The following is a 55,377-nucleotide window of genomic DNA, read 5'->3' as shown; positions in this document are numbered from 1 at the left end:
TCAAGCACAAGGCTATCAATCTTGCCTTTCCACTTGTAGCCATCAATTTCACCGGTTACGATAACTTCCTTATCGCCAGGAGCGTAGAAGTAGTTGAACATATCATCAGCTTGTAACGTCTGAATCATGCTATTAGCACTCTTAAATTCGGCTCTCAAATGTCCGTTAGGGTTCGTTTTAGTTGATCGGGTCATTAACTCTTTCTTATTCGCTTCAATAAAGTCCTGGTGGCTTTTAGCGCTCTCAAAGTAAGAATGAACATAGTTGCCAACAAGAAGCGGTACAGGACTAGATACAGGTTGCCAGTCCTCTTTAAGCTTTGCTAAAGCTCGGGCTTCGCATTGTTCAAAGTCTTTGAACAATGAAACGCTCATGTACTGCCAATCGGTTTCATGTGAGTAGTAGTTATCAGGCGTCAGCTTCATTGGCTGGCTTGATAGTTCCTTTGTCAAAGAGCTCTGTTTGACCGTCTGCGACTTCTTCACTTGCTTTTTCCTTGTTTTCGTTGCCGTTGCCACTTTCCTTTACCCCCTCAGCCTTTTCTTTTTGCGACTTATTAAAGCCATCTAGTAATTCTTTAGTAGTTTGCTGATGTTCGTTGCTTTCTGGCGTCACATCACGGCGCTCATCATCGTATTCGTTACTTGTTGTGTCGTTGATAGCACCTGTTAATAGGTCACTATCATCAGATGTGTTAATGAACATCTTGGCTGCACGATTAAGTACCGTCCGCTTTGCCATTTCTTGGCTAAAGTTCTGTTGTACCTTGTTATTTTTTTGACGTGTTTGTGCCCACGATTGGTCAATCTCTTTCTTGGTCATAACAGTGTAGTCAGTACCCTTATCTGTCTTAATCATGGCAAACGCCCCAATAATAGACTTGTCTTGATTTTCAAAGCTTGGAGTAAACTGTTTGACGATTAATTCCATGTCTTCGTTAGACCCAATTTCAAATACGTCATCTTGATGCACAACTTCTGCCCGCACCTTTTGAACACCATCTAAACGCTTTACTGCTGCCACCGTACCAAAGTAGCTTCGCTGCATTTGGAGCTCGTTGCCGTACACGATGAAGTAGCATTGATCTTTTGCTGGTGACAATCCCTGTAAGGTCATATCCAACAATGATTTAACAATAGAATCTCTAGTACATACGTCCAGCGCTGGACGCTTGTTGCGGTCTTGGACTTTCTGCAATTCAAGGAACGCTGCATTAAGCGCATTTGAAGCGTTGTAGTTTTTTGGAAGTGATAAGTCCTGCGTGTTCTGCATTTCCTTAACACGATCAAGCACTAAGTCGGTTAGTTTAGGTTGTTGTTCTGCTACTTGATTAGTCATTATTAAGACCCTCCATTACTAAAAATTTGCTTACCAGCGTTGCAATCTCCTTGTGTTTTGAAAGAAAATCAGCTACTAACGCCGCTTGTTCAAGAACAGTTCCATCACCTGCTATTAGCTCTTCATCAGAGGTTTTGTCACCTGCTAAAACTAGAATTGCATCCCATGCATGGTGAGTGACATTTTGAATTGCTTCGTGTAATTGTTTCTGCTTATTCATTACGCCCACCCCATTTGTTCATTAAAAAGTTCTGATAAAATGTCTTGTGACTTGTAGTAGCGAGTAAGTGCTTCAATATCGCTCACAGGGGTTGCTTGCTTAACAAATACCGCCTTAGTTAAACGCTTCTGTAAGAGGACAAAGCCCTCTGCCTTTTTCATTTTTTGATTAAACATGATATAATTACCTCAAATCTATTTTGATATGTTATTTATTGCCATCGGTGTTACCAGCGCCGTTGGCTTTTTTTGTGTCTTGATTGTCAGGATCGCCTAATGCTCCTAAAATCTGCCAGAACAAGACAAATCCAAACACTAGGCAAAGCCCTGAGCCATAGAATGCAGATAAGAGCATTCCTGCCGTCAATCCAGAACAGATTAGTGCTGGTTCGTTCATTCGTTCTCCTCCTTCAATTCTTTTATGAATTCAAATATTTTCCTTGCAGTTGGTACTTGGTCAGCAGTTATTTGCCTAACATCTTTCAGTCCAAGTACATACTTGATTGGCATATAAATTGAATTTTGGATAGTCGTATATCCAACTCCGTCTATATTTGTATTAGCAGTTCGACTTTTAATAAAATCTCTAATCTCATCACTTAATTTTCGCCAATCTGGACTAATCTTCGGTTCATTCCGCTTGCTTAAAATGTCAGCGGTCATCATTGCTATTTCACGTTTCTCTTCTTCTGTCATTGCCATTAGTTCTTAACTCCATTCTTTTTCACGAAAATTTGCAGCGCTTGAAGCATTACAGCGTTTTTGGTAAAGCCCTTTTCATCAGCAATAGCTTTAAGCTGGTTATCCAGTTTCTCAGGCATTCTAATCCCTGTCCTCTTTTTAGGTGTTGTCATAGTGTTGTTACCTCCTACGACTATTATATTAAAGTGTTGTGATAGTGTTGTCAATATTATTTTTAACGTTATTTTGCTGTTACAATGACAACAAGGTGGTGATACTATGGCATCAAAGTTACCTGTACTAGGTGTCAGAATTGAGGACGAATTAAAAGAAAAGCTGAAATACATTGCTGATTACAATGGACGTTCTATGAACAAAGAAATCGAACAATTAATAATTAGGCACGTAAGACAGTTTGAAAAAGATAATGGCCCTATTGATACGAATTCACATAATAATTAAATGCTTGGATTGCAAATGCGTTGAAGCTAAACCCTTCACGTTCTGCAATCCTTTTTGATTCCTCATACAGTTCATCGGGAAGCCTTAGTGTTATTTGTTTCATTCAATTACCGCCTTTCGCTCAGCTAAGCCGTAGCGAATTAAATTTTCAAGATAGCGTACTTGTTGCCAAACATAGCCATCAGTTGGCATACCACCACTAATGAACCAATCGCCTAGGCGAACACGAATTTCTTGAATTGCGCTAGCTGGGAAATCATATTCTGTTAGTAACTGGTTAATTCGTTCCATTCCATCTTTCATAAATGCCTACCTCCCTAATGCTTCTTACGATACTTTGGCTTCAATACATTCAACTTCTCATGCTCAATCACATTGACAATGGCTCCAATTAAAAAGCAAGCAATAATCACGAGCCACGGAATTGCTAGTCCTAACATCAAATCACCTCCTATTCCCCTAACGCTTTTAAATATGGGCTTCGATGTTCCTCATAAGATCGTTCAGACCTGAAAGACTCGAATTTTTGATATTCCTTCAAGTCAACACGACCGCCAGCAAGAAACACCTTTCTCCAAGCAGGATAATTTTCTTGTGCCCATCTCCTACGTCTGTTAAAAGTCGACTTAGACATTGGAACTTCTATTTCCTTATCACCTACCTTCTTAATCGACTTCCAAACATTGCAAAACTCCAGTCTGTTCATCTGGTATAGATAAGGGCTCATCTGATCAACTCCTTTCTTTCGGCCTTGTTTCCATAATCTGGAAGTCCTTTCCCTGATAACGAGTAAAGAGTTTCTTATGTTTTGAAAATCCACTGACTGTTTTAATATAGTCAGCGTTTTCTTTTGGCATAGAGAAAGCGGGTTGGCTTCCTTCTGATTGAGCAACAATAACTCTTTTACCAAAAATCGTTTTTACAAAAAACGGTGTTACAATTTGCTCCATTCGTTGCCACCTTTCTTTTGCTATAATCAAGTCATCTCCTGATGAAAGGAGGTGACTACTATCGCTGCTTATTACGGTTATGAGGAAGCTCTTGCAGCTAGAAAGCGTATTGCTAACAGCATTCCGCCAGAAGCTTACGATGCAATGCGACAGGCCGCTGAGCTTAATCAACGAATTTCAGAAATACTTGCTCCTGCTCAAGAGCAACTTTCACAACTTCAAGAACTGATCACTCTCGCTTCGAAGACTGACATTAAAATTGCATCAGCTCTCAATAGAATTAACAATGAAATAACCGATCACCCAGTTGAATCATTTGTTAAATTTGCGGATGCCGTCGATAATTTTCCTGAATCTAATTTCGATTATCCTGATCATGAAAGTCGGAAACTTTCCGATGGCAACGAGCAAAGAGATTATAGTGCTAAAAATTCCAGCACATCTGATAATGTTAAAATCTTTATCAAGAAGCAGATGGATCAATTCAAGAATGAAAACTCCATACTGAAACCAGAAAAACCAGATATCGAAAAATGCTTCATATTTTTCAAACTTCTTTTTCATTCAATTTGTGTCCTTTTTGTTGTGCTCGGAACTTACGACCAAACCCTCGCAATAGCTTACATAGAAGTAGTAATTGCTGTAATTGATGACATTCTTGCCTTCAAGAATAAGTGATCGTATATAAAGCTTCTTTGATTAATGAACTAATTTCATCTGAGGTTAGTTCATTTTTGTTTTCTTTATCCCCTCACCTCCTTTAAACATAATCGTCTCCTTTTAGGTAAGTCGCTTTGATATAATCTAGTTACTTTCGAATGAAGGGAGGTAAATTTAATGCAACGTGACTTTGAAAAAGAAGATTTTATCTTGCTCGATACAAAATTAGAAGAAGCACTCAAACAAGGTAAAACTACATTCAAAATTCATATGATGGCTTTCGATGAAGTGCCAAATTATGAACAACACATTAATAAATACGAACGACTATCTAAATATCGGATCCGCCATGTTTATGATGGTGGCTACTATGTTTTTCATATTGAGAAATAATTCCTCTCGCTTTGTTCGTAGACATCTTAAATACATCAACATCTATAATCATTTGTATCTCCAAATGAGGAGGATATTCCCAACTATGCTTGATTTGGGTTGCTAATACTCCCTGATATGGAATGTTGTTAATAAGCGCTATGCACAAACGTGAGCGAGTCATGAAACTGATATTTAAATCAGGATTGTCAAATTGAAGTAACTTCAAATTCTTTTGAGGATACTTCTTTTTTAGTTCAGCCAATTTTTCGTCCATCCCCTCACCTCCTTAGTTATATTGCTTTGCTATACTTAAGCTATCCAAGGAAGGAGTAACTTATGCAAACAGTACGCAAAGAACGCATAATTCTTAAAAAACTAATCAAACTCAGTCGTAGTGGCAAACAGGTAGTCAGCTTTGATGAACTCGGTATTAAAGATAAGTTTTACCCTAATGAACTTGCTAGCAAAGGCTTGGTGACAATTGTCGGTACCGACCAAGATGATGAAGGATATTTTAGAAAATGTAACCATCTAAGAATTACCGATGAAGGCAAACATTACTTTGAAAAGCGTTTTGAAATTAGCAAAGAATTAATGCTTAAATCTTTTTGGCTTCCAATCGCCGTTGCCTTTGTAACTAGTCTCTTAACTAACGGAATACTAGTTGGAATAAAAGCGTTGTTAAAATAGCAGTTACTACACTCACACAAATTGAAGTTGTCCATCCAAAAGCTGATTCGTTCATTCGTTTCAGCTTTTTCTTTTCTTCTTCATCCATCCCCTCGCCTCCTTTTGTTAGCCAATACGACTAACTTTTATTTAAAAAAATAGATAATGGAAGGTCTAATACTTGACTTGCCTTTACAGCAACATCAGTTGAAAGTTTACGGCTTCCGTTAAGAACCTGTCCGAAATAACTAGGACTAATACCTATTTCATTAGCAACAAACTTATTTTTAATTCCTCGTTTTTCAATCTCTTGTCTTAATAGTTTGTAAGCATCTTTTTTCAGAATTGTTGTCACCCAGTAACACCTCCTTAGCCGTTTTGTTTAACTTACGTTTATTATAATACCTCGCCGTATTGTTTAAGTCAATACCTTATATAAACTTTTCGACTAAAAAAGCAATCTTTTTGTTTAACAGTTGTATTATATAAATAAAGGAGTTGTTGAAAATGTCAAAGTTTGGTGATCGTCTTACTAATTTACGCGAGAATAAAGGCTGGAGTAAGACGTACGTTGCTAAAACTATAGGCTTATCAAGCATGCAAACTTATGCTAATTATGAATACGGGAGACGTGAACCGGACTTTGAAACGGTTGACAAACTGGCTAATTTATTCAACGTTTCGACTGATTATTTATTAGGACGTGAATCTAAAGCAGATAAAGTACATAACATGAGTGTTGAAGAAGCGTTAGGAACAATTATGTCCTTTGAAGGAAAGCCGGTTACTCCTCACGATCAAAAGGCAATGAAGGATTTACTAGAAAGTTATCTGCGAAACAGACAGTAGGTGTCTTCCTGATGAATAACGAATTAAAGGAACTTATATCAGAGCTTAATGCCATTGTTCTTTATGGGATATTCGATGCCCCAGGCCATGTCGCCTTTCCACCAATACTAGAAGGAACCGCTGTTATATACATAGATAATAAATTAACCGAATGCCAGCAGAAGACCGTTCTGATCCATGAACTGGGACATATCGCTAAGCAGCGAGAAGAAAAGGAACTTTATGACGCGACAATGTCAATGAAGATGAAAATGGAGTATGGCGCAAATAAGTTTATGATTAAGTATTTGTTCTCTAATTATATAGATGTTACTGGTGATGACCCTCACTCAGTAAATTATCTTGAATTTATGAGGCAAAATGATATCCCATCACGTGATGAAAACATTGTTAGAGAAGTTATTTTGAACTACTCATAATTACATCGTTACAAAATAAAAAGCCCTCTCAGAAGAAAGGACGTGAGAAATAAATGAGTGAATATATGCCGCATTATACTGAAGAACAAAAGCGACAAAAAATTTCAAAGTTTAATAACGTTTATTACAACGGCGACCCAGCGGATTGGAAAGTATCTCGGTTACCTAATTGGATGTCATTCTACGGCTATTCACTAGATAAAGAATTAAAGAACGATCTACCCCATTATTACAGACGATTTCGTCAAGGAACCGTTGTCATGATTGATTACGGTGTAACGATTGGGAATGAGCTAGGTGGCAAACACTTTGGTGTGGTCTTGAATAACGATGACACTAAATATAAAAGGAAAGTTACTGTTGTTCCACTTTCATCTCATTGGCATAAAGGTTACATAGATCTAGGTTACGATCTAATGTCCGGTATAAATGATTTAGTTAAGAAGAGAAGTGAAGAAGAACAAACAAAGATTCAAAAACTAAGTAACCGATTGGAAGAATTTAGGAACAGCCATAAAAACAGTTCTTTCCCTTTCACGGAAGGTGAAGAAGCGTTCCTTGAGAAAAATGTTAAAGATTTTCCGAAAGATCAAAACACATTTAGCATTAACTTTCTTGATAATGAAGCAAATAAAGAACTTATATCACTAATTACAAATATCAAAAAAGCTGATTCGTGGGAACAGCATAGAAATATTTTTGACTTTGTGTCATTTATAGAGACAGCTATAACCTTTAAAAATAATGTTGATGAAGAACTTAAAAAACTAGATGAAAGTACTAGGCAATTACATCAACTAGCGAAGAAACTTAACAAATACAACAAACAATCATTTGCCGTAATTTCTGATATTAAATCCGTTAGCAAGTTGCGAGTTGCAAAATTAAATCATTTTACGATTTCAGGAAACACGCAAATTTCAGCAGAAAATTTAGGCAAGATTAGACAAGGATTGATCAAAACTATTGAATAATAAAACATTATATGACATAATATAGCCATCGACAGAAATGCCGACCATTTAAATGGTCTATATTTATTGCTCTATTAAGAGCGAGGGCTATATTATTTCGTTTTGAAGTAATATAGCCCTCTTTTTTTATTTATAGATGTCATAACTTTTAAAAGCATTGGGGAGTATTTTATGCAAGTTGAAATCAAGATTCCAGAGCACGCAATCATCACTGCTGATAACGAAAAAGTAACCATTGAACACAAGGGCTTAAGGAGCTTTGCTAATCATGGTGGAACAGGGTCAAGTGCTATTCCTTATTCATCAATAGCAAGTATTGATTATAAAGAACCAGGATTTACTAGAGGCCATATTATCATTGTTCCTACAAGTGGCAGTGAGCATGGTGGCGGTTTAGGTGGCTTAGATCCTCTTTATGCTGGTTCTGCATGGGGTAAAAAGAATGCTATTATTTTTGGCAGAAAACATCAAAAAGAAATGAATGAACTCGTTGAATTTATAAACAGTAAAATTTCTCAAGCACACTTAAGCACTACAACTATAAGTTCAGCAGATGAATTAGCCAAATTTAAAAAACTTCTTGACGAAAATGTAATTACACAAGAAGAATTTGACGCTAAGAAGAAGCAACTATTAGACCTATAAACCTATGACCAAACACTGATGTCATTAAAAGCTGAATCGATTAGGAGGAGTATTAAGTTGGCAAAGAAAATTAGGGATGCAGAAGGAAATGTTTATAAAGAATTAGTCACTACAGACAAGAACAGAAAAAGAACCCTTGAGATTATTATTGGCGTAATCGCAATGATCCTTTCCGTCATATTTATTGGCGGTAGCTTTGGAGCAGCAGCCGTAGCAGATGCTTTTGGTGGCGACGGATATTACACCGCTAAAATGATGTTAGGACTTATTCTTGCAATTATTTCTTTTGTTTTAGTATTTTTTATAAACAAAAATCGAAAAGTTATAGGTTGGTCAATTGCTATTATGGGAGCAATTATTCTTTTTATGTGTGGAGACTATGGTATTGTTCCGGGTATTTTCTATGTAATTGATGGAATTTTAGTACTGGTTAGAAAATAATTTTAGGGAGATTTGTTACATGGCTAAAAAAATTACAGATAAAGATGGTAAAACTTATGTGCAAGTAAAACCATGGTACAAACGTTGGTGGATTTGGGTAATCGTTGTGCTTATTGTATTATTTTTAATCGGTTCACTAAGTGGGAGTGATGATAGTAAAAGTGGCTCAGGTTCAGGAAGTAATACTCAAACAACGTCCCCTTCAAAAATCACAGTTGATTATGATGATTATAATGTCAAATCTTCTAAAACATACAAATTGGATTATAGCAATGATGATTGGGATAAGGCTGACGTAAAAGTTAATAAAGTTACCGTATACAAACTTGCTAAGCCATATGAATTTGATTCGGCTAGCGATGGTAAATATGATATTAATGGTTTCATCAAATTAGATATGACCATTAAAGCAAATGGCGATATTTCAATCTATCCGCAACAAGGTACTGCTGTTATAGGAAGTGAACAAGAAGATGCCATTGGTGAATCATGGGATGGCGATATAAACGACGGCGTAGAAAAGTCTGGCGAAGTATATATTCCTATCAAGGACCTTAATAATCCTTCAAGTATTTCAGACATTAGATTTAAATTTAGTGCTAACGATCAAGATATGGATAGTGACCATGATTACGATTTAACTCTAAATCTAAATAATGATTAATTTAACATAGCTCGTCCAACTAAATTGATGACACTAAAAGCTATTTAATATTCAAGTTTTAAACCGGTCGAAATCGACCGGTTTAAAAAGAGTCTCAAAAGAACGTATGTACGGAAGGAGTGCAATATTATGTGGATACAAGAGCGTGGCAAAAATTCACGACTTGCTGACAGGTACAAAGACCCTTTGACTGGAAAATATAAAATAGTAAGTATTGTAATTAAGGACAAACGGAAAAAGACAATAAAAGAAGCTCAAATAGCCTTAACTAATAAAATTAACAAGCTTATTAGCGAAGTTAAAAGCGGGAAAATAGTTCATGGCATTACTTTTAAGCAACTCCTTGATGAATACTCAGAATATGAGAAAGCACAAATTAAAAGGTCAACATATTATAACCATCAAACAATGATTAATACTTTAACAGATATTTTTGACCCTGACTCTTTAGTTGAAAACTTTACGTCCCTCGTACTAACAGAAAAGCTTGAAGAACTTATGTATGGCGATAGAAACTTATCAAGTGGTTATGTATCTAAATATAAGTATTACTTGCACAAACTATTTGAATATGCTGTAAAGCACTCGTACATTAAAGAGAATCCTATTGATAAAGTTGAACTCAATTACAAATCTCCTGTTAGTGGTCAGCAAATAAAAGACAAATTTTTAGAAGAAAGTGAACTAAAAGCGGTACTCAAATATCTATATAATAATACTAAAATCTATGGTGAACTTTGCGAATGGCTATATTTGACAGGATTACGAATTGGTGAAGCAACCTCTCTTAGTTTTGATGATGTTTACCAGAAAAACGGCGACTGGTTTATTGACATAACTGGAACACTTGAATATAAGCATATTAAAGCTAAAGACCAAAAGAAAAGTGACTCACCAAAAACGCTTTCTTCTAGTAGGACTGTATTTCTTCCCAAAAAAGCTATAAAAATTTATCTCAAACTAAAAAGAAAAGCAAACGGTAAAGGATTTATCTTTGCGACAGAGAATGGAACCCCTATCCAAACAACGTCGGTAAATACAGTTTTACGCTCAGCCAAGAAAAAACTAAAGTTGGATAAATCTCTAAGCACTCATACTTTTAGGCATACTCATATTTCTAAATTAGCCGAATTGGGTGTTCCACTATATGTAATTCAGCAACGAGTTGGGCATGCAAACAGTAAGATTACTGCTCAAATTTATTTACACGTTCGACAAGGAGCAATAAAAAAGGAAGCGTCAAAACTTGATAAGCTTTAATTTTGCTAACAAATTGCTAACATCTGCTTATCTGACTAGTTTAAACGCTTCTTTTTTATACTCTAATATGAGTTTAAAAATAAAAAGAACCCTTGATACACAAGGGTTCCACACTACTAGTTATCGCGACGACGTTCAGCGATACGAGTAGCCTTACCAGTACGTTCACGTAAGTAGTAAAGCTTAGCACGACGTACACGACCATGACGAAGAACGTCAATCTTTTCAACACGTGGTGAATGAACTGGGAAAGTACGTTCAACACCAACACCGTTACTGATCTTACGTACAGTGTAAGTAGCACTGATACCAGCACCATGGCGCTTGATAACAACACCTTCAAACATCTGAATACGTTCACGTGAACCTTCAACGATTCGTGCGTGAACACGAACAGTATCACCAGCACGGAATTCTGGAATATCATCCCGTAATTGACTAGCAGTAATCTTTTCGATTAACTTGTTTTGACGCATAATATAATTCTTTCCTTTCGCCGACATTCATGTCCTCGTATGGGCAGCGGAATACCGTTATTCACAGCTAAATAGCCAATAACTACTATACATGGTTTTTCCTTATCTTTCAAGGGTAAATTAATGGCTTCCTTTATTAATAATCGAATGCTGAATACCATAGACAAAATAAATAAGCAAGCCAATAACAAACCAGCCGATCATTAAAATTTTCGCATCAGAATTCAAGCCCCAGAAAATGACGGCAGAAAAAAGTGCTGAAATTGCCGGTAAAATCGGATATAACGGCATCTTAAATTGTGCTTGCGGTAAATCAACACCTTCTCGCGGACGCAGGGCATAGATCCCTAATGAAACAAAGATAAAAGCAACCAAGGTCCCTGCTGAAACAAGCGTTGCTAAAAAAGTAAATGGAAAAACAGATCCTAGAATCATTGCTAACACTGTAATCATCCATAATGCATGATTAGGAACATGTTTCTGATCAATTTGACCAAGAGTCTTGGGTAATAATCCGTCTCGACCAAAAGCATAAATAAGCCGTGAAGAAGCCAACAAAATTGCAATCAAAGCGGAAAAAATCCCAACAATCGCCACTATTGATAGCAAATTTGCGGTGATATAGTGCCCTGACTGACGAAGAGCCCAGGCAGCTGGTTCTGCATTATTCGCATATCGATTGTACTTGAACATTCCTACTAAGACTAAAGATACTGCAATAAAAAAGCCTGTTCCTAAAAGTAATGTTCCAATTAGACCGCGAGGCATTGTCTTTTCTGGGTTAACTGTTTCTGCCGTATTAGCTGCAATTGCATCAAATCCAACATAAGCAATGAAAATTTGTGCTGTTCCGGCTAAAATTCCCTGCCATCCCCCAAAAGTGGTTCCTGGTTGATGTGCTGGTAAAAACGGTACATAATTTTGCGGGTGAATTGCAGTAGCACCAACAACAATAAACATTAAAATCACTAGCAGCTTAACACCTACAATTATATTTTCAATTCGGCTTACTTGATGAATACCGCGGGAAATCAATGCACCCACGATTAAAATCGCTATCGCGGCTAAAATATCAATGTAAGACCCTGCACGAGGATTAAATCCTCCTGTTAGGGCAATCGGTAATTTAATCCCAAAACTTCCAAGGAAACCTTGCATGTATGCTGACCACCCCGATGCAACAAAAGCAACTGAAATAAAATATTCTGCTAACAAGGCCCAGCCAGCGATCCAGCCAAAGAACTCGCCAAAAAGAACATTGATCCATGAAAACGCTGATCCGGCAAATGGTAAGACTGATGATGTTTCTGCGTAGGCCAGTGCTGATAATCCAGCGCCAATTGCTGCCACAATGAACGCTAAGGGAACAGCTGGTCCTGTGTGATCAGCTGCTACAATTCCTGGTAAAGTAAAGATAGCTGTTCCTACAACCATCCCGGTTCCAAGGCCAATCAAGTCCTTTGTATGTAAACTTGGTGTAAGCTGGGCATCCTTTTCCTGATAAACTTTTGGGTCCTGCTTTAAAAATAATCTTTTAAGAATTTCTTTCATTCACACCACCCTAGTCTGGAACAGTCGGATCTTCATCCAGTTTAATATCTTCAAGCATTATTTGTTGCTCTCGGCTAAGTTTTGCACTTTCCAATAAATCTGGCCGACGATGGAGAGTTCGCCGTAATGACTCTCTCATCCGCCATTCCTTAATCTTCTGGTGATTTCCACTCGTCAATACTTCTGGTACCTTCATACCGCGAAAGTCGGCTGGACGAGTATACTGCGGATATTCTAACAATCCATTACTGAACGAATCGCCCATTGGTGACGACATATTGCCAAGGACTCCCGGAACAAAACGCACGGTAGCATCAATCATGACCATTGCAGCTAACTCGCCCCCTGTTAAGACATAATCACCGAGAGACGCTTCATCAGTAACTAGCTGCCGAATTCGTTCATCATAGCCTTCGTAGTGACCGCAAATAAAAGTTAAATGATCTTCTTGGGCTAATTCCTTAGCATATGCTTGATCAAATTTGCGTCCTGCTGGATCCATCAAAATTACTCTTCCTTTAGAGTACTGGCCTTTTGTTTGCTCCTCAACAGCAGCCATCGCATCAAAAATCGGCTGTGCTTGTAACAACATCCCAGCGCCACCGCCAAATGGTGCATCATCAACATGATTATGTTTATCTGTTGTATACTTCCGGAAATCAGTCACATTAATATCTAAGAAACCATTATCCTGAGCCTTACCAACAATTGATTCACCAAGAGTCGCTTGAAACATATCAGGAAATAAACTCAAAATATCAATTCGCATTACTCAAGACCCTCCATTAATTCGACTTTTACAAGCTGATTATCAAGGTCAACCTTCTTTATTACATCATCAATTACCGGTAATAATAAATCACGTTTACCTGGACGCTCTACAACCCAAACATCGTTAGCACCCGGTGATAATATTTCTTTGATTTTTCCGAGCTTTTGGCCATCCGTTGTCTCAACCGCTAACCCAATAATTTGATGATAGTAATATTGACCATCATCAAGTGGCTGTTGGTCATCAGCACTTACCATTAGCTCATGATCACGAAATTTTTCTACGTCATTAATATTATCGTAACCCATAAACTTTACTAAAATAAAGCCCTTGTGCTGGCGTGCCTTTTCAATTTTTAATGCAAGTGGCTCCGTTTCCTCTTGTAGATACAAAGTACTTCCTGGAGCAAATCGTTCACTAATAAAATCAGTAGTCGCAAGTACCCGTACTTCTCCTCGGACGCCATGTGTATTTACAATTTTTCCAACGTTATAATATTCCATTTTTTCCTCCAAAAAAGACAAAAACCCCCACAGATTAGTGTGGGAGTTTTAAATTTAGTGACGATGGTCATTAATCAATAACCGGACTCTCTTAGAGTTAGCCCGTCGTGATTGGGAACCCTCGACTACCGTCCGCAATGCCGCAGCAACATGTCCTTGTCGGCCGATTAAACGTCCAACATCGCTAGGATCAGTATCAATTATGTAACGATGGTAGCGACCATCACTATGCTGGGTAATTGATAATGCTTGCGGGTGCTTTAATAACGGGGTCACTAAACTACGAATTAACGACTCTATATTTGTCTCAGCCATGATTAACTATCACTACTTCTTTGCGTACTTAGCTTCGTGGTACTTCTTCATAACGCCAGCTGCTTGAAGCATGTTACGAACAGTATCTGAAGGTTGAGCACCTTTTTGTAACCATTCCATAACAGCGTCTTCATCAAACTTGACTTCTTTAGGAGTAGTCAATGGGTTGTAAGTACCAACAGCAGTAATAAAACGACCATCACGTGGGGCACGTGAGTCAGCTACAACGATCCGATAAAATGGACGCTTCTTGGAACCCATACGCTTTAAACGAATTTTAACAGACATTCTTTGCACCTCCCTGATTTCTTTTAACAGATAATAATATACCAGTGTTCAAATAGAATGTAAAGTATTTTTTCTTGACAGGCTTAATTTTTCTCAAAATTATTTCTTTTTTCGTAGTTTACGGAGTTTCTTAATCCGCTTCTGCTTATCTTTTTTCATTTTCCGGGCCATCCGGCTCATTGCCATTTGTCCCATTTTACCGCCTGGCATCTGTCCGCCAAACATATTTTGCATTCCACTTAGATTACCGTTAGTAACTTGTTTCATCATTTTCCGCATTTGATTAAATTGTTTAATCATTCGGTTGACTTCAACAATTGGTCGACCTGCACCAGCGGCTAATCGACGCCGGCGACTTGGGTTCATCAGATCAGGATTTTCCCGTTCTTCTGGAGTCATGGAAAGAACGATCGCCCGAATGTGGGCAAATTGCTTTGGATCAAGGTTAAGATTCTTTAAGGCAGGATTATTTGCCATTCCTGGCATCATTTTTAGAATATTCTCAAGTGGGCCCATCTTGGTTACTTGGTCCATTTGCGCTAGGAAATCATTATAATCAAACGTATTCTCGCGCATCTTATCCATGGTTTCTTGCGCTTGTTCTTCATCGAAATTCTTTTGCGCCTTTTCAATAAGGGTCATCATATCGCCCATGCCTAGGATACGCGATGCCATTCGGTCAGGATGGAACACATCAAGGTCTTCCATCTTTTCACCCTCACCGACAAATTTGATTGGCTTGCCTGTGACAGCACGGATTGACATGGCAGCCCCACCACGAGTATCACCATCTAATTTGGTTAGAACTACCCCCGTAATGTCTAACTTATCGTCGAAACCTTGCGCCGTATTAACTGCGTTTTGCCCAGTCATGGAATCAATAACAAGCAAAATTTCGTTTGGGTTAACTAATTCCTTAATATTTGCTAGTTCGTCCATCAACTGCTCATCAATTTGCAATCGCCCAGCTGTATCAATAATGACATAATCATTATGATTTTTCTTAGCGACGTCCATCCCTTCACGAACAATCTCAACCGGATCAACGTCTGTTCCCTTCTCAAAAACAGGAACATCAATTTGGTCAGCCACTTGCTGTAACTGGGTAATTGCGGCTGGACGGTATACATCGGCCGCAATAAACATTGGCCGAGCATGACTTTCATTCTTTAAGCGTAGTGCTAATTTACCCGCAGTAGTAGTTTTTCCGGCCCCTTGAAGACCAACCATCATAATCACCGTTGGAATGTGCGGAGCCTTATTGAGGGGAACTGCTTCTTCCCCCATTAATTTAGTTAATTCTTCATTAACAATTTTAACAATCTGTTGCGCCGGATTTAATCCTTTTAAGACTTCTGCACCAGCTGCTTTTTCGCGCACCGTCTTAACAAAGTCTTTAACAACTTTAAAGTTTACGTCAGCCTCTAAAAGGGCAAGACGAATTTCACGCATTGTTTCCCGAAGATCGGCTTCAGTAACTTTCGGTTTCCGTCGTAATTTTTCCATCGCCTTTTGCAGACGATCAGTTAAACCTTCAAATGCCATTTATTCTTCCTCCAAGCTTTCCAGATGATTTACCAAGTGATTCAATGTCTGGTCATCCGGATAGTATTTATGAACGTATCGTTGAATCCGATCCGCCTGCCGATTACGAACCTGAAATTCAGCATACAAATGCAATTTAGCTTCATAATCCTCTAAGATACTTTCAGTTCGCTTGATATTATCATAGACTGCTTGACGACTAACGTTAAAATTTTCTGCGATTTCGCCAAGTGAATAGTCATCACGATAATAAAGTTCAAGATAATCATTTTGTTTTTTTGTCAGTAGGGGTTGATAAAATTCAAATAACGAATTAATTCGGTAGTTCTTTTCAATTTCCATCTAACCACCTACTTAATCTACTTCTACAAGTCCTTTAAATAAACCATAGACAAAGTCACTTGCGTCAAATTTCTGCAGGTCATCAACCTTTTCTCCAAGGCCAACATACTTAACTGGCAAATGTAATTCATTGCGAATAGCAAGAACAATTCCACCACGAGCAGTTCCATCAAGTTTAGTCAGGACAATTCCCGTAACATCGGTACTCTCTTTGAATAGCTTTGCCTGGTTAAGCGCATTTTGACCCGTTGTTGCATCAAGCACTAATAAAACTTCGTGCGGTGCCGATGGGATTTCCCTAGTAAGAATCCGTTTCATCTTAGCTAACTCGTTCATCAAATTAACTTTATTTTGTAGTCGTCCTGCCGTATCAACAAATAAGACATCATAATCTTCTTCCTTTGCCTTCTTTACAGCATCAAAAACTACAGCTGCCGGGTCACCATTTTCTGGTCCCGTTACGATATCAACATCATCACGCTTAGCCCACACATCCAATTGTTCAGTAGCTCCCGCGCGGAATGTATCAGCAGCCGCTAGCAAAACTTTCTTTCCTTGCTTTTTAAATAATGCAGCCATTTTACCGATTGTCGTGGTCTTTCCGGCGCCATTAACCCCCACAAACATAATAACTGTAGGACCTTCTTTGGCCATTGCTAAATCAGGATTTTCATCTTGTCCGGCCTCATCATAGAGATCAACCATTTTCTCGATAATAACATTTGAAACATCCTGTTTACTTTTAGCATTCTGCAATTTAACTTCTTCACGTAACTCATCACTAAGTTTCATCGCCATGTCATAACCAACATCTGACTCAATCAGCATATCTTCAAGGTCATCAAAAAAGGCCTCATCTACATGACGGAAATTAGCCAAGAATTTGTTTAATCGGGCCCCAAAGCCTGTTCGCGACTTTTCTAAACCACGGTCGTATTTTTCAGTCGTTTCATCTTCATTTGAAGTAGCTGAATCAGCACTGGTTTCTGCTGATGATTTACTATCGGCAGCAGGAGTGGTTTGATCAGTTAAATTTTCTGCTACTAAGGAAGTCTCTTTAGTTTGATCCTCACTAGCCGGAGTTGCCTCTTGCTCAGTAGAACTACTAGACTCTTCTTCAGTAGAATCTTGAGAACTTTCTGCTGAAGCTATTCCTATTTGGTCACTAGTTTCCGCTTCTGATTGTTTATTAGACTCTGAATCCGCTGAAGCCTGATCTGTCTGATCTTCGCCAACTCCTTTTTCAACACCGTCATGAAGCACCTCTTTATTCCCATTCACATCGATTTTTTCTTCATGACTTACAGCCGGTGGTATATTTACCGGTACTTCCGCCTTATCCGTTGCCGACAGAGCATCATCGCTTACCGCCGATGTATCCGCAACCGTACTTGCTAATTCAGTTTCACTTGTTGACGTTGCAGATTGCGAATCAGCACTAGATGTACTTGAAACATCATCTTCTTTTTTCTTGTGACGACGAAAAATATCAAATAATCCCATATTAATACCTCCTAATAAAACTAATCATTATCTTCTTTAAGAGTATCCACGACATCTACTGAAACCATCTTTGATACGCCAGATTCTTGCATTGTTACACCATACAACACATCAGCCCCCATCATCGTCCCTTTACGGTGAGTAATCACAATAAACTGGGGTCCCGTTGTACCAAACTGGCTAAGGTAGTTAGCAAATCGTTGTACATTTACCTCATCTAATGCAGCTTCTGGTTCGTCAAGAATAGCAAATGGTACTGGACGCACTTTAAGGATAGCAAATAAAAGCGTAATTGCAGTTAAAGCACGCTCCCCACCTGACAATAGGGATAAATGCTGATTCTTTTTTCCTGGTGGCTGGGCCATAATATCGACACCAGTGGTTAATAGGTCATGAGGGTCGGTTAGAACAAGCTTAGCATGTCCACCGGCAAAGATTTGCTGGAACGTTTCATCAAATCTTTGGGAAACCTGGTTAAAAGTATTAATAAACCGGTCTTTTACCTGTGCATCCATTTCTCCCATTGTTTGGTTAAGCTGTTGACGTGAAGCTAACAAGTCATCTTGTTGTCCCTTTAGGAAATCATACCGTTCCCGGACTCGTTGATACTCTTCAATCGCCCCGGTATTCACTTGACCAAGATCATCTAACCCTCGCTTTAATAACTTAAGTCGCGTATGCAAAGTCTGATCATCAAGAGAACTCATTTGTTTACGAGCTTCTGCCAAAGTCATTGAATACTGGTCAGTTAACCGGTTTAAACATTGGTCAATCATTGCCTCGCATTTTACTCGCTCTTCATTCAAACTATTACGATCATCACGCGCAACTTGTTGCAGTTCTTGCAAACGATCATGATGTGCTTCTGCTTTAGATAATTGCTGTTCAAGCTGGTCAAGACTTATTCCATTATCAGCTAATTGTTGTTTAGCCGTTGCTCGTTCTTGATTTGCAATATTAAGCGCTGCTTGGGTAGATTCTTCACTCGTTGATTGATTTTCAGACTCATGCGTCAATCGTTCAAGATCACGCTCGACTACTCGTAGTGATGATTGTATATCACGCACTTGCTGCTGATAGTCATTTGCTTGACGGAGATATTGTTGACGGCGCTCTTCTGCCACCGCAAGCCACTGTTGCATTTGCGCTAATTGTTCCGCCTGTGCAGATGCATTATTTTGTAACTCATCAATTTGTGTAAGAATAGTATTAATTTGGGCTTTAACATTCTCTAAATCTTGCTGAGCTTGCTTTTCCTGCGCCTTATTATGTTGTACCTGAGTTTCATAATCATGGTGCTGCGTTCCCTGTTGTTCAGCTTGCAACTCTAATGCTTTAACCCGGTTTTCTAATGTTTCTCGCTTACTTGCAATAAGGCGGCAATTGCTTTGCGCTTCATGAAGGGTTGTCTGCTGTTTACGCAATTGATCTTGGTAATCAGTAATAACCTGATCATTTGCCTGCTGAGCTTGCTGTAGTTTAGCTACTGTTTGTTCCAGCGAACTTGCAAGTTGCTGCTGACTGGTTAACTCATTCTCAAGTTGTTTTGCCATTTGTTTTTGGCTCAATAACCCGGTTTGACGATTTCTCGTTGCTCCTCCAGTCATCGCCCCGCTCGCATTAATTAGTTGCCCATCAAGTGTAACTACCCGAATTAAGTGGCGCCCTGCTTTTGCAATTTCAGTTGCATGATCAAGATTATCAGCAATTACTGTTGTACCTAGTAAATGGTCGGCAATTATTTGAAATTGTGGATCATAATTAATTAGGTCTGTTGCTCGTCCCAAGTATCCTGGCATCCCTTTTAGCTGTTGCCAAATGTTTAATGTTCGACGATGCTGCAAAGTATCAAGAGGTAAAATAGTTACACGCCCTGCGCGGGTTTTTATTAGGAAATTAATTATCTTTTTAGCAGTGATTTGCCGATCAACCACTAATTGTTGCAATTGCCCGCCTAATACCGTTTCAACAGCAACCGTATAGTTAGCAGGCACTTCAAATAATTCACTTACTGCCCCTGCTAGTCCTGAAAATTGTTTTCGCTGCCGAAGAACACTTTGCACCCCACGGTAGTAACCGCTATATTCATCGGCCATCGACTTATAAGTATTAATCCGCGATTTAAGGGACCGCACATCTCCTAATGCTTGATACCACTTTCGCTGGCTATTTTGGTACTGCTGTCCTAATTCATCATGACGGTGTTGCTCCTGTTTTAACTTTTCTTCAACCGCAGCCGCCTTTTGGTTCATTGCTGTTGTTTCTGCTTTACCTGCATTATATTGCTTAATAATCGTCGTTAATTCAGCCCTAGCATTTGCTAACTCGGCAGTACTTTGCCGTTGTGAAACAACCGCTTGCTCATGGTTACGCGATAAAAAGGATTGTTGGTTATGAATTGTCGTGATCTGTTGCATTAAGTCAACTTGATGATTCCGTAATTCATCTACCTTTTGATTTAATTTAGTAATTCGTTCACTACTACTCATCTTTTTAGCGGCATCAAGCTCTTCTTGGCGGCTTTTAATTGCTGCTTCTTGTTTATCAATTTGTTCCTGTACCACCCGCTGCTGATCTTTTAACGTTTGTAGCTGGGTATCTAATTCTTTTTGTTGTGTCTTAAGACGACGTTGCTCGCTTTCCCGTTGTTCGCGACGAACACTTGACACTGATTGCTGATTTTTAAGTTTAGCAATCATCTCTGTCTTATTAAGGATAATTGCCTGTAATCGATCCTTGGTCGCTGTTAGCTCGTGACGCTTTTGCTTTAGGCTATCTAGTTGCTGACTATCTCGATCTGCTTGACGCTTGTAATCATTAACTATTGTATTAGCCTGTTTTAGTTTTGTTTCCAAGCTAATCAGTTTTTGATGATAATTATCATACTGTCGAACAGTCTGTGTCCGATCAAGGATGTCAAATTGCTTTTTCTGTTCTAAATAATCCTGGGCAATTGCGCTTTGTTCTTCTAAGGGTTCAATTTGCTTTTCCAGCTCGCTAATAATATCATTCACCCTATTAAGATTTTCCATCGTCGTTGCCAAACGTTTTTCAGCAATTTCTTTATTTTTCTTATATTTAGCAACCCCAGCAACGGTTTCAATAATTCCACGCCGATCTACAGCTTTTCCGTTAAAAATTTCTTCAATTCGTCCCTGCGAAATAATTGAGAATGATTCACGACCTAATCCAGAATCGATAAATAAATCCGTAATATCTTTCAGGCGGACATGCTGATCGTTTAGTAAATATTCACTATCACCATTACGGTAAATTTTTCGCGTAATCGTTAATTCAGTAAAATCACTTGCAAGATAATGGTCACTATTATCTAACGTTATCGAAACAAGCGCACGATTAAGCGGCTTTCTATCTGATGAACCGTTAAAAATAACATCTGCCATCCGATCTCCACGCAGGTGACGCGCTGATTGCTCGCCCATCACCCACTGAATTGCCTCAATAATATTACTCTTACCACTACCATTAGGGCCGACAATCCCAGTCATCCCGGGTTCAAATTTAATTGTTGTTTTTTGGGCAAACGATTTAAACCCATCTAAAGTTAATGATAATAATTGCATCAGTTGTTCCTACTCACTATTTATTTTTATTACGCAACTTATCAAGCGCTTGTTGTGCAGCTTGCATTTCCGCGTGTTTCTTTGAAGATCCCTTACCTTCACCAATGACTTTTCCATTAGCTGTAACGTTAACATTAAATTCTGGATCGTTTTCCGTTCCACTTTCCTGCAATAGATGGTATTCAATATCAATATCCCCATCACGTTGTAAGAATTCTTGAAGACTCGTCTTAGCATCAACTGCATGATCAAACCAGCCCATGTCAAGCTTTGGGAAAATAATCCGTTGAACAAATTTTTCAACTGCAGGACGGCCTTGATCTAGGTACAATGCACCAATAAAGGATTCAAAAATATCACAAAGAAGGCCCGGTCGCTCTCGTGCTCCAGCCATTTCTTCACCATGCCCTAGTCGAATATATTGGTCAAAATGGCATTCCTTCGCAAATTTTGAAAAACTATCCTCACAAACCATTGCCGCTCGTAAGCGAGTAAGCTTTCCTTGTGGTAATTCTGGAAAACGTTTATAGATATACTCTGAAACGATCAGTTCCAACACGGCATCGCCAAGAAATTCAATCCGCTCGTAAAACTTTAGTCCTTGATTTGGATGTTCATTTACGTATGAGGCCTGCGTAAAGGCTTCAGCTAATAGAGATGGATTATCAAAATGAATATTAAATTCCTTGGCCAAGTAGTCTTGTAATTCTTCGATCATAAAAAATTCCTTTCATTGATTAACTAAATACTAACAAAATGTCTATCGCCTATTATACTAGACAACCAGCGTTTCCGCAGAGAAAATTAATGAATATTAAGGATTTACTAAAGCCCAGAACATTGATTCCTCAATATCCTGGGCTTTTTAAAACAATTAGCATCTCAACTACTAGTCCGCAGTATGTGTAGCGATATAGTCAACTACCTCACCAATTGTGCTGAGCTTCTCAGCATCTTCGTCATCAATCTCTTCACCAAAAGTATCCTCTAATTCAAGAACAAATTCAACAAAGTCAATTGAATCAGCATCTAAATCCGTCTTTAAGTTTAAATCATCAGTAATCTTGGCCCGATCAACGTCAAAATGGTCTGCAACTATTTCTGAAACCTTATTAAAGATTTCTTTTTTCTTATTATCAGCCATCATTATTAACCTCTCTTTATTAGTTTGCTATTTATTCTATTCGTTTTTTGTCACATTGTCTAGATTTTCGGAATCATCAAAAAATTCTACAGTTTTTTCAATTACACCGGTCTTAATCATCGTTCTAATCTGACTAATTGTATTTTTCACTGCCAGTGCATCTGATGAACCATGCGTTTTTACTACCGGCGCCTTCAAACCTAATAAAACAGCTCCACCATATGTCGAAGCGTTCATCTTTTGACCAATTTGGTGAAAGATCGGCTTTAGCATTAAATAACCTAGCTTAGCACGTAAACCACCATGTAATATTCCATGTTTTATCAAAGTCATCATCATTTTGGCTGTACCTTCAGTTGCTTTTAAAGCTGCATTAGCCGTCCAGCCATCACTTACAACAACATCAGCACTACCAAATAGTAAATCTCCTGATTCAATATTACCAATAAAGTTTAAGTCATCTTTGCTATTAAGAATTTGCCAAACATCCTTATGTAATTTATCGCCTTTATCTTCTTCAGCACCATTATTTAACAGCGCAATTCGCGGATTTGCAACACCTAATACATTTTCCGCATAAAATTTACCAAGATATGCATATTGCTCAAGGTTCTTTTCTTTGCTTTCCGCATTTGCACCAGTATCTAAATAGACAAAACTATGCCGAGCTGAACCTGGTTTTGCAATTGGTAAAATACTAGTTAAACCAGGGCGGTCAATTCCCTTAATCCGACCGACAATAAAGAGTCCAGCTGCTAAAATTGCCCCAGTATTACCAGCTGAAAAAAAGGCATCTGCATTTCCTTCCTTAACGGCAGTAGCTGCACGAACTATTGAGGAATCTTTTTTACGGCGAATTGCTCGAACGGGTTCTTCTCCCATGGAAATTTCCTCCGTCGTTGCAATAATGTTTAACCGCTCATTATTTTTTATTAATGGCTTAACCTTTTCTAAATCACCATAAAGATCAAATTCAAGATCCGGGTAAAGATCACGAGCTTGTTCAACTCCTTCAATAATTACTTGTGGGGCATTATCGCCACCCATTGCGTCAACCGCAATCTTCATAATGCATTCTTCCTTTCAATCAAAATGTGTTTCTAATTCATGCCGCTGCAAGTACAAAACAAGTGGCTGGTTTTCATCAATATTATCCCAATTAGGTGTCGCTAAAAGATTACCAGCATCAGCTCGTGCTATTTGCAACATTTTTAAATCGGCAATTGGATCGCCAACTTTAAACTCTGGCATTCCCGATTGTTTTTTTCCTAAAACATCTCCAGAACCACGTAATTTCAAATCTTGTTCTGCAACTTTAAAGCCATCGTTAGTTGCTACCATTGTTTTCATCCGTGCCTTTCCCTCATCAGTTTTGGGATCAGCAATTAATAAGCAATAACTTTGTCGATCTCCTCGTCCTACTCGACCACGCAATTGGTGCAACTGGGCTAATCCAAATCGATCCGCGTCAAAAATAACCATAATTGTTGCATTAGGATTATCAACCCCCACTTCAACTACCGTGGTTGCAACTAGGACTTGAATCTTACCAGCTTTAAATTGCTGCATTGTTTTGTCTTTTTCATCGTTTTCCATTCGGCCGTGCAATAACCCCACTTTATAGTCGGGTTGTAAATCAGCTGATAGTTGCTGAAAAAGATCAGTCGCATTTTGGACATCTAATGCCGTAGACTCCTCAATTAACGCACTAACGACATATGCTTGGGCACCTTTTTCTAATTGTTCCCGCAAAAAATGAATAGCTTCAGCATGCTGGTTAGATTTTAACCACTGTGTTTGAATTGGCTTTCGTCCTGCTGGCATCTGATCAATTACTGAAACATCCATCTCGCCATAATTAGTAATAGCAAGTGTGCGCGGAATGGGAGTAGCTGTCATCGCTAGAACATCTGGGTGATCTCCCTTTTCACGAAGTCGTTGGCGCTGGTTAACTCCAAACCGATGCTGTTCGTCAGTTATAACTAGACCTAGATTAGCATATTCAACATCATCTTGAATCAGGGCATGTGTTCCTATAATCAGGTTTACATCGCCACGCTTCATTGCCGCTATTAAGCTTTGATGCTGCTTTACCGTAAGGGCACCTGTTAAAAGTGCTACATGAACATGCGTCCCCGCAAAAACACGTGATAACTTTTCCGCGTGTTGAGCTGCTAAAATTTCTGTTGGAGCCATCAATGCTGCCTGGTATCCAGCGGTTACAGCAGCATATATAGCAATGGCAGCAACAACCGTCTTTCCTGACCCGACATCCCCTTGAAGTAAACGGTTCATTTGATATGGTTGCCGCATATCTCGACAAATTTCGTTAACCACTTTCTTTTGCGCATCTGTCAATTCAAATGGTAAATTAGCAATAAATTCTTTTAATTCATCATTATGATATAAAATTCGATTACCATCTTCTTGACGATGTGCACGACGAATTGCTTGTAAGCGCAACTGAAAAAGGAAAAATTCTTCATAAGCTGCGGTTCGCCGGGCAGCTTTAGCAGTCATTTGCGTTTGGGGAAAATGAATCTCCTTAATCATTTGTCGCCGATCCATAAGCCGATACCGTTGCCGAAGAGCTCTTGGGAGATAAGTTGGAATTATATTACCGTATTCCTCGTAAGCTTGACGAATAAAGCTTTGCAAAACACTCTGACGAATATGCTTATTAACTGAGTATACCGCACCGAATTCATTTTGCTGGTCAGCTTGTTCTTTGATTAATTTATTTGCCGTTATTTGCCTGCGAGTGGCATCCCACTTGCCCATCACTGTTACTTGCTGATTTAAAGTTACCTGCTTTTTTATGTAAGGCTGATTAAAAAAAGTAACAACAATTACTTCACGACCTATTTGCATTCGAAAGCTGAGACGATTACGCCGATAACCATAATGCGTTAGAAGTGGTTCAGAAACAACGATGCCCTGCAAAGTAATCTTTTGCTTATCTTTCGCACTTGTAATATCAGTAGGTGTAAAGTCATTATAGCGAGTCGGATAATACGTTAACAAATCTTCAATTGTATCTATTCCTAACGTTGCTAAATCAGCTACTCTTTTAGGTCCGACGCCTTTTAATTTGGTAACCGAATCCGTTAAGCTACGCACTTCTTTCACCTCTTTATAAATCCATCTAATGGTTAAAATAAGGCTGGGAAAAAACTAAAAAGTTTTCTCTCAGCCTTTTTCCACTATTAAAAAACAAGACTCAAGGCTAAATCTAAACCATAGCTTTTACTAAATCACTTCAATAGTGAAACAAATCCTATTCAACAGAAATTAAATATGGGTAAACAGGCTGGCCACCGTCATAGATTTGAATATCTAATTCATCATCAACTTCTTCAACCGCTGCTTTGATTTCTTCAGCAGTCGCTTGGTCACCGTCAGTTCCAAATAAAATTGTTACAATTTCACTATCCTCGTCAAGCATGGCCTTAACCATCTTAATTGCTGCTTCCTTTAAATCAGGATCAGTGTCAACAATTTTACCGTCCACTATTCCCATATAATCGTCTTTTTTTATCTCACGACCATCAATTGTTGTGTCACGAACAGCATTGGTAACCTCACCACTTGCAACACTGCCGAGATTTTCTTCCATTTTAGTCTGATTCTCGGTTAAGCTTGCCTCAGGATTATATTCCAGTAATGCACTCATAGCTTGAGCAATCGTCTTGCTATGAACAACCTTTGTTGGAATATCTGCTACATCAGCAGCCTGTTCTGCAGTCATAAAGATATTTCCATTATTAGGAAGAACTAACGCTTGTTTAGCACCACTATTATTAATTGCTTCTAAAATATCCTGAGTACTTGGGTTCATTGTTTGCCCGCCTGAAATGATGTGGGTAACGCCTAGACTCTTTAATAGTTTTGCAATTCCGTCGCCAGATGCCACTGCGATAACCGCCGTCTTAATCTCTTTATTTGTCTCTGCTACAGCCTTTGCCTTTTCAACCGGTGACTGATTATCAGCATTGTTTTCATCATTTTCCATGATTTCTTCTTGTTGCCAAACCATATTATGAATTTCAATCGTCTGTAAATCACCGAATTGCTGTCCCCATGATAATACCTTACCTGGGTGTTCTGTATGTACATGAACACGGACAACTTGGTCATCATTTAAGACAAGAAGACTATCACCAAGGTCAGCTAAATAGTTGTAGAAAGTATCATAATCAAACTTTTGCGTAACTTGCTTACCTTTGCCAATTCGCACTAACATTTGAGTACAGTAGGTATATTCGATGTCTTCAGGATTTAGCTTTCCCTGTACACTCTGATGATCCATTGCATGAACCATCTCATCAATCTCAGCATTATCAGGCTTATAGTCTTCACTCTTATCCACTCGCCCGCTTAAAGCTTCATCAAACGCACGAAGAACAAATACTAAACCTTGTCCACCAGAGTCAACAACACCAACTTCTTTTAATACTGGCAAGAGTTCCGGCGTCTTTTCTAAAGCTTTTTCACTAGCCTCATAAATTGCGTGGACAATTTCAACAAGATCATCAGTTTCTTTAACCTTATTCAAGCCTTCTTGAGCCGATTCACGAACAACTGTCAAAATTGTTCCTTCTGTTGGCTTCATTACCGCTTTATAGGCAGTTTTAGCACCATTTGCATATGCGTTAACAAAATCAGCAGCAGATAAAGCTTCCATTCCCGCCGTTGCCTTTGCAAAGCCACGAAAGATTTGCGATAAGATAACACCTGAATTACCACGTGCTCCCATCAGTAATCCCTTAGCTAATGCTGCACTAAGATCTCCCACTTTCTTGCTAGTTTCATTACGCTCATATTTGGCACCACTAGCCATTGAAGAAGTCATGTTTGTTCCGGTGTCCCCATCTGGAACAGGAAAAACATTTAATGAATTAATGAATTCAGCATTTTTACTAAGCTTATCTGCCGCTGCTTGAACCATTTTGCCAAATTCGAGGTTCGTAATTTTTGTTACAGCCAATTCGAAATTCCTCCCCAATGCTCTTTTAGTCTTCTAGTGTCCGTACACCTTGGACACATACGTTTACTGAGTTAGCCGTGATTCCGAGCATTGTTTCAAGATTATATTTTACTTTTGCCTGGACGCTCTTTGATACTTCTGAAATTTTAGTACCATAGCCAACAATAATGTTGACATCAACCGCCACTCCATTATCTTGTTGTCGAACAACTACACCACGTGCGAAATTTTCACGCCGAAGGATTTGATTTACTCCGTCTCGTAATGGATTTCGACTTGCCATTCCAACAACACCGTAGTTATCAGTAGCAGCACCACCAACAACTGATGAAATAACATCATTATCAATGTCAATTGTTCCTGACTTAGTTTTGATTTTTACTGCCATCGTCATGGCCTCCTTATAAAATACCAGTGTTAAAAATATACACCGTGTCATTACTGAACCTTGTAAAGGTAATCTTTATAAAGATTACGATTAAATCAATACCATCATACCATAGCATATTTCAGTAAAAAAGTAACCTACGAATATTTTTACAAATTGATGAAGGGGGTTAATTAATTAGCATAAAAAATAAGCCGCCCTACTGGACGGCATCATTTTTAATTAAACCCGAGTCACTTTACCTGACTTCAGCGTACGTGCTGAAACGTATACCTTCTTAGGCTTACCATTAACTAAAATGGTTACCTTTTGCAAGTTAGGCTTCCAGCTACGCCGACTTGAGTTAAGGGCGTGAGAACGCTTGTTACCAAATTGCGTCCGTTTACCGTTGATAAAATCTTTAGCCATTGGTGGTACCCTCCTCTTTGTTTCATATTTTTTCGTTTACGCAGAACTGCGATATAACTCACCTAATTAATCTACCATAGGCACCGCCACAATGCAAGATTTTTCTTTCAAGTAATTTTCCTTGACAGGTGTTCTATCCTTCTAATTGCCCAGTTTTAGCGGATCATTACATTGAATTACCGCCATAATTCCCTTTTTAAATGAAAAATGATTTTCTTCGGCAGTAAATTCATTACTAGTCCACGAAAACGGAATTTTACTATTCCAATCTATCAGTGGATACTTTTCATCCTGTAAAGTTAAACCTTCTACTGGCGTCAAATTAACAAACGCTAAGTACTTTTTCCCTTTTATATGCGAAATTGTATACCTTCCGGGAAGATAGTAAGCCATAATATTTTGACAATCAATAATCTTTATTCGTGTTAAGTATGGTCTAAATTCAGCTTGTAATGGCAGGAATATATTTGCTAATAAGTGATCTAACCGACCACCGGTTGCGCCAAAAATATCTATTTCATCTGGATTTTTATCCTGAGTGGCGAACCTTATTCCTAATTGAGTATCAGTATAATTTTTTTCGGGGGGATATACTTTTACTTGATGTAATGCATTTTCTAATCCCTGCAGTTCATTACTAGTAATTGAATCAAAATCGCCGACTGCAATCATAGGAACGATTCCCATTTTTAAGAGCGTCACTGCTCCCCGGTCTACGCCGACCCACTTTTCATTGCGGCGTTCATTAATTAACTTAGTTGGAACCATTTCAATCGGTCCACCAACAAGTACATTTACTCTCATTGCTTAACCTCTTTAAAAATATAAAAAAGAAGACAACCTAACGCCATCTCCTTTTTATAGTTAACATTACTTTGTAGCGTCTTCAAGAGCCTTGATACGTTCTGCAGGATTTTCTGCATTAAAGACATATGAACCGGCTACCGCAACTGTTGCCCCAGCCTTATAGCAATCAACAACTGTTTTATCGTTAACGCCACCGTCAACTTCAATGTCAAAGTTATAACCCTTTTCTTCTTTAATTGCATTTAATTGGGCAATCTTATCAACAGTCTCTGGTAAGAACTTTTGACCACCAAAACCAGGGTTTACAGTCATAACTAATACTTGGTCAACCATGTGTAGTACTGGCTCAATCATCGCAACTGGAGTCCCTGGATTAATAACAACTTCAGCCTTAACACCACCGTTTTTTATAATTTGAAGTGCACGATGAATATGTTGCGTAGCTTCGACTTGGACCCCAATAATATCTGCGCCAGCGTCAATAAACATTGGCAAGATATGTTCTGGTTGTTCAACCATTAAGTGAACATCCAAGACCATCTTTGTAATTGGGCGAATTGCCTTAACAAATCCAGGACCGTAAGAGATGCTTGGAACAAACGTACCGTCCATTACATCAATATGTAAATATTGCGCACCAGCCTTATCAACTTTTTCAATATCTTTTTGTAAGTTTACGTAATCTGCACTTAAAATTGATGGTGCAACTTTAATCATCCTAATTCCCTCATTTCTTATAATTTGGTTTCTGATTAGCAATCAATTCATGAAACTGAACGTAATCATCATACCGACTCCTCATGATTATACCATTGTTTAATGCTTCCTTCACAGCACATTGTGGTTCTTTTAAATGAAGGCAGCCACGAAATTTACAATTTGGCGCAAGCCGAGCCATTTCTGGAAATAAAAAGGGAAGGTCATTAACAGTCATATTAAAAGTCTCATAAGAAGAAAAACCTGGAGTATCAGCGATTAAAGCACCATTGACTTCTAATAAACTAACCTTCCGAGTGGTATGACGACCACGTTGAAGGGCTTGTGAAATCTCACCAGTGGCTAATTCAAGCTGCGGAGCCAAGTGATTAAGCAATGTAGACTTTCCAGCCCCTGTCTGTCCCATCATTGTTACAACTTTCCCTTTTAAATCCGCCGTCAATGATAATAATTGCTGTGGATCAAAAGGATTCCTGTTAGCAAAAACACGGTAACCAATCCTTTGATACCCCTCAATAATTGGTAAAAGTTGCTGGTATGCGTCTTCATCTAATAAATCCGTCTTTGAAAAATAAATCACTGGCGTAATCTTTTGGGCTTCTAAAGCAATCAATTGCCGGTCAAGCAAATTAGCTGAAAAAGCAGGCTCTTTAGCTGAAGTAACTACTACTGCCATATCAACATTGGCAACTGGTGGTCTTACCAATTGATTACGACGAGGCAGAATTTTTAGCAGGTAGCCTTCGCGTTGATTCTCTGCACTAAATTCAACATGGTCACCAACAACTGGCTTTATTTTTCGTTGGCGAAAGTTGCCACGTGCTCTTGTCCTATAGATCTTACCACTAGAAAAAATATCATAAAATCCACTTAACGATTGTTGAATAATTCCAGTTTTCAAACTGCACCTCCATTATCCTGTAATATTTGTTGCACTCATAATTGTTCGTCCATTGCGCACTACCCGATAAGCACCGGTTTGACCCTGCTTAAGGGTAAATGGCACGTTAATTGTTGTTTCTTGATTAATTGTAATGTCTTGATATTCCATTGTTAAATTATGATTAGCATCGCGAATATAAACTTGAACACGGTTTTCGCGCTGTCCACCATTTCCATCGAATGGAATATTAATTTGAATATTTGTTGTCTTCGTCTGATTACCAGAATTAGCAATTGAAACAGTAAGGGTATCGCCATGATTTAGGGTTGATCCTGCACGTGGTGTCTGACTGACAACGTGATTTGTCGCAATTGTCTTTGACTTTTTCTCTTGTGTTGTTAATTGTAGTTTATTTTTATTTGCAAATTGCTGTACGACACTGATATCTTGATTCTTAAAGTCAGGAATCTTAATCGGCTCCTTGCCAGCGCTCACTTGAAAGACAATCGTATCAGAGGCCGTTTTGATAATCGTTCCTTTTTTATGGTTCTGTTTAATAATTTGTCCCTTATCTACATCATCAGAGTAAACACTTTCTTTGTGTACCTGAAATCCCTTGCGCCGTAAGTTTGCGGCAACAGAAGAATAATTTTCACCAACATAATCAGCCATCCGCCATTGTTTTACCCCAGTGCTTACCACTAGATTTATCGGTGTACTTACCCGCGTCTTATGATTTGCATCTGGTGTTGTTTCTACAACATGATTTTTATCAACTGTCTGGCTATAAATCCGCGTAATTTTTCCAATCCGAAGATCTTGGCGGCGCAATTTTTGTTCAGCTTTTATAACTGACATTCCTTCAACATCTGGCGTAATTACCTGCCGGATAAAGAACCACCAACCACCAATAAGCAACATAATTACAATAATTATGCTACCACAAATAATGCCGTATTTCTTCCACCATGGTTTAGAATCACGTTTTGATGATTGTTTGGCCGGTTCTATATTAGCAGACTGCTTATCATCGCTTTTTAATTTTTTTATATCTAATATTTTGGTTTCTCCATTATCATCTTGTTGAAGATTTAACCGTGGTTCATTTGCGCGCTGTGGATCAAGAGTTGTTTTTAAGTCCGTTGCCATTTCAGTAGCTGAACTATACCTACTTGACGGTTCTTTTGCAGTCGCCTTAATTATTACATTTTCTAATGCTTGTGGAATCGCCTTATCTTGTTTGCGGACTGACGGGATTTCTTCACGGAAGTGTTTTAATGCGATTGATACGGCAGTTTCACCCTCAAATGGAACTTTACCCGTCAATAATTCAAATAAGATGATCCCTAATGAATAGATATCAGACTGCTTAGTTGCAATGCTTCCCCGTGCCTGTTCCGGCGATAGGTAATGAACAGAGCCCATTAATGTATTTGTTTGGGTTAATGAGTCTTGCGATACAGCCACTGCAATACCAAAATCAGTAATCTTTACGTTCTTGTTCTCATCAATTAATATATTTTGTGGTTTTAAGTCACGATGGATAATTCCGTGGGCGTGCGCAGTAGCAACAGCCGAGAGTACTTGTTCCATGATATCAATAACTTGCGGTAGAGGAATAGGGTAGTGCTCTTTGATATATGCTTTTAGATCAGTTCCCTTTACATACTGCATGACCATATATTGTAAGCCGTGATCTTCACCAACGTCATAGATTCCAACAATATGTGGATCATTAAGCTGAGTTGCAGCCATTGCTTCACGGTGAAAGCGCCGTTTAGTATTTGGATCATCACGTAAGTCAAGACGTAATAATTTTACAGAAACATCACGATCTAACACGATATCATGAGCTAAATAAACATTTGCCATTCCACCTTCGCCAAGTGAACAAATTATCCGATAACGGTGACCAATTTCATATCCAGGATTCATGTCTTATCCCTCCTGGTCACTATTAATTCCGATTAAAACAGTAATATTGTCCGGACCGCCTGCCTTATTTGCCATTGCAACTAATCGTGCACACTTTTCTTGCAATGAAACTGACTGTTCAAGTACCGCAATAATCTGATCTCTTTCAACAGTTTTAAATAAACCATCAGAACACATTAATAATTGATCGCCTTCATTTAAATCAAAACGATTTACTTCGATTTGTGCATCTGATGAGATCCCAATTGCCCGGGTAATAATATTGCTTTGTGGTAATTTCAAAGCTTCATCTTCAGAAATATCGCCAGTTTTTACTAACTCGTTTACTAGGGAATGATCAACTGTTATTTGCGTTAATAAATTTTGATGGAGGATATATCCACGACTATCACCAATGTTAGCGACAACTACTGCATCTTTAAATGCGATTGCAGCAACCATCGTGGTTCCCATCCCCTGTAACCGAATACTTCGTTTAGATTGTGCCAAAATCTGACCATTAATTAGCTGTGTTTCACGAGCAAACCACCGAATCCCTTCAAGCGGAGTCTGTGGAGGCTCTTCTTTAAAGCGGTTACCTAATACAGTCACTGTATACTCCGCTGCAACATCACCGCTACGATTACCACCAATTCCGTCAGCAATAACCATTAATTGGTCACCATGACTATTAGTAAACATATTAACCCGGTCTTGGTTTTGCTTACGCTGGTGACCAATATCTGTTTGATAAGCAACTTTCATCAATTTATTATAGTCCCTTCTTAAGGCTGCTGATAAAAAAGCCATCAGAGTCAAAGTCACTTGGCAAAATAGTTAACGTTGCCGAATGACGACCATCTTTAACTTTACGTGCCGTTGTCGTTTTAATTAATTTGAATTCTGGATGCTGGGAAAGGAAAGCCTTAACGGTTGCATCATTTTCCTGTTGTAGGATCGTACACGTGCTATAAGTGATTATACCGCCCTTTTTTACCTTTGATGCAACTGCATTTAAAATTGATAATTGAATTTGATGTAGCCGCATACTATCAGCAAGCTGTTTTGTATAGCGAATCTCTGGTTTTCGCCGTAATAAGCCTATTCCGCTACATGGTGCATCAACTAAGATTTTATCAAAACTTTCATCTTTAAATTGTTCATCAACTTTGCGGGCATCAAGCGCATAGGCATTCACCCTATCACTTACTCCCATCCGCTGTGCATTCTTCTCAATTAGCCTAACTTTATGCTGATGGATATCAAGTGCATCAACAAATCCGCCATTAGCAGGAGATAAATAAGCAGCAATTTGGACGGTTTTTCCGCCAGGAGCAGCACAAGCATCAAGAACTTTATCTGACGGCTTAATATTCATACTTTCAACAGCTAACATAGCACTTTCATCTTGAATAGTAATTTCACCATCACGAAATAGATCAGAAGTAACAACTTCGCCCTTTGTAATTACTAAGGCATTAGCTGCTACCTTGCTTTCATGATATTCGATGTTCATATTGTCTAATACTTGCTTAACCGCTGATACTGTTGTCTTAGCACGATTCACGCGAATAACTTGGTGAGCCGGCTCATTAATTGATCGTAAGATTTTGGCTGTAGTTTCTTTCCCGTATTGTGTCATTAACTCGTTAACCAGCCACTCTGGAACACTATTTTGAACGCTCAATCGTTGCGAATCATTTTCAATATTGTCTAAAGCCGGCAATCCTTCTCTTAATACTGCATGTAGTACACCCGTTACAAATTTACGAATACCAGGATTTCCACGTCGCTTTGCAATTTTAATACTTTCATCCGTAACTGCCCAATCAGGAACACGCTCCAAATAATGAAACTGATAAATAGCAGAAAGTAACAGCACCTTAACCCAAGAATCTAGCTTGCGATTATTAACAAAGCCATTTAGCCAGTACTTGAGTGTTAGTTTATGCTGTAAAACACCATAGACAATATTCGTTGCTAAACGCCGATCTTTATCCGCTAACGGGTACTTTTTTAATAATTGATCAAGCTGTAAATTTGAATAGGCGCCATTTTGTTCAACACGCTCAAGGGCAACCATAGCTAATTCACGAGCATTTTGAGGTTGGAATTTAGTCATTAGTGATAACTTGTCCTCCATCAACAATATTTTTGTGACCATTAAGATAAGCTGTAATATCCATCGCCTTTTTTCCAGCAGGTTTTAATTTATTTATCTGATAAACTGTCCCATTACCAGCCGCAATTGCCAATTGATGTTTAGTAACGCGAACCACTTTTCCAGGATCAAGCACTGTTTTTTCATCCAATGGCGTAACGTCATAAATTTTTGTTCGTAAACCATCAATTATCATATTACCTAGTGGAGCTGGTCGCAATCCGCGAACTTTGGCGTCAATTAGATCAGCAGGTAAGTGATAATCAATTTGCTCTTCCTCACTACTGATATTAGGAGAAAACACAACTTTATCAGGATCTTGTGCCACCGGATTAATATCACCACTGATAATTCGCGGAAGAGTATCCAATAACAAATCACGTCCTAAAATACTCAGCTTTTTAAACATTGTTCCGCTATCATCATCAGGCATAATAGGAATCGCCTTTTGCGCAATTATATCACCCGCATCCATCTTTTTTACCATATACATGATAGAAATACCGGTTTCTTTATCCCCATTAATAATAGAATACTGGATTGGCGCACCGCCACGATATTTGGGTAGTAAGGAGCCGTGAACATTAATTGCAGCAATTTTAGCAGCATCTAATAATTTAGTTGGCAAAAATTGACCATAGGCCGCAGTAATCATTAGATCTGGCTGTAATTCAATAATTTCATCCATTTCAGGACTCTTATTTAATTTTACGGGTTGTAGAATTTTAATATTATGCTCTTTAGCTAACTGTTTTACTGGTGACTCGTGAAGTGTTTTTTTACGACCAATTCGGTGATCAGGTTGAGTTAATACTGCCTTTACAGTATACGCTGGATTATCAATTAAACTTTGCAAAATTGGAACAGCAAATTCTGGCGTTCCCATAAATACGATTGATGTTGTCATTTTGAACATCCTTTCTTTTACATAAAGTATTGTGGATCTGGATCAATACTTACTTGAACATCCTTATAACCATGACTTTGGGTATCATGGAGGATTTTAAATAGTAAGTTATGAAGTTGGGGATCCTTTTTATATTTAATTACAATTTGATAGTAGTAACGTCTCTTCATCCTTGCAATCGCCCGTGGTGTCGGCCCAAGAAGGATCGTTGATGGCGCTATTCCTCTTCTCAGTTGCTCGTAAATCCGGACCATTGCCTTAGCTGCCTGTGCTTCTTCCGGATGACTTGCCATTAATCGAACGGTGTAATAATAAGGCGGATATCCTGCCTGGTGTCTTAAAGCCATCTCTTGGTTAAAGAATTGATCATAGTTATGATTCTTGGCATCTTGAATAGCATAATGATCAGGATTATAAGTTTGGATAACGACCTCACCTTGTTTGTTTGCTCGCCCAGCTCGCCCACTGACTTGGCTTAACAGGTCGAACGTCCGCTCACTTGCTCGAAAATCTGGAAGTCCTAATCCTGTATCTGCATTTAAGACCCCAACAAGTGTCACATTAGGAAAATCAAGGCCCTTAGCAATCATTTGAGTTCCTAATAAAATATCAGCTTGGTGTTGACCAAATTGTCGTAATAATTTGGCATGCATTCCCTTTCGTTTAGTAGTATCAACATCCATCCGAATTATCCGTGCTTGTGGTAAAAGTTGATGCAGCTCTTGCTCTACTTTTTCTGTCCCGGTTCCATAGTAACGAATCTTTCGACTATGACAATTTGGGCATTCGTAAGGGATCGGTTCCTCATGCCCACAGTAATGACATTTCATTGTGTGTGTATCCATATGAAGGGTCAACGAAATATCGCAATTAGGGCATTTTAAAACTGCCCCGCAGTCACGGCACATCATAAACGAAGAAAAGCCACGACGGTTAAGCATCAAGATACTTTGTTCTCTCTTTTGCAGGCGCTGGTCTAGCTTTCTTAGTAAAGATTGTGAAAAATTGCTTTCACCATACTTTTTTACTTCCTCTCGCATATCAACAATTTCAATTGGAGGAAGCGGTTGCTGATTTACCCGGTGACGTAAATGTAATAAATGATAAACTTTTTTAATTGCACGCGCCCGACTTTCCAAACTAGGCGTTGCTGATCCTAAAACAACTGGAGCGTGATTATATTTTCCGCGCCACTTTGCTACTTCACGAGCATGATAACGGGGTGCCTCATCTTGTTTATAACTAGATTCATGTTCCTCATCCAAAATGATAATCCCTAGATTTTTTAATGGCGCAAAAATAGCAGACCGCGCACCAACAACAACTCGCGCTTCACCGCGCTCAATCCGCCGCCATTCATCATAACGTTCCCCGTTTGAAAGGCTGCTATGAAGGACCGCAACTTTTGAACCAAATCGACGTTGGACACGACTAACTATTTGGGGCGTTAAAGATATTTCTGGCACTAGCATTAAAGCTGTCTTCCCCTGTTTAAGAGCATTAGCAATTGTCTGGAGATACACTTCCGTCTTACCGCTTCCTGTTACTCCCTGAAGTAAAAAAGTCTCTGGATCATGGTTATCAATTGCCTTATTAATCTCATCAACAGCATGTTGCTGCTCAGGATTTAAGTGTAATGGCGAATCTAAATGTTGGTTATCCAGTGAAGCCTGCATGCCTAGTGGATTACGATAAACCTCTATTGGGACTTTCTCTAACCATCCCTTTTTCTGTCCCTGATTAAAAGTTCCTGTTTTTAATCCGGTAACATGTTCGGCGTCTTTAATCTTAACAACTTGGCCAGTAATTGTTTGTAAGTATGAAATTAAGCGATTCTGTGCATGTGCATTTGGATGAAGTGAAGTCCGCTGTTCTTCAAGCTGCTCAAAATTTAGTATCGGCTTAATGCCAGTGACGGTCTTTACACGAGCTCGGTCCTCAACACGATAATCAATCGTAATCTTTCCTGCCCTTTGTAGTTGAAATAGTTTACTAATGATTGCCGGCTTATCTTGAACAGTTGCCATGTCCAATTCATCGCGCCCATGAAAAATATCAAACGCAACTTGTTCATCAACATCATCGATTATCCGAATTATCCGCGAAGTCTTAGCTTTTAATAGGTTTGGTAACATTGTATATAAACAAGAAATCCAAAAGGAATAGGTAGTATCAGCAAGCCATTTACTAAGAACCAATAATTCTTTATTAATGACCGGTCGTAAGTCCATCACCGCTTTAATTGGTTTAAGTTTTCCGTCATAATCAGTAGGCTGATCAAGGGCAACTACAAACCCTTGAACAGTTCGACTACCATTACCAAAAGGAACTACAACTCGGACACCAACCTGAATTTGTTTTTCCAGTGTCGACGGAATTTGGTAAGTATACGGTTGATTTGTCTGCATTGTTGGAACATCAACAATTACTTGTGCCAACTCGGGCATTTAATCACCTTGCTTTAATTTTAAACTAATTAATTCAATAAGTTGATTAGCAATTTGCATCTTTGATTGGCGCGGCCACTTTATTGGGTCTTGATTTTTTTGAAGAACCGTAACTTGGTTTTGATCACTACCAAACGCGCCTTGTGTGCCACCAACATTATTTGCAACAATCATATCGGCATTTTTACTGGTGAGTTTATTATTAGCATTTTGTAATAAATCATCTGTCTCTGCTGCAAAGCCGACCACCAATTGATCTGCTCGCTTCTTACTTGCAATTTCTTTTAAAACATCCGTTGTTTCAGTAAGTGATAGGCTAAAATTATAATTATTAGCACTTTTTTTAATTTTATGGTCGATAAATTCAACAGGCCGATAATCGGCTACTGCTGCCGCCATTATTAAAATATCCGCTGCAGCAAAGCGTTTTTGAAGGGCGTTGAAAAGATCTTCTGTTGTTGTAACGTGGACAATTTTGATTTGAGGCGATTGAGGAAGCTCAACAGAAACCTGTCCAACAATTAAAGTAACATCTGCACCGGCATGCGCGGCCGCATTTGCAATTGCAATCCCCATCTTACCAGATGAACGATTACCAATAAATCGAACCGGATCAATATTTTCTCGTGTTCCACCTGCAGTTATAATAACTTTTTTATTCTTTAATAAATCAGTATTAGCTAAAAAGTCAGCTATGTATCGGCAAATTGCTGCTGGTTCTGGCAACCTCCCCCGACCTGCATATCCTTCTGCTAAGCGTCCAGTTACCGGCGCCATTATATTGACGCCATCTTCTTTTAATTGTGCAATATTTCGTCGTGTTGCCGGTGCCATCCACATATGACTATTCATTGCAGGAACTACTATTTTAGGAGCAGCAGTGGCAAGAAGGGTGGTTGACACCGCATCATCAGCAATTCCTCCTGCCATCTTAGCGATTATATCAGCCGAAGCCGGTACAACTACTGCAAGCTCCGTCCAATCAGCCAATTCAATATGTGGAATGGGCGTTGAGTCTTCATCCCATAAATTCGTCAGAACCGGCTTTTTAGTTAAAGCAAATAGCGTTGCAGGATTTACAAGCTTGGTTGCTGCCTTTGTCATTCCAACACGTACTTCGTAACCACTTTTTTGAAGTTCCCGTACTACTTCAATTCCCTTATAAGCAGCGATACTACCAGTTAAATATACTGCAATCCGTGTCATTTTTTCACCTCAGGCAAATTATTTTTCTAATTGATTATAGCATTTAATTATTAGCAACTGAACTTGTCCGAACAAAAAAAGGGCTAGTGACAAACAATCGTCATAGTCCCCTTACTGCGTATTTTATGGTAAAACATCAATCTTGTAAGTCTTCGGTATGATCAGGATCAATCGTTACTTTACCAGCTAAAATCTCTTCAAGCGCCTTACCAACTGACTTACTTGACTCGTAATGTTCAAGCAATGGTGCTGCTCCTGCATCTAGCTCATTAGCGCGTTTGCTAGCAAGCATAACAAGTGAGTAACGTGAATCTATGTGTTTTAATAACTCATCAACTGATGGAAAAAGAATCATTTTTCGGAATCTCCTAACATTTCAAGATAACGTGGCATAACCCGTGTTACACGAAGCCGTTCTGTACGAATAATATCCTTAATCTTCTCGACAGCCTTCGGTACCTCGTCATTAACGACCGCATAATCATAATTTTGCATCATTTGAATCTCACCAAAGGCCTTATGAATCCGTTTGTTAATGACTTCCATACTATCCGTTCCACGGTGAATCAGACGTTGCTTTAGTTCATCCAAATCTGGCGGGGTTAAAAAGATAAATACACCATCTGGACATTTTGAACGAACTTGCATCGCCCCATTAACTTCAATCTCAAGAAAAACATCTTTTCCTGAGTCCAAGGTATCATTAACATATTTTAATGGGGTACCATAATAATTGTCAACATACTTGGCATATTCTAGCATTCCACCCGTCTGAATATGGTGTTCAAATTCTTCTTTGCTAACAAAGAAATAATCAACACCATTAACCTCACCTGGTCGTGGCTTTCGCGTCGTCATTGAGATTGAATACTGAAAATCATTATCATTTGAATCAAAGATGGCCTTTCGAACGGTCCCCTTACCAACACCAGAAGGACCCGAAAGAACAATTAACATTCCACGATTTGCCATTTTAACGCTCCTATTTGATTAATCGTATTACTACTATAATGCACTAGATTTGAACTTAAATCAAGCAAATGTACAACAAAAAATTTGAGCTTTTTGCTTGCATTTCTGAATGTATGTTCGTATACTGTAATTACAAACGAATGTTCGGAGGCGCGATTATGCAAATTGAACAAAAATCTTATTTTAAATTTACGCCACAAATCATTAGCAATAAACTTCGTAACTTATTTGAAGAGGAACCATCTAATAATCAGAAGGGCTTGCTAACTCCACAGCCCGCTAAACAGCGACAATTATTTTTAAAACGAGCAATCAAGGATAAAATTAAAGCAACATTTCAATTAATGCCAATTAACGATGATGGTTATCCAGTAAATGTCACTGGTAATATCACTGAACTAGCTAATACCAACCGTTATCTTATTACTAATCACAACGTAAATTATGTTGTCAGTTTCGATCAAATTCGTTACATTGCCAATCTATAACTTGGCACGGATTATTTGAAGCCGGGGAATAACCCGACCTCTAAAAGATAAGGTAATGTTCTACCTGTTATCCAACAAGATATTTAAAAAACTTCCAAGGTCGTCTTAAAAATCGATCTTGGAAGTTTTTTCTATTGTTTTGCCATTTCTAAAAGCTCCTGTGCATGTTCTTTTGTTAAATGGGTAATCTTTTCACCAGATAGCATTCGTGCAAGTTCTTCTACTCGTTCATCCTCTTTTAAAGGTGTAACACGAGTAGTAGTACGTTCATCATGAACAAATTTTTTAATAAGAAAATGATGCTGGGCAACTGCAGCAACTTGTGGTAAATGAGTAATGCACAGAACTTGGGAGTGGTGGGCAATAACTTTAATTTTATCAGCAATTGCCTGGGCTACCCGACCACTAACTCCCGTATCTACCTCATCAAAGATAATACTGGTAACCCCTTCCTTTTGCGCAAAAATTGTCTTCAGGGCAAGCATTACTCGTGATAATTCTCCACCAGAAGCAATTTTAGCTAACGGTCCCATCGATTCACCAGGATTAGTTCTAATATAGAATTCGACTTGGTCAATTCCCGTGGGCGTAAATTGTTCACGTCCTTGATTAATAAAGTGCACTTCAAATTCTGCTTTTTCCATATAAAGTTCTTTTAATTGCTGATGCACCTTTTTTCCTAATTCATGGGCCGCTTTTTGACGAACTTGGCTTAGTTTTCGTCCCGTCTTACGAATTTTTTCTTCTGCTGTTGAAAGACGCTGCTCTAAATCACTACTAGAATCAGCCGCTGCTTCCATTGAATCAAGTTCTTTTTTTATCTTAGTATAATATTTCAATACATCAGTTAATGTATCTCCATATTTATGTTCTAAATCACCAATAGTTGTTAACCGTTGTTCAATTTGTGCTAGTCTTTCATCATCAAACTCAAGCATATCAAGTTGCTGGCTTGCTTCATTAGCAACATCTTGTAATGCATAGTAGGCATCATTCAGCGACTTGCTAAGATTATCATAAGCATCGTCAAATTCTGCGATTGTATTAATTGCATCCATTACCGTTGCAACTTGATCAAGTACTGGCGCTTGTTCTCCCTCATTAAAAGTCGTAACAGCTAACTGAAGAGCATTATTAATTTGCTGAAAATGTTCTAAACGGTCACGTTCACTAGTTAATTCTTCCTCTTCATCGGCTTTTAAATTAGCCTCTTCGATTTCATTTACCTGGTAACGTAACATGTCTAAGCGTTGTGCCCATTGCTGTTCATTAGCTTGTTTTTTATTTACAGCTGCTTTTAATTTAGAATAGTTTTGATATTCCTCTTGATATTGTTCTAATAATGGCTGTACTTCTTTTATAGCAAACTGATCTAACATCCCCAAGTGTGTTTCGGGTTGCATTAATTGTTGGTGCTCATTTTGCCCTTGAATATCAACCAGCCCACTACCAATTTTTCGTAAAGTTGTAGTATTGATTAACTGACCATTAACTCGAATCGTGTTACGACCATTGCGGTGAATTTCTCGAGAGATAATTAAAACGCCATCTTCATGGTTAATTCCGAGCGAATCTAGTAATTCGTCAAATTCAGGATCATTAGGAATTGCAAACTGTCCTTGGAGGCTTAACTTTTCTTCACCACGACGAATAAATTCTTGTGAGCCCCGTCCGCCAGCCAATAATCCAACTGCATCAATAATAATAGATTTACCAGCCCCGGTCTCCCCGGTCAATACAGTCATCTGATTAGCGAACGTTAATGTCAGGTGCTTAATAATTGCTAAATTATCAATCGTCAATTCTTGTAACAAAAATAACCACCTCGCTTAGTCTAGCATTGCATTAAGTTTTTCTTCCAATTTTACTGCTGCATCAGCAGACACACATACCACCAGAACATTACCATCATCACCAATGGTTGTAAAAACTGTTGGAAAATCCATTTTGCGAATTAAGGTCGCAACTACAGGTCCATTTCCTGGATGAACAGTTAGTGCTAAGAAACAATTATTACGTTTCAGTTGTTCTAAACTATCATGTAGTGTTACTGCTAATTGATTCTCATGTCCCTGACGATGGTAAGAAGGAATCCCATAGCGATATCCGCCATCATCTGCAGGTACCTTTATCAACTGCATATCCTTAATATCACGCGAAATCGTCGCTTGTGTTACCGTAAGCCCCATTTTTCGCAATCTTTCTACTAAGTCTTCTTGGCGTTCAATACTCTCATTTGTTATTATTTCCCGTATTTTCTGTTGTCGTTCTGCCTTTTTCATTTACTTAATAATCCTCATCTATCCTTTATGATTCAAATCGTTATCAGCAGTCGCAATAACTTTGTCAATATCTACCTCAGGAGCTAAAATCCCTTTCTTGTCACTTAAACGAAGGTGAACAAGGAATTCCATATTCCCTTGGCCACCTTTGATTGGAGAATAATCTAACCCTAAAACGTCAAAGTAGTCTTCGCGGGCAAAGCTTAAAACTTCCTCCAAAACCATTCGATGAACTTTATGGTCATGAATAATCCCATTTTTGCCGACATGCTCTTTTCCGGCTTCAAATTGCGGTTTTATTAGCGCCACAACTTCACCACTCATTTTTAAAATATGAGCAAGCGGTGGCAAGATAAGGCGCAATGAGATAAAGGAAACATCAATTGACGCAAATTCCGGTTGACCACTCGTAAAATCTGCTAACTTGCTATAACGAAAATTAGTCTGCTCCATCACTACAACTCGTGGGTCTTCACGTAACTGCCATACTAACTGATTGGTTCCAACATCAAGAGCATAACTAAGCCTAGCGCCATTTTGTAACATCACATCCGTAAAGCCACCGGTAGACGAACCAATATCTAATACAACTTTATCTTTGACTGAAATATCAAAAACCTTTAACGCCTTAGCTAATTTTAAACCGCCCCGGCTAACATATGGCATCTTTTTTCCTTTCATATGAAGGGTCGTTGTAACTGGGATTTTTTGTCCAGGCTTATCCAGCCGTTCATTATTTTTCCCCAGAATTTCACCTGCCATTACCGCCCGTTTTGCTTGCTCTCGTGAATCAAAAAGTCCTTGTTGAACTAATAATACGTCTACCCGTTCTTTTTTCATTTTTCCTTTTCCTTATTTAAAGTATGCTAAAAATTGATTATATCCTGCAAATGACTTGCCTGTAGCCTGTTCAAGCTGCTGTTGATCTTTAATAGCTGTGTCAACTGCACATTGCAACTGTTTTTTTGCTCCCTCAATTCCTAATAATCCGGGGTAAGTATTTTTTTGCTCACCAGCATCTTTATGTACTTTTTTACCCATTTTTTCAGTAGTACTGAGGACATCCATTAAGTCATCATAAATTTGAAACGCAAGGCCAAAATTAGCTCCAAATGATGCTAAATGCTGACAAATCTCATCCGGCTGATTTGTTATTATTCCCCCCGCAAGAACAGCATATTTCAAAAGTGCGCCCGTTTTTTGGCGGTGTAAATAACGTAATTGCTTTAAATCTAAGTGTTGATGTTCCCCTTCAATATCACGAGCTTGTCCAGCAACCATCCCTGCTGGTCCTGCTGCCTTAGACAGTGCTAGAACTAATTTACTTTTGACAGTAGCAGGTAAATGGTTATCAGTTAACCATTGAAACGCAAGGGTTAACAGTCCATCACCAGCAAGAGTTGCCATTCCTGCGCCAAACTTGCAATGATTGGTTGGTTTCCCACGACGCAAATCATCATTATCCATTGCTGGCAAATCATCATGAATCAAAGAATATGTATGCAATAATTCTAAGCTAGTCGCTGCCCGCAAAACATCATCATTAATTTTTCCGTCAAGCATCTCAACAGTTGCAAGAGTAAGTGCAGGACGAAGCCGTTTTCCCCCAGCCATTAAGGAGTATTGCATCGAATTATAAAGTATTGGTTGGTCGACATCCATTGCTAATGTCTGTGCAAGGTAGTCATCTATCTGTTTTTTTAACGCTGAAAGTGATGTAACCATTACGTTAATACTCCTAAAATCTATTCATTTTCACTGCCAAAGCCACGGTTACCGCCACCATTATTGCTTGGATCGTCACTTTGCTTTTCATACACTTTTTCATTTCCATTATCATCAATCAAATGTCCTAGTGTCTTTTCAGCACTTGTTAGCTTCGTTTGCAATTCTTTTGACAATTTTATTCCTTCTTGAAATTGCTGCAAAGCCTCTTCTAATGGAACGTTTCCCTGCTCTAAATGACTTACAATTTGCTGTAACTGTGCTAATTGTTCTTCAAAGGTTGGTTTTTCTGCTGCCATCTTAATGCTCCTTTACTTTTTTAATCTCTGCCTGAACTTCACCATCATCAAAATGTAATTGAACTTGTTGCCCAACCGCTAACTGTTTAGCATGATTTACAACTTTTCCTTTACTTGTTACGTAGGTATAGCCCCGACTCATGATCTTTAACGGACTTAATGAATCCAATTGTTTGATTAAACTTGTAACTTGTTGCTGTTTATCATTTTGGTTAGCTAATGCTGACGTTACTAATTGTTTTTTTAATTGGTTAACAATTTGTTCCTGTTGCTGAATCTGATGCAATGGTGACCTTGCCATTAGCTGGGATTGCAGTCGTTCAAGCTTAATCTGGGTATTTTGAATTGTATTGTGTGCTACCTGACCAAGCTGTTGTGTTAATTGATCAACTTTTTGGGCGTAATTTTCATACAAACGCGTAGGTTGCTGAAAGATATAGCTTTGTAATTGTTTTTCTAGTTGCTGCCGGTCAAAATTAATTTGCGTCCGCATTGTATTCAATAAGCGATTCTGATCATCCTTAATTGTCATTAAAACATCATTTAATTGAACAGGAGTAGCTAACTCTGCTGCTGCGGTTGGCGTTGCAGCACGACGATCAGCTACCAAATCAGCAATAGTTGTATCCGTCTCATGACCAACTGATGAGATCACAGGGATTTTACTAGCCACAATTGCCCGTGCAACAACTTCTTCATTAAAGGGCCACAAATCCTCTATTGAACCACCACCCCGTCCAATAATTAAGGTATCAAAATCTCCACGGTCATTTGCACGAGTGATCTGTCGAGCAATATCCGCTGCTGCCTTGTCTCCCTGTACAACCGTTGGATATAAGACGACCTGGGCAATTGGATAACGACGGCGAACAGTAGTATTAATATCACGAATAACTGCCCCATCGATACTGGTAACAACCGCAATTCGCTTGGGGAACATTGGGATTGTTTTTTTAGGTAAATCAAATAAACCTTCCGTACTCAATTTCTTCTTTAATTGCTCGAACGCCAAATAAAGAGAGCCCAACCCATCTGGTTCCATTTGATCAATATAAATCTGGTAGCGACCACTTTTTTCATAGAGACTAACATGGCCAACTACACACACTTTCATCCCTTGCTCCGGCGTAAATTTAATTTTACGATATTGCCGTTCAAACATTACCGCATCAATCAACGCATTATCATCTTTTAAACTAAAGTATTGATGACGCTGACGTAAACGAAAATTGGAAATCTCACCAGTTAAATAAACCGTATGTAAATATGGGTCTCGATCAAATTTTGTTTTTAGGTATTTAGTTAACTCGCTAACTGTTAAATATTGGCTTCTATCCATGATGCCTCCACTGTGCTAAATCAACTGTTTGCTCCATCAGGGTTGCAATTGTCATCGGACCTACACCACCAGGCACGGGGGTAATTAACCCTGCCTTTTCCTTTGCACTATCAAAATCAACATCACCAGTTAGCTTTCCCGTACTCAAACGGTTAATCCCAACATCAATCACAGTTGCCCCCGCTTTTATATCTTTAGCACTAATAAGGTGCGGAACACCTGCAGCAACGATCAAAATATCAGCCGTTTGAGTTAATCTTGATAAATTCGTTGTACTTCTTCCGGCCATTGTAACTGTTGCATCAGCATTGTTAAGCAAGGCTAATAAGGGCTTACCTACTAAAATACTCCGTCCAATAATTACCACGTTTTGCCCTTTTAATTTAACATTGTATTCTTCTAACATTCGCATAATCCCGCGAGGAGTACATGCAATCGGGTAGTTAGTATTTTGGTTTGCAAATAATTTACCGAGATTTAAAGGATTTAACCCATCAACATCTTTTTCAGGACTGATGGCATTAGTAATTATCCGCGAATCAATTTGTGGTGGCATTGGTTGTTGAACCAAAATTGCATCGATAGAGTCATCCTTATTCAATTTATCAATCTCCGCTAATAATTCATCTTGACTAACATTAAAAGGATACTTTTTAAGAACTGAGTTAATTCCCAGCTTCATTGCCTTTTTATGTTTATTACGTGTATAGATCAAACTTGCCGAATCATCACCAGCAATTACAACCGCAATTCCTGGATGAATACCTTGCTGATTTAATTTTGCGACCCGTTTTGAAGTCTGCGTATTAATTGTTTTGGCAAGAGATCGACCATCAATAATTGTCGCCACAGTGATTTCCTCCTTTAAATTTCAATCTATATTCTACCATAACTGCCTATATACAAAAAAGGTGGGCTCTTGGTCTTACACCATTGCCCGCCATTTCATCTTATTTTTCTAGATTTACTTGTTCTTCAAATTTACCAAGTGCCCCATTGATAAATTTACGCGATTTATCACTACTGAATGTCTTCGTCAACTCTAACGCTTCATTTATCGCAACAACCGTTGGAACATTTTCTACATATTGAATTTCAAATAAAGCCAATCGTAAAATCACAAGGTCAGCTTTAGCCAACCGTCTGATGGTCCAGCCATTTGCTAACAATTTATTAATTTGTTCATCTAACTGTTCCTGATGGTCACGAACACCATTTACTAGTGTTAATAAGTAAGTTGGAATCTGCTTTTCATCGTGATGAGGAATTGCTTCATAAATTGTCTGAATGTCTGCCTCAGGGTCTGACTGAAGTGCAAACAAGACTTGAAAAGCTTCCTCACGAATCATGTGTCGGTTCAACCCCATACTATTCACCAGCCTCATCATCTAAATGTTCACCAAACAAGTCATTAGGGTCTACTTGTTGGTCTTCTTTTGATGTTACAATTCCTTTGATATGAACATTAACATCTTTAACTTTTAAATCTGTCATTAGTGTTATCTGTTGCTTAACTTTTTCCTGAATTTTCGCTGCTACCTTGGGAACAGATACACCATATGCTACATAAACGTCAACATCAAGTGACAAATCCTTATCATTGCTGGAAAGCTTTACTCCACGTCGGCGATCAGAGCGTCCTAAAAGTTCACTTACACTATTAGCAAACGAACCATACATCTTTGAGACACCATCGATTTCACTTGCGGCAATTCCCGCAATAATTTCTAAAACTCGTGGCGAAATTTGAATTGTCCCGAGTGATTGATCTTCACTACTTAAAACAATCTTTGATTCTTCAGCCATCGTCAGCCCTCCAATTTATTTTATCTGTTTAGTAATCATTTCTATTTTGCACTAAGTCGGCGTGAATTGCAATACAACAACTCGCTTAATTATTAATTGCAATCGTCGAAAGCAACTGTGGGTGATAATTATACCAATCATGAACAACCAAATCGATAATAGGAGTACTAAAACTTCCTAAATCGATATTATTAACGTTTTCTTGTAGGCTAAGAAATTGATGAGGATGTTGAATTGGAGATATAAAACGTGCTACCGTAACATGCCCTGAATTTGTTGGGTAGCGTTCTTGAAATGGCAATCCACTTAGCGGTACTTCATGTCGAATCAAGTTTCTTAATTTTACTAAATTATCAGAATAATACCCCTTTGCCAAAATTGCGTCAGGACTTACAATCAGTCCCTGCAATTTCCAATGAATTGTCCCTACTTCCGAAATAATCTGTGTTAGTATTTCCATGTATTTTTTCTTTTCTAAGGGTGATAAACAAAACTTAGAATTAGCAGCAATGATATCAATAATCGTTATGTGCATCTGTGCTGCCGAGTAGTAGTATTGCTTTGGCTCTAGTCGTTTAAATGCCTGCAAACAGATATCAATATTCCGGCAAATATGTGCTGGTAACGAGGTAAGTAACGTTAACCCTAAACGCTGGTCGGTCTTTTTTTCAGTTAAATATTCGTCTATACGTACGTTATCATTCTGAATTGCAGTACATCCTCGGCGGTTGATATCAGAATATAAATTTGATAAGTCCATTTATTCACCAACAATAACTAAATCTGTGGGCGCAGTAGTCAAAACCTCTACTCCCCCATGAGTAACAAGAATATCATCTTCAATGCGGACGCCACCAATTTCTGGAATATAGATACCCGGTTCGACGGTTATTACTTCATTATTATGTAATTTTATCTTTTTAGTTGTCGGTCCGTAACTAGCTGGTAACTCATGAACAGATAATCCAATTCCATGTCCCATCCCATGGTTGAACTCATCACCATACCCTGCTTCTTCAATTAATTGCCGGCCAGCAGCATCTAATAGATCACCACGTTGACCAACACGTGCTGATTGAATAACTGCTTGACGGGCTTCATTGACAATTTGGTAAACATCGCGTAACTCTGGGTCAATTGATCCTACCGCAAATGTTCGTGTCATATCAGCCGTATAACCGTCAACATAGTAACCAAAATCAAGCGTCACAATGTCACCATCTTCAATCACCTTATTTGAGGCAGTTGCATGCGGCTTGGCGGCATTTTTTCCACTAGCAACAATTGTCGGAAATGATGCCTTAGTCGCACCGTTTTCCTTCATCCATAAGTCAAGAACATTCGCTATATGCCGCTCTGTAACCCCTGGATGGACTCTTTCTAAAATATAATTATAACCAGCAGTATGCAGAGAAGCAGCTTTAGAAAGAGTAGCTAGCTCATGATTATCTTTAACCATTCGCATTTGCTCAACTTGATTATGGAAAGGAACAATATCTGCCGTCATTACCTCATCTAACACATCAAACAAGTAATAAGAAATGGTATCTTCATAACCGAGTACCTCAACCTTTAGCCCCTGACATATCTTATTTAAGGCCCCGTAGTAATCACGTGTAATCGTCCCGACAACCTCATCATTTTTATATTCTTCAAGGGCCAACTGATAACGGTCATCAGTAATTAATATTGCATTCTCACTAGTGATCAATAATGCACCGTCACCTTGCATTAAATCAAAACCCGTTAAGTAGAAAATATTTTTTTCATCGGTAATTAACATTGCATCAATAAAAAGCTGTGGTAGCTTTTTTTGTAATCGTTCAATTCTTGTCATAGTAATGTTCACCATTCCCTTACTAAAGAAAAAGCCGAGAATTGTCTCGACTCAACTTTGATTATGACACCCATAAAAAATCTTTATCCGATATTCTTACATCAATACATTCTAAGCAATTAATCAGAATGCTTTACAGTACAGCTAAATAGTCGTCCATTTCAAATTAATAATGCCCCTTCTCATATTAAGAAGGGGCATTAACTAGTTACAAACGTCGATATACTAACATTTATAACCTTTTTAATTTATTCGGCAACTGGGTAAACAGATACCTTACGCTTGCTACGACCCATGCGTTCAAACTTAACAACACCGGCTACCTTAGCATACAAAGTATCGTCTCCACCACGGCCTACATTTTCACCAGGGTTGATGTGAGTACCACGTTGACGGTAGATGATGGAACCAGCAGTTACAATTGAACCATCAGCAGCCTTTGTACCAAGACGACGACCAGCTGAGTTCCGACCGTTAGCAGTGGAACCACCCCCCTTGTGGTGGGAGAAGAATTGCAAATCCATAATCATAATCGTTCACCTCCAGCGATGAAATTTAATTAAACATTTTTACTTTAATGTTTTGGGGATAGCTTTCTTGGATATCAATCAATCCATTTAGAAGAGTTCGAAGTAAAATCTGACTCTCACGTTCCAAACTTAAATCTGTAACTTTTAGAAAGCCTCCATTAGCATTATCCTGTTCAACATGAGGTGCCGCATGAACTACTTGCTCAAGGCCGTTCACTGTCGAAATAGATAATGCAGATACTGCAGCACACACAATATCCTGCCCATAAGGACCAGAATCAGCATGCCCAGTTAATTTGAAAGAAGTGATCCGCTGATTCGAATCTAAAGAAAAACTTGCTCGAATCATGATCCCACCTCCACATTAAGCATTGATCTTGTTAATAGTAACCTTAGTGTAAGGTTGACGGTGACCTTGCTTAGTGTGAGTGTGCTTCTTAGGCTTGTACTTGAAAGTAACAACTTTCTTTTCCTTACCTTGCTTATCAACAGTACCTTCAACTGAAGCACCATCAACTACAGGAGTACCAATCTTAGTGTTGTCTCCACCAACAAAGATAACTTGATCAAAAGTTACCTTGTCGCCTTCCTTAGCATCAAGCTTTTCAACGTAGATAGAAGCACCTTCTTCTACCTTGTATTGCTTACCACCAGTAACAATAATTGCGTACATACTTTGTGCACCTCCTTAATATCTCAGACTCGCCGAACCAAGCAGCAGGATGCTTTTAACTTGGTAACGCGCGGTTGTAGTTGTTGGTTCACAAATACAACGTTTGTATAATATCAAATAATTTACTATTCGTCAACCATCTTAGTAATAAACGGCAAAATAAAAGACTGAAGAAAAGTCTTCAGCCATTTATCCCTCATAGCAGCAATTAGATTTCTTCTAAGGTTACTTCTTTTTCACCATAAAAGAATTCAACCAAGGTGATATTATTGCTACTATATTGACCTAACATTTTTGCCACGCTTTGAGTCATGTATCGTGGAGTGTAAATCATGCCATCTTCTAGCCATCGACTTACCAAGCCTAAAAATGCTGAGCCAATGAAGGAGATCTGCAAATTTAGTGGAACTTCCAATTGCTGGTTCTTGTTGACTTGCTCGTTAAAGTATGTCATTTCATTTGCCAACCGATTGTAAAGTTGTTCATAAAAGAAATTATTCTTCTCGTTATTCAATAGAACATCAAAAATATCGGCTTCATTTTCGATATACTGAAACGCCTTTCGAAGTGAGAACACCTGCACCGTTCGCTCTTTTGACAAATCGCTATCAATCATTACTTGGTCAAAGAAATCATCAATAATTTCTTCAATAGCAGATCTAATAAAATCATGCTTATCCTTATAATGGAGATAGAAAGTTCCGCGGGTGATGTTGGCAGTTTCGGTAATCTTCTGGACGCTAATATCTTCAAGCTTTTCACGCCTCATTAGATATACAAGAGCCTTGCGCAGACTATTACGTGTCTTGACTACGCGCGGGTCTGTCTTATTAGCAGCCATTTAATCATCATCCTTCCATATACAGCTTAAATCCTTCCCACTTTCGTACTTCTACTATTTTAAAGTATAGTTGCTTTGGAAGCGCTTTGTCAACGTAAGTGATGACTTTAAGTTAATAATTTTTTTATAATGATTTATTTTGTATTGACAAAACTTAGACGAAAATTATATACTTAAGTCTGTTTGGGGCGGTAGCTCAACTGGATAGAGCATCGGTCTTCTAAACCGAGGGTTGCGAGTTCGAGTCTCGCTCGCCCCACTTCATAAATGTTATAAAGGCCGGGAAAAACAAGTTGTTTTTCTCGGCCTTAACCTATTACTAATAGTATGCGAACTTATAGAGTCTAATCGCAGGAACTAACCAGGCTCTCGAGGAGGTTAATTTCCAACTTTTTTGTCACTTTTTAAACATTTTATTAAATAATCTTAATTATGTTACAAAACAATTGCCAAATAGACCCTTTTAATAATATTGTATATATAGAGATTGCTTTTTAATTTTGAGGTGATTGTAATGTTACCATTTTTTATTATTGTTTTAATTTTGGTTGCGTCAGTAATTGGTGAAGTCATGTTTGGCAATCCAAATAACCAATCGACTGGTAAACATGGTGCTTCAGCCAACCGCTTACGAGATCGAAAAGCTTAATCTTTATAATATTCCGTTCAACAAAAGGCGACAGGGAAGTAAAATCCTTGTCGCCTTTTTTCTATAAAGTCAAATTATATAATAGGAATCAATTTTTATTTGTCATAAGATTTAATCATTTGCTGGTAAGCAGCAGCTATTTGGGCTGGTTGTAATTGCCAGTCTACCATTCCCATTTTTAAAAATAAATGCCAAGCATGTCGATAGCTTTCTTGCTGATGGTTAAAGTAAGCATCACTTAAAAAGTGTTTAAGTGCTAAGTACGATTTGTTTAAGTCCGCTAACTTGGTTGACTTTTTAGCACTTGTAATTCGTTGCCAGCTTACATCATCAATAACAACCAAGTGCGTCCACTGCATCTTAGCACTAAATAATAGCAACAACGCAAATGACCGAACATAAGCTGCCAACAACTTTTCTTCATCTAGTTTTTTAGGTGCAACAACTCGATACCAGCCTGCTGATTTGGCTACTTCAGATAACGCTAAATCAAGATCAACAAAGATTGTTTGTTTGCGCGTTGCAGGACCAATCGTTAATTCCTTTTCTTCATCAATCTTCAATTCTAAGTCAATGATTTGATGGAGCATTTTCGTAATATCAAGCATCAATTATCCTCCTATAATAAGAGAACCTAAAACAAATCTTATTATTTTTCATTCTTTTCTTCATCGATAGTGTCTGTTTCAGTAGAGTCATCATTAATGGATGCAACCACCGGAACATCGTCAAGCTGCTGAGAATCATCATCAGCAATCTCCATATGATTAGTTCTAACAGCAAGCGCATCACGATCGTCTAAATACCATTTACGTACTAACTCGTAGTGTAAAAGCACATCAAAGAAAGAAACCTGAGCATCAGGATCTTTAACTAAAAATGCCCATTCTTGACTATAATCATCAGGATCAAAGGCTATATCAAGCTTTATGCCACGATCAAGTAAAAGCTCTGCACCATTATTACGTGGTAAATTCATCAACATATAATCCTGGTCTGCGGTTGCAACAAATAATCGATCAATTACAGTCAATGATAATTCTGGCTTAGCTAACATGAAGCGACGGTCATTTTCGGTTGCAAGAATTCCTAGATCAATTGTAAAATCTAAATCTTTTTGAAGGTACTTTGCAAAAGCAACCATTGGCTTTACAGCATCTCTCAATTCTAGGTCAGTATGTTGTTTTAATGCATAGATAATAAAGTAGTTAACCAGTGCCCGGTTATTAAACTGCATTAATTTTTCCTCTAAGCTAAGATAGAATAGCGGTTCGTGTTGACTCTGTTCTGTAAAAGCAGCCTCTCCACGACTATCAATTTCAAATTTAAAGGTAGCTTCATCACCAATTGATGCAACAGTTGCTTTAAATTCATGGCTTAACTCTTCTTCGGCAACATTAATTGCTGTATCGCCATGCATCTTCAACAATCGATCCATAAAAATCAAGTAATAGTCTGCAGCTTTATAGTGTGGCGGAAAGTCAACAAAAGCATTTGCCAAATCCATTTTCGCTAACTTAGTCGTTGCTGACAATAAATTCTTCGTATCCTTAGTTTGTGCTAATTGATCTAACAATTCAACATAACGGCGACCCAAGTTAAGAACATCTTTAAAGGAATCAGACAACGCTTGAACACGTTCGCTAGGTGATGTCACAATTCGATTATTGCTCATCGTTGTCCACCTGCTTTCCTTCTTTGCCATTTAAACTTGCTAAATAGTTAGCGTATAAATTGCGATTGGCCAACTCAAAGTCTTCAAAGCTGCCAAATGTATCGACAATACTCTTTTGTTCATAACTCAAAATAGTATTTTCTTTAGATAAGGATAATACTACCCGTTCATTATCCTTGATTGTCTGGACTGCATTACGCGCCTCTTCTTCTTGATCCTCAAGTTTTTGTAACTGGTCAACTAATTCTTGACGACTTTCCTTATTGCGACTTGATTCCCAAATTCCAGACCGTGAACTAACATCCTTTAATTGTTCCTGAAGTTCTGCCTTTTTTTCTTCACGGTCATGTTGATGATCAATCAAATCTTGTAATCGATCATTTTCACTCGAAATTTTATTAATTCGTTCACTATTGTAACGTTTATTATCCCGAGATAGCTCAAAAGCTGTCTGTAATTTATCATATTCAGTCTGATCAAATGAAAAACGAACGTTTAATACATCTAATTCACCAAATTGACGCCGATCCCACCAGTTACCAAAATAAATTCGGTAATGACCGGTTTGATATTCTTCATAATAAAAGAATGGATAAGTTTTTCCTAAGTATTTAATCAGGTTTTCACTTAAATAGTTGCTTAGCTGGTCAGCTAAATCATCTACAAGATTCATTACCCCTTCATCATTTGGTTGTTGTTCACGGTGTTCGATTTCTTTAGCGTATCGTTGATTATCTAGCAACTGGTAGATTTCACGATCACGGTGGTTCGAAATTGCATCGTTAAAGCGTCGTAAATACTTTATCT

The 55,377-nt window shown here is 38.4% G+C and carries 71 protein-coding genes, 1 tRNA gene and 1 other annotated feature (2 of these 73 running past the window's edge); of the genes, 14 read left to right on the top strand and 58 right to left on the bottom strand.

The window, feature by feature from the left end:
- The 7 genes in view from H5S39_RS10125 to H5S39_RS10095 are tightly spaced (at most 31 nt apart) and all read right to left on the bottom strand, a layout consistent with a single transcriptional unit that may run on beyond the window.
- A protein-coding gene (locus H5S39_RS10125; protein WP_182595491.1) for a PD-(D/E)XK nuclease-like domain-containing protein crosses the window boundary here: on the bottom strand, nucleotides 1-425 show its 5' portion. 400 nt of this gene lie to the left of the window's left edge; 425 of the gene's 825 nt are visible here — the first part of the coding sequence; it begins with the start codon at nucleotides 423-425; the stop codon falls past the left edge of the window.
- On the bottom strand, nucleotides 409-1,338 hold the full coding sequence (locus H5S39_RS10120; protein WP_182595492.1) for a recombinase RecT: 930 nt from the start codon (nucleotides 1,336-1,338) through the stop codon (nucleotides 409-411). The genes H5S39_RS10125 and H5S39_RS10120 overlap by 17 nt, the downstream gene beginning before the upstream one ends.
- A complete protein-coding gene (locus H5S39_RS10115; RefSeq protein WP_182595493.1) occupies nucleotides 1,331-1,558 on the bottom strand; it encodes a hypothetical protein in 228 nt (75 codons plus the stop codon). Before H5S39_RS10115 ends, H5S39_RS10120 begins: the two co-directional genes overlap by 8 nt.
- Nucleotides 1,558-1,734: a hypothetical protein gene (locus H5S39_RS10110; RefSeq protein ID WP_182595494.1), complete on the bottom strand. Its 177-nt coding sequence runs from the start codon at nucleotides 1,732-1,734 to the stop codon at nucleotides 1,558-1,560. The genes H5S39_RS10115 and H5S39_RS10110 overlap by 1 nt, the downstream gene beginning before the upstream one ends.
- A 31-nt stretch (nucleotides 1,735-1,765) precedes the next feature.
- On the bottom strand, nucleotides 1,766-1,954 hold the full coding sequence (locus H5S39_RS10105) for a hypothetical protein (RefSeq protein ID WP_182595495.1): 189 nt from the start codon (nucleotides 1,952-1,954) through the stop codon (nucleotides 1,766-1,768).
- Nucleotides 1,951-2,259, bottom strand: a complete 309-nt coding sequence (locus H5S39_RS10100; protein WP_182595496.1) for a hypothetical protein — start codon at nucleotides 2,257-2,259, stop codon at nucleotides 1,951-1,953. Before H5S39_RS10100 ends, H5S39_RS10105 begins: the two co-directional genes overlap by 4 nt.
- On the bottom strand, nucleotides 2,259-2,411 hold the full coding sequence (locus tag H5S39_RS10095) for a ribbon-helix-helix domain-containing protein (RefSeq protein ID WP_182595497.1): 153 nt from the start codon (nucleotides 2,409-2,411) through the stop codon (nucleotides 2,259-2,261). The genes H5S39_RS10100 and H5S39_RS10095 overlap by 1 nt, the downstream gene beginning before the upstream one ends.
- A gap of 106 nt (nucleotides 2,412-2,517) precedes the next feature.
- Between H5S39_RS10095 and H5S39_RS10090 the strand changes: the two genes are divergently transcribed.
- The gene (locus tag H5S39_RS10090; protein ID WP_182595498.1) at nucleotides 2,518-2,700 is read left to right on the top strand and encodes an Arc family DNA-binding protein; all 183 of its coding nucleotides are present in this window, start codon (nucleotides 2,518-2,520) and stop codon (nucleotides 2,698-2,700) included.
- A gap of 99 nt (nucleotides 2,701-2,799) precedes the next feature.
- On the opposite strand, the gene H5S39_RS10085 is transcribed toward H5S39_RS10090, so the two are convergent.
- From H5S39_RS10085 to H5S39_RS10080, 3 genes are all read right to left on the bottom strand, one after another.
- Nucleotides 2,800-3,003 (bottom strand): DUF6877 family protein, encoded by a 204-nt coding sequence (locus H5S39_RS10085; protein WP_182595499.1) that lies wholly within the window; start codon nucleotides 3,001-3,003, stop codon nucleotides 2,800-2,802.
- A 14-nt stretch (nucleotides 3,004-3,017) separates the two neighbouring features.
- A complete protein-coding gene (locus H5S39_RS11670) occupies nucleotides 3,018-3,140 on the bottom strand; it encodes a hypothetical protein (RefSeq protein ID WP_259407318.1) in 123 nt (40 codons plus the stop codon).
- A gap of 291 nt (nucleotides 3,141-3,431) precedes the next feature.
- Nucleotides 3,432-3,650 (bottom strand): hypothetical protein, encoded by a 219-nt coding sequence (locus H5S39_RS10080; RefSeq protein ID WP_182595500.1) that lies wholly within the window; start codon nucleotides 3,648-3,650, stop codon nucleotides 3,432-3,434.
- Nucleotides 3,651-3,701: 51 nt separating this feature from the next.
- Here H5S39_RS10080 and H5S39_RS10075 point away from each other — a divergent pair, with 51 nt between their 5' ends.
- From H5S39_RS10075 to H5S39_RS10065, 3 genes are all read left to right on the top strand, one after another.
- The gene (locus tag H5S39_RS10075) at nucleotides 3,702-4,328 is read left to right on the top strand and encodes a hypothetical protein (protein WP_182595501.1); all 627 of its coding nucleotides are present in this window, start codon (nucleotides 3,702-3,704) and stop codon (nucleotides 4,326-4,328) included.
- Nucleotides 4,329-4,487: 159 nt separating this feature from the next.
- On the top strand, nucleotides 4,488-4,703 hold the full coding sequence (locus tag H5S39_RS10070; RefSeq protein WP_182595502.1) for a hypothetical protein: 216 nt from the start codon (nucleotides 4,488-4,490) through the stop codon (nucleotides 4,701-4,703).
- A 318-nt stretch (nucleotides 4,704-5,021) separates the two neighbouring features.
- Nucleotides 5,022-5,375 carry a hypothetical protein gene (locus H5S39_RS10065; protein WP_182595503.1) on the top strand — a complete coding sequence of 118 codons (354 nt, stop codon included), beginning with the start codon at nucleotides 5,022-5,024 and terminating at the stop codon, nucleotides 5,373-5,375.
- Here H5S39_RS10065 and H5S39_RS11665 read toward each other — a convergent pair.
- Nucleotides 5,335-5,463: a hypothetical protein gene (locus H5S39_RS11665; RefSeq protein WP_259407331.1), complete on the bottom strand. Its 129-nt coding sequence runs from the start codon at nucleotides 5,461-5,463 to the stop codon at nucleotides 5,335-5,337. The two genes, H5S39_RS10065 and H5S39_RS11665, sit on opposite strands and share 41 nt — an antisense overlap.
- 30 nt (nucleotides 5,464-5,493) lie before the next feature.
- The gene (locus H5S39_RS10060; protein WP_182595504.1) at nucleotides 5,494-5,709 is read right to left on the bottom strand and encodes a helix-turn-helix transcriptional regulator; all 216 of its coding nucleotides are present in this window, start codon (nucleotides 5,707-5,709) and stop codon (nucleotides 5,494-5,496) included.
- 152 nt (nucleotides 5,710-5,861) lie between these two features.
- Between H5S39_RS10060 and H5S39_RS10055 the strand changes: the two genes are divergently transcribed.
- From H5S39_RS10055 to H5S39_RS10025, 7 genes are all read left to right on the top strand, one after another.
- Entirely contained in the window at nucleotides 5,862-6,203 is a 342-nt protein-coding gene (locus tag H5S39_RS10055; protein WP_182595505.1) for a helix-turn-helix domain-containing protein, read from the top strand.
- An 11-nt stretch (nucleotides 6,204-6,214) separates the two neighbouring features.
- Entirely contained in the window at nucleotides 6,215-6,622 is a 408-nt protein-coding gene (locus H5S39_RS10050; RefSeq protein WP_182595506.1) for an ImmA/IrrE family metallo-endopeptidase, read from the top strand.
- 53 nt (nucleotides 6,623-6,675) lie between these two features.
- Entirely contained in the window at nucleotides 6,676-7,596 is a 921-nt protein-coding gene (locus H5S39_RS10045; protein WP_182595507.1) for a putative type II toxin-antitoxin system PemK/MazF family toxin, read from the top strand.
- Between the two features lie 171 nt (nucleotides 7,597-7,767).
- On the top strand, nucleotides 7,768-8,241 hold the full coding sequence (locus H5S39_RS10040; protein WP_182595508.1) for an SHOCT domain-containing protein: 474 nt from the start codon (nucleotides 7,768-7,770) through the stop codon (nucleotides 8,239-8,241).
- Nucleotides 8,242-8,298: 57 nt separating this feature from the next.
- Complete coding sequence (locus tag H5S39_RS10035) at nucleotides 8,299-8,682, top strand: hypothetical protein (protein WP_182595510.1); 384 nt, start codon at nucleotides 8,299-8,301, stop codon at nucleotides 8,680-8,682.
- Between the two features lie 19 nt (nucleotides 8,683-8,701).
- A complete protein-coding gene (locus H5S39_RS10030) occupies nucleotides 8,702-9,346 on the top strand; it encodes a hypothetical protein (protein WP_182595512.1) in 645 nt (214 codons plus the stop codon).
- Nucleotides 9,347-9,475: 129 nt separating this feature from the next.
- A complete protein-coding gene (locus tag H5S39_RS10025; RefSeq protein WP_182595513.1) occupies nucleotides 9,476-10,606 on the top strand; it encodes a tyrosine-type recombinase/integrase in 1,131 nt (376 codons plus the stop codon).
- Between the two features lie 116 nt (nucleotides 10,607-10,722).
- On the opposite strand, the gene rplS is transcribed toward H5S39_RS10025, so the two are convergent.
- From rplS to gmk, 28 genes are all read right to left on the bottom strand, one after another.
- The gene (gene rplS, locus H5S39_RS10020) at nucleotides 10,723-11,082 is read right to left on the bottom strand and encodes a 50S ribosomal protein L19 (protein ID WP_182599960.1); all 360 of its coding nucleotides are present in this window, start codon (nucleotides 11,080-11,082) and stop codon (nucleotides 10,723-10,725) included.
- 120 nt (nucleotides 11,083-11,202) lie between these two features.
- Nucleotides 11,203-12,633 (bottom strand): APC family permease, encoded by a 1,431-nt coding sequence (locus tag H5S39_RS10015; RefSeq protein ID WP_182595313.1) that lies wholly within the window; start codon nucleotides 12,631-12,633, stop codon nucleotides 11,203-11,205.
- A gap of 10 nt (nucleotides 12,634-12,643) precedes the next feature.
- Nucleotides 12,644-13,402 carry a tRNA (guanosine(37)-N1)-methyltransferase TrmD gene (trmD, locus tag H5S39_RS10010; protein WP_182595312.1) on the bottom strand — a complete coding sequence of 253 codons (759 nt, stop codon included), beginning with the start codon at nucleotides 13,400-13,402 and terminating at the stop codon, nucleotides 12,644-12,646.
- Nucleotides 13,402-13,908, bottom strand: coding sequence for a ribosome maturation factor RimM (gene rimM / locus H5S39_RS10005; protein ID WP_182595311.1), 507 nt, complete (start codon nucleotides 13,906-13,908; stop codon nucleotides 13,402-13,404). Before rimM ends, trmD begins: the two co-directional genes overlap by 1 nt.
- 54 nt (nucleotides 13,909-13,962) lie before the next feature.
- Entirely contained in the window at nucleotides 13,963-14,223 is a 261-nt protein-coding gene (locus tag H5S39_RS10000; protein ID WP_182595310.1) for a KH domain-containing protein, read from the bottom strand.
- 12 nt (nucleotides 14,224-14,235) lie between these two features.
- The gene (gene rpsP, locus H5S39_RS09995; protein ID WP_153930095.1) at nucleotides 14,236-14,511 is read right to left on the bottom strand and encodes a 30S ribosomal protein S16; all 276 of its coding nucleotides are present in this window, start codon (nucleotides 14,509-14,511) and stop codon (nucleotides 14,236-14,238) included.
- Between the two features lie 99 nt (nucleotides 14,512-14,610).
- Nucleotides 14,611-16,056, bottom strand: coding sequence for a signal recognition particle protein (gene ffh, locus H5S39_RS09990; protein WP_182595309.1), 1,446 nt, complete (start codon nucleotides 16,054-16,056; stop codon nucleotides 14,611-14,613).
- Complete coding sequence (locus H5S39_RS09985; protein ID WP_182595308.1) at nucleotides 16,057-16,398, bottom strand: putative DNA-binding protein; 342 nt, start codon at nucleotides 16,396-16,398, stop codon at nucleotides 16,057-16,059.
- 12 nt (nucleotides 16,399-16,410) lie between these two features.
- Entirely contained in the window at nucleotides 16,411-17,901 is a 1,491-nt protein-coding gene (ftsY, locus tag H5S39_RS09980) for a signal recognition particle-docking protein FtsY (protein WP_182595307.1), read from the bottom strand.
- 20 nt (nucleotides 17,902-17,921) lie between these two features.
- Complete coding sequence (gene smc / locus H5S39_RS09975) at nucleotides 17,922-21,485, bottom strand: chromosome segregation protein SMC (RefSeq protein ID WP_182595306.1); 3,564 nt, start codon at nucleotides 21,483-21,485, stop codon at nucleotides 17,922-17,924.
- A gap of 16 nt (nucleotides 21,486-21,501) precedes the next feature.
- Nucleotides 21,502-22,203: a ribonuclease III gene (gene rnc, locus H5S39_RS09970; protein ID WP_182595305.1), complete on the bottom strand. Its 702-nt coding sequence runs from the start codon at nucleotides 22,201-22,203 to the stop codon at nucleotides 21,502-21,504.
- A gap of 171 nt (nucleotides 22,204-22,374) precedes the next feature.
- Nucleotides 22,375-22,629 (bottom strand): acyl carrier protein, encoded by a 255-nt coding sequence (acpP, locus tag H5S39_RS09965; protein WP_182595317.1) that lies wholly within the window; start codon nucleotides 22,627-22,629, stop codon nucleotides 22,375-22,377.
- Nucleotides 22,630-22,665: 36 nt separating this feature from the next.
- Nucleotides 22,666-23,697 (bottom strand): phosphate acyltransferase PlsX, encoded by a 1,032-nt coding sequence (plsX, locus tag H5S39_RS09960; RefSeq protein ID WP_182595304.1) that lies wholly within the window; start codon nucleotides 23,695-23,697, stop codon nucleotides 22,666-22,668.
- Nucleotides 23,698-23,712: 15 nt separating this feature from the next.
- A complete protein-coding gene (gene recG, locus H5S39_RS09955; protein WP_182595303.1) occupies nucleotides 23,713-25,749 on the bottom strand; it encodes an ATP-dependent DNA helicase RecG in 2,037 nt (678 codons plus the stop codon).
- 157 nt (nucleotides 25,750-25,906) lie between these two features.
- A complete protein-coding gene (fakA, locus tag H5S39_RS09950) occupies nucleotides 25,907-27,616 on the bottom strand; it encodes a fatty acid kinase ATP-binding subunit FakA (RefSeq protein ID WP_182595302.1) in 1,710 nt (569 codons plus the stop codon).
- Between the two features lie 25 nt (nucleotides 27,617-27,641).
- Nucleotides 27,642-28,004, bottom strand: a complete 363-nt coding sequence (locus H5S39_RS09945; RefSeq protein WP_003663831.1) for an Asp23/Gls24 family envelope stress response protein — start codon at nucleotides 28,002-28,004, stop codon at nucleotides 27,642-27,644.
- A 222-nt stretch (nucleotides 28,005-28,226) separates the two neighbouring features.
- Nucleotides 28,227-28,412 (bottom strand): 50S ribosomal protein L28, encoded by a 186-nt coding sequence (gene rpmB / locus H5S39_RS09940; protein ID WP_003663833.1) that lies wholly within the window; start codon nucleotides 28,410-28,412, stop codon nucleotides 28,227-28,229.
- 141 nt (nucleotides 28,413-28,553) lie between these two features.
- The gene (locus H5S39_RS09935) at nucleotides 28,554-29,216 is read right to left on the bottom strand and encodes a thiamine diphosphokinase (RefSeq protein ID WP_182595301.1); all 663 of its coding nucleotides are present in this window, start codon (nucleotides 29,214-29,216) and stop codon (nucleotides 28,554-28,556) included.
- Between the two features lie 66 nt (nucleotides 29,217-29,282).
- Nucleotides 29,283-29,936, bottom strand: coding sequence for a ribulose-phosphate 3-epimerase (rpe, locus tag H5S39_RS09930; protein WP_182595300.1), 654 nt, complete (start codon nucleotides 29,934-29,936; stop codon nucleotides 29,283-29,285).
- 10 nt (nucleotides 29,937-29,946) lie between these two features.
- Nucleotides 29,947-30,837: a ribosome small subunit-dependent GTPase A gene (gene rsgA, locus H5S39_RS09925; protein WP_182595299.1), complete on the bottom strand. Its 891-nt coding sequence runs from the start codon at nucleotides 30,835-30,837 to the stop codon at nucleotides 29,947-29,949.
- A 12-nt stretch (nucleotides 30,838-30,849) separates the two neighbouring features.
- The gene (gene pknB / locus H5S39_RS09920) at nucleotides 30,850-32,754 is read right to left on the bottom strand and encodes a Stk1 family PASTA domain-containing Ser/Thr kinase (protein ID WP_182595298.1); all 1,905 of its coding nucleotides are present in this window, start codon (nucleotides 32,752-32,754) and stop codon (nucleotides 30,850-30,852) included.
- Nucleotides 32,755-32,757: 3 nt separating this feature from the next.
- Complete coding sequence (locus tag H5S39_RS09915; RefSeq protein ID WP_182595316.1) at nucleotides 32,758-33,498, bottom strand: Stp1/IreP family PP2C-type Ser/Thr phosphatase; 741 nt, start codon at nucleotides 33,496-33,498, stop codon at nucleotides 32,758-32,760.
- Nucleotides 33,499-33,505: 7 nt separating this feature from the next.
- Entirely contained in the window at nucleotides 33,506-34,855 is a 1,350-nt protein-coding gene (gene rsmB, locus H5S39_RS09910) for a 16S rRNA (cytosine(967)-C(5))-methyltransferase RsmB (RefSeq protein WP_182595297.1), read from the bottom strand.
- On the bottom strand, nucleotides 34,848-35,801 hold the full coding sequence (gene fmt, locus H5S39_RS09905; RefSeq protein ID WP_182595296.1) for a methionyl-tRNA formyltransferase: 954 nt from the start codon (nucleotides 35,799-35,801) through the stop codon (nucleotides 34,848-34,850). The genes rsmB and fmt overlap by 8 nt, the downstream gene beginning before the upstream one ends.
- Nucleotides 35,802-35,818: 17 nt before the next feature.
- The gene (gene priA / locus H5S39_RS09900) at nucleotides 35,819-38,248 is read right to left on the bottom strand and encodes a primosomal protein N' (RefSeq protein ID WP_182595295.1); all 2,430 of its coding nucleotides are present in this window, start codon (nucleotides 38,246-38,248) and stop codon (nucleotides 35,819-35,821) included.
- A complete protein-coding gene (gene coaBC, locus H5S39_RS09895) occupies nucleotides 38,249-39,454 on the bottom strand; it encodes a bifunctional phosphopantothenoylcysteine decarboxylase/phosphopantothenate--cysteine ligase CoaBC (protein ID WP_182595294.1) in 1,206 nt (401 codons plus the stop codon). It abuts the gene before it with no gap.
- A 136-nt stretch (nucleotides 39,455-39,590) separates the two neighbouring features.
- Entirely contained in the window at nucleotides 39,591-39,809 is a 219-nt protein-coding gene (gene rpoZ / locus H5S39_RS09890) for a DNA-directed RNA polymerase subunit omega (protein ID WP_153930079.1), read from the bottom strand.
- The gene (gene gmk, locus H5S39_RS09885; RefSeq protein WP_182595293.1) at nucleotides 39,806-40,426 is read right to left on the bottom strand and encodes a guanylate kinase; all 621 of its coding nucleotides are present in this window, start codon (nucleotides 40,424-40,426) and stop codon (nucleotides 39,806-39,808) included. Before gmk ends, rpoZ begins: the two co-directional genes overlap by 4 nt.
- A 140-nt stretch (nucleotides 40,427-40,566) precedes the next feature.
- Here gmk and H5S39_RS09880 point away from each other — a divergent pair, with 140 nt between their 5' ends.
- Nucleotides 40,567-40,914 (top strand): hypothetical protein, encoded by a 348-nt coding sequence (locus H5S39_RS09880; protein ID WP_182595292.1) that lies wholly within the window; start codon nucleotides 40,567-40,569, stop codon nucleotides 40,912-40,914.
- Between the two features lie 131 nt (nucleotides 40,915-41,045).
- Here H5S39_RS09880 and recN read toward each other — a convergent pair whose 3' ends face one another.
- From recN to H5S39_RS09805, 15 genes are all read right to left on the bottom strand, one after another.
- The gene (gene recN / locus H5S39_RS09875) at nucleotides 41,046-42,728 is read right to left on the bottom strand and encodes a DNA repair protein RecN (protein ID WP_182595291.1); all 1,683 of its coding nucleotides are present in this window, start codon (nucleotides 42,726-42,728) and stop codon (nucleotides 41,046-41,048) included.
- Nucleotides 42,729-42,743: 15 nt separating this feature from the next.
- Nucleotides 42,744-43,196: an arginine repressor gene (locus H5S39_RS09870; protein ID WP_182595290.1), complete on the bottom strand. Its 453-nt coding sequence runs from the start codon at nucleotides 43,194-43,196 to the stop codon at nucleotides 42,744-42,746.
- 18 nt (nucleotides 43,197-43,214) lie between these two features.
- On the bottom strand, nucleotides 43,215-44,036 hold the full coding sequence (locus H5S39_RS09865) for a TlyA family RNA methyltransferase (RefSeq protein ID WP_182595289.1): 822 nt from the start codon (nucleotides 44,034-44,036) through the stop codon (nucleotides 43,215-43,217).
- A gap of 12 nt (nucleotides 44,037-44,048) precedes the next feature.
- Complete coding sequence (locus H5S39_RS09860; protein ID WP_182595288.1) at nucleotides 44,049-44,921, bottom strand: polyprenyl synthetase family protein; 873 nt, start codon at nucleotides 44,919-44,921, stop codon at nucleotides 44,049-44,051.
- A gap of 20 nt (nucleotides 44,922-44,941) precedes the next feature.
- Entirely contained in the window at nucleotides 44,942-45,220 is a 279-nt protein-coding gene (locus H5S39_RS09855; protein ID WP_182595287.1) for an exodeoxyribonuclease VII small subunit, read from the bottom strand.
- Between the two features lies 1 nt (nucleotide 45,221).
- Nucleotides 45,222-46,559 (bottom strand): exodeoxyribonuclease VII large subunit, encoded by a 1,338-nt coding sequence (gene xseA / locus H5S39_RS09850; RefSeq protein WP_182595286.1) that lies wholly within the window; start codon nucleotides 46,557-46,559, stop codon nucleotides 45,222-45,224.
- A complete protein-coding gene (locus H5S39_RS09845) occupies nucleotides 46,552-47,409 on the bottom strand; it encodes a bifunctional 5,10-methylenetetrahydrofolate dehydrogenase/5,10-methenyltetrahydrofolate cyclohydrolase (protein ID WP_182595285.1) in 858 nt (285 codons plus the stop codon). The genes xseA and H5S39_RS09845 overlap by 8 nt, the downstream gene beginning before the upstream one ends.
- A 100-nt stretch (nucleotides 47,410-47,509) precedes the next feature.
- Nucleotides 47,510-47,926: a transcription antitermination factor NusB gene (nusB, locus tag H5S39_RS09840; RefSeq protein ID WP_182595315.1), complete on the bottom strand. Its 417-nt coding sequence runs from the start codon at nucleotides 47,924-47,926 to the stop codon at nucleotides 47,510-47,512.
- 1 nt (nucleotide 47,927) lies between these two features.
- On the bottom strand, nucleotides 47,928-48,365 hold the full coding sequence (locus tag H5S39_RS09835) for an Asp23/Gls24 family envelope stress response protein (RefSeq protein WP_182595284.1): 438 nt from the start codon (nucleotides 48,363-48,365) through the stop codon (nucleotides 47,928-47,930).
- A gap of 85 nt (nucleotides 48,366-48,450) precedes the next feature.
- Nucleotides 48,451-49,125, bottom strand: a complete 675-nt coding sequence (locus H5S39_RS09830) for a hypothetical protein (RefSeq protein ID WP_182595283.1) — start codon at nucleotides 49,123-49,125, stop codon at nucleotides 48,451-48,453.
- A complete protein-coding gene (locus H5S39_RS09825) occupies nucleotides 49,126-50,202 on the bottom strand; it encodes a M24 family metallopeptidase (RefSeq protein ID WP_182595282.1) in 1,077 nt (358 codons plus the stop codon). It abuts the gene before it with no gap.
- 248 nt (nucleotides 50,203-50,450) lie between these two features.
- Complete coding sequence (rpmA, locus tag H5S39_RS09820) at nucleotides 50,451-50,732, bottom strand: 50S ribosomal protein L27 (protein WP_003664006.1); 282 nt, start codon at nucleotides 50,730-50,732, stop codon at nucleotides 50,451-50,453.
- A gap of 25 nt (nucleotides 50,733-50,757) precedes the next feature.
- Nucleotides 50,758-51,081: a ribosomal-processing cysteine protease Prp gene (locus tag H5S39_RS09815; protein WP_182595281.1), complete on the bottom strand. Its 324-nt coding sequence runs from the start codon at nucleotides 51,079-51,081 to the stop codon at nucleotides 50,758-50,760.
- A gap of 15 nt (nucleotides 51,082-51,096) precedes the next feature.
- Entirely contained in the window at nucleotides 51,097-51,405 is a 309-nt protein-coding gene (gene rplU / locus H5S39_RS09810) for a 50S ribosomal protein L21 (RefSeq protein WP_182595280.1), read from the bottom strand.
- Between the two features lie 15 nt (nucleotides 51,406-51,420).
- Nucleotides 51,421-51,491 (bottom strand) — a sequence feature (ribosomal protein L21 leader region).
- Nucleotides 51,492-51,613: 122 nt separating this feature from the next.
- Nucleotides 51,614-52,246: a TetR/AcrR family transcriptional regulator gene (locus tag H5S39_RS09805; protein WP_182595279.1), complete on the bottom strand. Its 633-nt coding sequence runs from the start codon at nucleotides 52,244-52,246 to the stop codon at nucleotides 51,614-51,616.
- A 185-nt stretch (nucleotides 52,247-52,431) separates the two neighbouring features.
- Between H5S39_RS09805 and H5S39_RS09800 the strand changes: the two genes are divergently transcribed.
- Nucleotides 52,432-52,505 (top strand) — tRNA-Arg (locus H5S39_RS09800).
- A gap of 255 nt (nucleotides 52,506-52,760) precedes the next feature.
- A complete protein-coding gene (locus H5S39_RS11660) occupies nucleotides 52,761-52,895 on the top strand; it encodes a hypothetical protein (RefSeq protein WP_259407330.1) in 135 nt (44 codons plus the stop codon).
- Nucleotides 52,896-52,990: 95 nt separating this feature from the next.
- Here H5S39_RS11660 and H5S39_RS09795 read toward each other — a convergent pair whose 3' ends face one another.
- The 3 genes in view from H5S39_RS09795 to H5S39_RS09785 are tightly spaced (at most 41 nt apart) and all read right to left on the bottom strand, a layout consistent with a single transcriptional unit that may run on beyond the window.
- A complete protein-coding gene (locus H5S39_RS09795; RefSeq protein ID WP_182595278.1) occupies nucleotides 52,991-53,503 on the bottom strand; it encodes a hypothetical protein in 513 nt (170 codons plus the stop codon).
- Between the two features lie 41 nt (nucleotides 53,504-53,544).
- Nucleotides 53,545-54,570: a hypothetical protein gene (locus tag H5S39_RS09790; RefSeq protein ID WP_231832830.1), complete on the bottom strand. Its 1,026-nt coding sequence runs from the start codon at nucleotides 54,568-54,570 to the stop codon at nucleotides 53,545-53,547.
- Nucleotides 54,560-55,377 carry the 3' portion of an exonuclease SbcC gene (locus tag H5S39_RS09785; RefSeq protein WP_182595277.1) on the bottom strand. The gene runs 70 nt beyond the window's last position, so the window shows 818 of its 888 coding nt (coding positions 71-888); its start codon lies beyond the right edge, outside the window; its stop codon occupies nucleotides 54,560-54,562. The genes H5S39_RS09790 and H5S39_RS09785 overlap by 11 nt, the downstream gene beginning before the upstream one ends.

The organism is Limosilactobacillus rudii, assembly GCF_014145455.1.
Classification (GTDB): Bacteria; Bacillota; Bacilli; order Lactobacillales; family Lactobacillaceae; genus Limosilactobacillus; species Limosilactobacillus rudii.
This window is presented reverse-complemented; position numbering and strand designations above follow the sequence as displayed.

Excerpts from the sequence above, each read along its gene's own strand:
- H5S39_RS10120 (WP_182595492.1), bottom strand. The coding sequence starts at position 1,338 with ATGACTAATCAAGTAGCAGAACAACAACCTAAACTAACCGACTTAGTG.
- H5S39_RS10115 (WP_182595493.1), bottom strand. The coding sequence starts at position 1,558 with ATGAATAAGCAGAAACAATTACACGAAGCAATTCAAAATGTCACTCAC.
- H5S39_RS10110 (WP_182595494.1), bottom strand. The coding sequence starts at position 1,734 with ATGTTTAATCAAAAAATGAAAAAGGCAGAGGGCTTTGTCCTCTTACAG.
- H5S39_RS10105 (WP_182595495.1), bottom strand. The coding sequence starts at position 1,954 with ATGAACGAACCAGCACTAATCTGTTCTGGATTGACGGCAGGAATGCTC.
- H5S39_RS10100 (WP_182595496.1), bottom strand. The coding sequence starts at position 2,259 with ATGGCAATGACAGAAGAAGAGAAACGTGAAATAGCAATGATGACCGCT.
- H5S39_RS10095 (WP_182595497.1), bottom strand. The coding sequence starts at position 2,411 with ATGACAACACCTAAAAAGAGGACAGGGATTAGAATGCCTGAGAAACTG.
- H5S39_RS10090 (WP_182595498.1), top strand. The coding sequence starts at position 2,518 with ATGGCATCAAAGTTACCTGTACTAGGTGTCAGAATTGAGGACGAATTA.
- H5S39_RS10085 (WP_182595499.1), bottom strand. The coding sequence starts at position 3,003 with ATGAAAGATGGAATGGAACGAATTAACCAGTTACTAACAGAATATGAT.
- H5S39_RS11670 (WP_259407318.1), bottom strand. The coding sequence starts at position 3,140 with ATGTTAGGACTAGCAATTCCGTGGCTCGTGATTATTGCTTGCTTTTTA.
- H5S39_RS10080 (WP_182595500.1), bottom strand. The coding sequence starts at position 3,650 with ATGGAGCAAATTGTAACACCGTTTTTTGTAAAAACGATTTTTGGTAAA.
- H5S39_RS10070 (WP_182595502.1), top strand. The coding sequence starts at position 4,488 with ATGCAACGTGACTTTGAAAAAGAAGATTTTATCTTGCTCGATACAAAA.
- H5S39_RS10065 (WP_182595503.1), top strand. The coding sequence starts at position 5,022 with ATGCAAACAGTACGCAAAGAACGCATAATTCTTAAAAAACTAATCAAA.
- H5S39_RS11665 (WP_259407331.1), bottom strand. The coding sequence starts at position 5,463 with ATGGATGAAGAAGAAAAGAAAAAGCTGAAACGAATGAACGAATCAGCT.
- H5S39_RS10055 (WP_182595505.1), top strand. The coding sequence starts at position 5,862 with ATGTCAAAGTTTGGTGATCGTCTTACTAATTTACGCGAGAATAAAGGC.
- H5S39_RS10050 (WP_182595506.1), top strand. The coding sequence starts at position 6,215 with ATGAATAACGAATTAAAGGAACTTATATCAGAGCTTAATGCCATTGTT.
- H5S39_RS10045 (WP_182595507.1), top strand. The coding sequence starts at position 6,676 with ATGAGTGAATATATGCCGCATTATACTGAAGAACAAAAGCGACAAAAA.
- H5S39_RS10040 (WP_182595508.1), top strand. The coding sequence starts at position 7,768 with ATGCAAGTTGAAATCAAGATTCCAGAGCACGCAATCATCACTGCTGAT.
- H5S39_RS10030 (WP_182595512.1), top strand. The coding sequence starts at position 8,702 with ATGGCTAAAAAAATTACAGATAAAGATGGTAAAACTTATGTGCAAGTA.
- H5S39_RS10025 (WP_182595513.1), top strand. The coding sequence starts at position 9,476 with ATGTGGATACAAGAGCGTGGCAAAAATTCACGACTTGCTGACAGGTAC.
- rplS (WP_182599960.1), bottom strand. The coding sequence starts at position 11,082 with ATGCGTCAAAACAAGTTAATCGAAAAGATTACTGCTAGTCAATTACGG.
- H5S39_RS10015 (WP_182595313.1), bottom strand. The coding sequence starts at position 12,633 with ATGAAAGAAATTCTTAAAAGATTATTTTTAAAGCAGGACCCAAAAGTT.
- trmD (WP_182595312.1), bottom strand. The coding sequence starts at position 13,402 with ATGCGAATTGATATTTTGAGTTTATTTCCTGATATGTTTCAAGCGACT.
- rimM (WP_182595311.1), bottom strand. The coding sequence starts at position 13,908 with ATGGAATATTATAACGTTGGAAAAATTGTAAATACACATGGCGTCCGA.
- H5S39_RS10000 (WP_182595310.1), bottom strand. The coding sequence starts at position 14,223 with ATGGCTGAGACAAATATAGAGTCGTTAATTCGTAGTTTAGTGACCCCG.
- rpsP (WP_153930095.1), bottom strand. The coding sequence starts at position 14,511 with ATGTCTGTTAAAATTCGTTTAAAGCGTATGGGTTCCAAGAAGCGTCCA.
- ffh (WP_182595309.1), bottom strand. The coding sequence starts at position 16,056 with ATGGCATTTGAAGGTTTAACTGATCGTCTGCAAAAGGCGATGGAAAAA.
- H5S39_RS09985 (WP_182595308.1), bottom strand. The coding sequence starts at position 16,398 with ATGGAAATTGAAAAGAACTACCGAATTAATTCGTTATTTGAATTTTAT.
- ftsY (WP_182595307.1), bottom strand. The coding sequence starts at position 17,901 with ATGGGATTATTTGATATTTTTCGTCGTCACAAGAAAAAAGAAGATGAT.
- smc (WP_182595306.1), bottom strand. The coding sequence starts at position 21,485 with ATGCAATTATTATCATTAACTTTAGATGGGTTTAAATCGTTTGCCCAA.
- rnc (WP_182595305.1), bottom strand. The coding sequence starts at position 22,203 with ATGATCGAAGAATTACAAGACTACTTGGCCAAGGAATTTAATATTCAT.
- acpP (WP_182595317.1), bottom strand. The coding sequence starts at position 22,629 with ATGGCTGATAATAAGAAAAAAGAAATCTTTAATAAGGTTTCAGAAATA.
- plsX (WP_182595304.1), bottom strand. The coding sequence starts at position 23,697 with ATGAAGATTGCGGTTGACGCAATGGGTGGCGATAATGCCCCACAAGTA.
- H5S39_RS09945 (WP_003663831.1), bottom strand. The coding sequence starts at position 28,004 with ATGGCAGTAAAAATCAAAACTAAGTCAGGAACAATTGACATTGATAAT.
- rpmB (WP_003663833.1), bottom strand. The coding sequence starts at position 28,412 with ATGGCTAAAGATTTTATCAACGGTAAACGGACGCAATTTGGTAACAAG.
- H5S39_RS09935 (WP_182595301.1), bottom strand. The coding sequence starts at position 29,216 with ATGAGAGTAAATGTACTTGTTGGTGGACCGATTGAAATGGTTCCAACT.
- rpe (WP_182595300.1), bottom strand. The coding sequence starts at position 29,936 with ATGATTAAAGTTGCACCATCAATTTTAAGTGCAGATTACGTAAACTTA.
- pknB (WP_182595298.1), bottom strand. The coding sequence starts at position 32,754 with ATGAATCCTGGATATGAAATTGGTCACCGTTATCGGATAATTTGTTCA.
- H5S39_RS09915 (WP_182595316.1), bottom strand. The coding sequence starts at position 33,498 with ATGAAAGTTGCTTATCAAACAGATATTGGTCACCAGCGTAAGCAAAAC.
- rsmB (WP_182595297.1), bottom strand. The coding sequence starts at position 34,855 with ATGACTAAATTCCAACCTCAAAATGCTCGTGAATTAGCTATGGTTGCC.
- fmt (WP_182595296.1), bottom strand. The coding sequence starts at position 35,801 with ATGACAACATCAATCGTATTTATGGGAACGCCAGAATTTGCTGTTCCA.
- priA (WP_182595295.1), bottom strand. The coding sequence starts at position 38,248 with ATGCCCGAGTTGGCACAAGTAATTGTTGATGTTCCAACAATGCAGACA.
- coaBC (WP_182595294.1), bottom strand. The coding sequence starts at position 39,454 with ATGACACGGATTGCAGTATATTTAACTGGTAGTATCGCTGCTTATAAG.
- rpoZ (WP_153930079.1), bottom strand. The coding sequence starts at position 39,809 with ATGATTCTTTTTCCATCAGTTGATGAGTTATTAAAACACATAGATTCA.
- gmk (WP_182595293.1), bottom strand. The coding sequence starts at position 40,426 with ATGGCAAATCGTGGAATGTTAATTGTTCTTTCGGGTCCTTCTGGTGTT.
- H5S39_RS09880 (WP_182595292.1), top strand. The coding sequence starts at position 40,567 with ATGTTCGGAGGCGCGATTATGCAAATTGAACAAAAATCTTATTTTAAA.
- H5S39_RS09870 (WP_182595290.1), bottom strand. The coding sequence starts at position 43,196 with ATGAAAAAGGCAGAACGACAACAGAAAATACGGGAAATAATAACAAAT.
- H5S39_RS09865 (WP_182595289.1), bottom strand. The coding sequence starts at position 44,036 with ATGAAAAAAGAACGGGTAGACGTATTATTAGTTCAACAAGGACTTTTT.
- H5S39_RS09860 (WP_182595288.1), bottom strand. The coding sequence starts at position 44,921 with ATGGTTACATCACTTTCAGCGTTAAAAAAACAGATAGATGACTACCTT.
- H5S39_RS09855 (WP_182595287.1), bottom strand. The coding sequence starts at position 45,220 with ATGGCAGCAGAAAAACCAACCTTTGAAGAACAATTAGCACAGTTACAG.
- xseA (WP_182595286.1), bottom strand. The coding sequence starts at position 46,559 with ATGGATAGAAGCCAATATTTAACAGTTAGCGAGTTAACTAAATACCTA.
- nusB (WP_182595315.1), bottom strand. The coding sequence starts at position 47,926 with ATGGGGTTGAACCGACACATGATTCGTGAGGAAGCTTTTCAAGTCTTG.
- H5S39_RS09835 (WP_182595284.1), bottom strand. The coding sequence starts at position 48,365 with ATGGCTGAAGAATCAAAGATTGTTTTAAGTAGTGAAGATCAATCACTC.
- H5S39_RS09830 (WP_182595283.1), bottom strand. The coding sequence starts at position 49,125 with ATGGACTTATCAAATTTATATTCTGATATCAACCGCCGAGGATGTACT.
- H5S39_RS09825 (WP_182595282.1), bottom strand. The coding sequence starts at position 50,202 with ATGACAAGAATTGAACGATTACAAAAAAAGCTACCACAGCTTTTTATT.
- rpmA (WP_003664006.1), bottom strand. The coding sequence starts at position 50,732 with ATGATTATGGATTTGCAATTCTTCTCCCACCACAAGGGGGGTGGTTCC.
- H5S39_RS09815 (WP_182595281.1), bottom strand. The coding sequence starts at position 51,081 with ATGATTCGAGCAAGTTTTTCTTTAGATTCGAATCAGCGGATCACTTCT.
- rplU (WP_182595280.1), bottom strand. The coding sequence starts at position 51,405 with ATGTACGCAATTATTGTTACTGGTGGTAAGCAATACAAGGTAGAAGAA.
- H5S39_RS09805 (WP_182595279.1), bottom strand. The coding sequence starts at position 52,246 with ATGGCTGCTAATAAGACAGACCCGCGCGTAGTCAAGACACGTAATAGT.
- H5S39_RS11660 (WP_259407330.1), top strand. The coding sequence starts at position 52,761 with ATGTTACCATTTTTTATTATTGTTTTAATTTTGGTTGCGTCAGTAATT.
- H5S39_RS09795 (WP_182595278.1), bottom strand. The coding sequence starts at position 53,503 with ATGCTTGATATTACGAAAATGCTCCATCAAATCATTGACTTAGAATTG.
- H5S39_RS09790 (WP_231832830.1), bottom strand. The coding sequence starts at position 54,570 with ATGAGCAATAATCGAATTGTGACATCACCTAGCGAACGTGTTCAAGCG.